The organism is Xanthomonas hortorum, from assembly GCF_011305375.1.
GTDB lineage: Bacteria > Pseudomonadota > Gammaproteobacteria > Xanthomonadales > Xanthomonadaceae > Xanthomonas > Xanthomonas hortorum_E.
Genome location: NZ_VCME01000017.1, coordinates 57,672 through 114,229, shown reverse-complemented (window position 1 = coordinate 114,229; position 56,558 = coordinate 57,672). Strand labels below are relative to the sequence as shown.

General features: G+C 65.0%; 40 protein-coding genes and 1 riboswitch (1 of these 41 only partly in view). Of the genes, 19 read left to right on the top strand and 21 right to left on the bottom strand.

Features of this window, described 5'->3' with window-relative positions; translation table 11 throughout:
• Positions 1-590: 590 nt before the first annotated feature.
• Together FFY45_RS15695 and fucP are read right to left on the bottom strand one after the other, a co-directional pair.
• Positions 591-959, bottom strand: a complete 369-nt coding sequence (locus FFY45_RS15695) for an L-fucose mutarotase (protein WP_176341132.1) — start codon at positions 957-959, stop codon at positions 591-593.
• Complete coding sequence (gene fucP, locus FFY45_RS15690; RefSeq protein WP_176341131.1) at positions 956-2,260, bottom strand: L-fucose:H+ symporter permease; 1,305 nt, start codon at positions 2,258-2,260, stop codon at positions 956-958. The genes FFY45_RS15695 and fucP overlap by 4 nt, the downstream gene beginning before the upstream one ends.
• A 180-nt stretch (positions 2,261-2,440) precedes the next feature.
• On the opposite strand from fucP, the gene FFY45_RS15685 reads away from it, so the two are divergent.
• The 4 genes from FFY45_RS15685 to FFY45_RS15670 all read left to right on the top strand — a co-directional run bounded on the left by FFY45_RS15685 (position 2,441) and on the right by FFY45_RS15670 (position 6,889).
• Positions 2,441-3,190 carry an IclR family transcriptional regulator gene (locus FFY45_RS15685; protein ID WP_104552262.1) on the top strand — a complete coding sequence of 250 codons (750 nt, stop codon included), beginning with the start codon at positions 2,441-2,443 and terminating at the stop codon, positions 3,188-3,190.
• 114 nt (positions 3,191-3,304) lie between these two features.
• Positions 3,305-4,420 carry a helix-turn-helix domain-containing protein gene (locus FFY45_RS15680; RefSeq protein WP_176341143.1) on the top strand — a complete coding sequence of 372 codons (1,116 nt, stop codon included), beginning with the start codon at positions 3,305-3,307 and terminating at the stop codon, positions 4,418-4,420.
• Positions 4,421-4,538: 118 nt separating this feature from the next.
• Positions 4,539-6,011, top strand: a complete 1,473-nt coding sequence (locus FFY45_RS15675; protein WP_439333545.1) for a S41 family peptidase — start codon at positions 4,539-4,541, stop codon at positions 6,009-6,011.
• Between the two features lie 115 nt (positions 6,012-6,126).
• A riboswitch (yybP-ykoY riboswitch) is annotated at positions 6,127-6,289 on the top strand.
• A 12-nt stretch (positions 6,290-6,301) separates the two neighbouring features.
• Complete coding sequence (locus FFY45_RS15670) at positions 6,302-6,889, top strand: manganese efflux pump MntP (protein ID WP_176341130.1); 588 nt, start codon at positions 6,302-6,304, stop codon at positions 6,887-6,889.
• A 183-nt stretch (positions 6,890-7,072) separates the two neighbouring features.
• Here FFY45_RS15670 and FFY45_RS15665 read toward each other — a convergent pair whose 3' ends face one another.
• From FFY45_RS15665 to FFY45_RS15655, 3 genes are all read right to left on the bottom strand, one after another.
• Positions 7,073-10,522 carry a hybrid sensor histidine kinase/response regulator gene (locus FFY45_RS15665; protein ID WP_176341129.1) on the bottom strand — a complete coding sequence of 1,150 codons (3,450 nt, stop codon included), beginning with the start codon at positions 10,520-10,522 and terminating at the stop codon, positions 7,073-7,075.
• Positions 10,523-11,084: 562 nt separating this feature from the next.
• Positions 11,085-13,502 (bottom strand): GH36-type glycosyl hydrolase domain-containing protein, encoded by a 2,418-nt coding sequence (locus FFY45_RS15660; protein WP_439333543.1) that lies wholly within the window; start codon positions 13,500-13,502, stop codon positions 11,085-11,087.
• Between the two features lie 2 nt (positions 13,503-13,504).
• Positions 13,505-14,887 (bottom strand): MFS transporter, encoded by a 1,383-nt coding sequence (locus FFY45_RS15655; protein WP_176341141.1) that lies wholly within the window; start codon positions 14,885-14,887, stop codon positions 13,505-13,507.
• Positions 14,888-15,045: 158 nt separating this feature from the next.
• On the opposite strand from FFY45_RS15655, the gene FFY45_RS15650 reads away from it, so the two are divergent.
• Entirely contained in the window at positions 15,046-15,630 is a 585-nt protein-coding gene (locus FFY45_RS15650; protein ID WP_168957534.1) for a gluconokinase, read from the top strand.
• Between the two features lie 533 nt (positions 15,631-16,163).
• Positions 16,164-17,894 carry an outer membrane protein assembly factor BamB family protein gene (locus FFY45_RS15645; RefSeq protein ID WP_176341127.1) on the top strand — a complete coding sequence of 577 codons (1,731 nt, stop codon included), beginning with the start codon at positions 16,164-16,166 and terminating at the stop codon, positions 17,892-17,894.
• A 98-nt stretch (positions 17,895-17,992) separates the two neighbouring features.
• Here the strand turns inward: FFY45_RS15645 and FFY45_RS15640 are convergent, their stop codons facing one another.
• From FFY45_RS15640 to FFY45_RS15620, 5 genes are all read right to left on the bottom strand, one after another.
• On the bottom strand, positions 17,993-18,220 hold the full coding sequence (locus tag FFY45_RS15640) for a hypothetical protein (RefSeq protein WP_006449106.1): 228 nt from the start codon (positions 18,218-18,220) through the stop codon (positions 17,993-17,995).
• A complete protein-coding gene (locus FFY45_RS15635; RefSeq protein ID WP_176341126.1) occupies positions 18,201-18,650 on the bottom strand; it encodes a type II 3-dehydroquinate dehydratase in 450 nt (149 codons plus the stop codon). Before FFY45_RS15635 ends, FFY45_RS15640 begins: the two co-directional genes overlap by 20 nt.
• 10 nt (positions 18,651-18,660) lie before the next feature.
• Positions 18,661-19,089, bottom strand: coding sequence for a hypothetical protein (locus FFY45_RS15630; RefSeq protein WP_176341125.1), 429 nt, complete (start codon positions 19,087-19,089; stop codon positions 18,661-18,663).
• 633 nt (positions 19,090-19,722) lie between these two features.
• Positions 19,723-23,577 (bottom strand): translocation/assembly module TamB domain-containing protein, encoded by a 3,855-nt coding sequence (locus tag FFY45_RS15625; protein WP_176341124.1) that lies wholly within the window; start codon positions 23,575-23,577, stop codon positions 19,723-19,725.
• Positions 23,574-25,355 carry an autotransporter assembly complex protein TamA gene (locus FFY45_RS15620; RefSeq protein WP_176341123.1) on the bottom strand — a complete coding sequence of 594 codons (1,782 nt, stop codon included), beginning with the start codon at positions 25,353-25,355 and terminating at the stop codon, positions 23,574-23,576. Before FFY45_RS15620 ends, FFY45_RS15625 begins: the two co-directional genes overlap by 4 nt.
• A gap of 180 nt (positions 25,356-25,535) precedes the next feature.
• On the opposite strand from FFY45_RS15620, the gene FFY45_RS15615 reads away from it, so the two are divergent.
• A complete protein-coding gene (locus tag FFY45_RS15615) occupies positions 25,536-28,301 on the top strand; it encodes a TonB-dependent receptor domain-containing protein (protein WP_255171996.1) in 2,766 nt (921 codons plus the stop codon).
• A gap of 268 nt (positions 28,302-28,569) precedes the next feature.
• Here FFY45_RS15615 and FFY45_RS15610 read toward each other — a convergent pair whose 3' ends face one another.
• The 3 genes from FFY45_RS15610 to glyQ all read right to left on the bottom strand — a co-directional run bounded on the left by FFY45_RS15610 (position 28,570) and on the right by glyQ (position 33,598).
• The gene (locus FFY45_RS15610; RefSeq protein WP_176341122.1) at positions 28,570-30,159 is read right to left on the bottom strand and encodes a tetratricopeptide repeat-containing sulfotransferase family protein; all 1,590 of its coding nucleotides are present in this window, start codon (positions 30,157-30,159) and stop codon (positions 28,570-28,572) included.
• The gene (glyS, locus tag FFY45_RS15605; RefSeq protein ID WP_176341121.1) at positions 30,159-32,396 is read right to left on the bottom strand and encodes a glycine--tRNA ligase subunit beta; all 2,238 of its coding nucleotides are present in this window, start codon (positions 32,394-32,396) and stop codon (positions 30,159-30,161) included. Before glyS ends, FFY45_RS15610 begins: the two co-directional genes overlap by 1 nt.
• A gap of 293 nt (positions 32,397-32,689) precedes the next feature.
• A complete protein-coding gene (gene glyQ / locus FFY45_RS15600) occupies positions 32,690-33,598 on the bottom strand; it encodes a glycine--tRNA ligase subunit alpha (protein WP_006449095.1) in 909 nt (302 codons plus the stop codon).
• 90 nt (positions 33,599-33,688) lie between these two features.
• Here glyQ and FFY45_RS15595 point away from each other — a divergent pair, with 90 nt between their 5' ends.
• From FFY45_RS15595 to FFY45_RS15585, 3 genes are all read left to right on the top strand, one after another.
• On the top strand, positions 33,689-35,503 hold the full coding sequence (locus tag FFY45_RS15595; RefSeq protein ID WP_176341120.1) for a GspE/PulE family protein: 1,815 nt from the start codon (positions 33,689-33,691) through the stop codon (positions 35,501-35,503).
• A gap of 587 nt (positions 35,504-36,090) precedes the next feature.
• A complete protein-coding gene (locus FFY45_RS15590) occupies positions 36,091-36,843 on the top strand; it encodes a glutamine amidotransferase (RefSeq protein WP_115039110.1) in 753 nt (250 codons plus the stop codon).
• A 57-nt stretch (positions 36,844-36,900) separates the two neighbouring features.
• Complete coding sequence (locus FFY45_RS15585) at positions 36,901-37,800, top strand: BPSS1780 family membrane protein (RefSeq protein ID WP_115039108.1); 900 nt, start codon at positions 36,901-36,903, stop codon at positions 37,798-37,800.
• 344 nt (positions 37,801-38,144) lie between these two features.
• On the opposite strand, the gene tatC is transcribed toward FFY45_RS15585, so the two are convergent.
• From tatC to FFY45_RS15565, 4 genes are all read right to left on the bottom strand, one after another.
• Complete coding sequence (gene tatC, locus FFY45_RS15580; protein ID WP_006449088.1) at positions 38,145-38,882, bottom strand: twin-arginine translocase subunit TatC; 738 nt, start codon at positions 38,880-38,882, stop codon at positions 38,145-38,147.
• Complete coding sequence (gene tatB / locus FFY45_RS15575; RefSeq protein WP_343204111.1) at positions 38,879-39,589, bottom strand: Sec-independent protein translocase protein TatB; 711 nt, start codon at positions 39,587-39,589, stop codon at positions 38,879-38,881. Before tatB ends, tatC begins: the two co-directional genes overlap by 4 nt.
• Before the next feature lie 15 nt (positions 39,590-39,604).
• Positions 39,605-39,832: a Sec-independent protein translocase subunit TatA gene (gene tatA / locus FFY45_RS15570; protein WP_006449086.1), complete on the bottom strand. Its 228-nt coding sequence runs from the start codon at positions 39,830-39,832 to the stop codon at positions 39,605-39,607.
• A gap of 72 nt (positions 39,833-39,904) precedes the next feature.
• Positions 39,905-40,807, bottom strand: a complete 903-nt coding sequence (locus FFY45_RS15565; RefSeq protein ID WP_176341119.1) for a lipid-binding SYLF domain-containing protein — start codon at positions 40,805-40,807, stop codon at positions 39,905-39,907.
• A gap of 154 nt (positions 40,808-40,961) precedes the next feature.
• Here FFY45_RS15565 and hemH point away from each other — a divergent pair, with 154 nt between their 5' ends.
• Both hemH and FFY45_RS15555 read left to right on the top strand, forming a co-directional pair.
• Positions 40,962-41,927, top strand: a complete 966-nt coding sequence (gene hemH / locus FFY45_RS15560; RefSeq protein WP_176341118.1) for a ferrochelatase — start codon at positions 40,962-40,964, stop codon at positions 41,925-41,927.
• A 2-nt stretch (positions 41,928-41,929) separates the two neighbouring features.
• Complete coding sequence (locus FFY45_RS15555) at positions 41,930-42,793, top strand: alpha/beta fold hydrolase (protein ID WP_176341139.1); 864 nt, start codon at positions 41,930-41,932, stop codon at positions 42,791-42,793.
• 94 nt (positions 42,794-42,887) lie between these two features.
• Here the strand turns inward: FFY45_RS15555 and FFY45_RS15550 are convergent, their stop codons facing one another.
• The 3 genes from FFY45_RS15550 to ttcA form a co-directional block, all read right to left on the bottom strand.
• Complete coding sequence (locus FFY45_RS15550) at positions 42,888-43,673, bottom strand: YgjP family zinc-dependent metalloprotease (protein WP_176341117.1); 786 nt, start codon at positions 43,671-43,673, stop codon at positions 42,888-42,890.
• Positions 43,674-44,343: 670 nt separating this feature from the next.
• Positions 44,344-45,249 (bottom strand): recombination-associated protein RdgC, encoded by a 906-nt coding sequence (locus FFY45_RS15545; protein WP_006451137.1) that lies wholly within the window; start codon positions 45,247-45,249, stop codon positions 44,344-44,346.
• Positions 45,250-45,312: 63 nt separating this feature from the next.
• Complete coding sequence (gene ttcA, locus FFY45_RS15540) at positions 45,313-46,227, bottom strand: tRNA 2-thiocytidine(32) synthetase TtcA (protein WP_176341116.1); 915 nt, start codon at positions 46,225-46,227, stop codon at positions 45,313-45,315.
• 327 nt (positions 46,228-46,554) lie between these two features.
• Here ttcA and xylA point away from each other — a divergent pair, with 327 nt between their 5' ends.
• Complete coding sequence (xylA, locus tag FFY45_RS15535; RefSeq protein ID WP_176341115.1) at positions 46,555-47,892, top strand: xylose isomerase; 1,338 nt, start codon at positions 46,555-46,557, stop codon at positions 47,890-47,892.
• Positions 47,893-47,961: 69 nt separating this feature from the next.
• Here xylA and FFY45_RS15530 read toward each other — a convergent pair whose 3' ends face one another.
• A complete protein-coding gene (locus tag FFY45_RS15530; RefSeq protein ID WP_343204110.1) occupies positions 47,962-48,978 on the bottom strand; it encodes a LacI family DNA-binding transcriptional regulator in 1,017 nt (338 codons plus the stop codon).
• On the opposite strand from FFY45_RS15530, the gene FFY45_RS22360 reads away from it, so the two are divergent.
• The 6 genes from FFY45_RS22360 to FFY45_RS15505 form a co-directional block, all read left to right on the top strand.
• On the top strand, positions 48,929-49,090 hold the full coding sequence (locus tag FFY45_RS22360; RefSeq protein WP_023905715.1) for a hypothetical protein: 162 nt from the start codon (positions 48,929-48,931) through the stop codon (positions 49,088-49,090). The two genes, FFY45_RS15530 and FFY45_RS22360, sit on opposite strands and share 50 nt — an antisense overlap.
• 175 nt (positions 49,091-49,265) lie before the next feature.
• A complete protein-coding gene (locus FFY45_RS15525) occupies positions 49,266-51,407 on the top strand; it encodes an alpha-glucuronidase family glycosyl hydrolase (RefSeq protein WP_439333544.1) in 2,142 nt (713 codons plus the stop codon).
• Positions 51,404-53,368: a sialate O-acetylesterase gene (locus FFY45_RS15520; protein ID WP_176341112.1), complete on the top strand. Its 1,965-nt coding sequence runs from the start codon at positions 51,404-51,406 to the stop codon at positions 53,366-53,368. The genes FFY45_RS15525 and FFY45_RS15520 overlap by 4 nt, the downstream gene beginning before the upstream one ends.
• Before the next feature lie 11 nt (positions 53,369-53,379).
• Positions 53,380-54,639 (top strand): D-mannonate dehydratase ManD, encoded by a 1,260-nt coding sequence (gene manD, locus FFY45_RS15515; protein ID WP_176341111.1) that lies wholly within the window; start codon positions 53,380-53,382, stop codon positions 54,637-54,639.
• Positions 54,639-56,333, top strand: coding sequence for a glycoside hydrolase family 43 protein (locus tag FFY45_RS15510; protein ID WP_176341110.1), 1,695 nt, complete (start codon positions 54,639-54,641; stop codon positions 56,331-56,333). Before manD ends, FFY45_RS15510 begins: the two co-directional genes overlap by 1 nt.
• Positions 56,334-56,335: 2 nt before the next feature.
• On the top strand, positions 56,336-56,558 hold the beginning of the coding sequence (locus tag FFY45_RS15505; RefSeq protein ID WP_255171995.1) for a glycoside hydrolase family 3 protein. 2,465 nt of this gene lie beyond the right edge of the window; 223 of the gene's 2,688 nt are visible here — the first part of the coding sequence; it begins with the start codon at positions 56,336-56,338; its stop codon lies off the right edge, out of view.

Below are 56,558 nucleotides of genomic sequence, written 5' to 3'. Positions count from 1 at the left end.
GTGGGCGGGCAAGGACCGGTGGAGAGGGTCGGTGCGCATGGCTTTCAATAAAACAGCCAGCAACTGTCTGGTGCGGTGTCCTCACCGCTTGCGGGACCGTGTGGCGGCATGGATGCCGCCACCGAGCCCCCATGGACGGGTTTACGGCGTGTCCCGCAAGCGGTGAGGGCACCGCGCCCTCGACCACTCAGCCTTTGACCTGGGCTTCTGACGGCATCTATCAAAAGACGGCCGATAAAATCACTGCACTCACCGCCAGCCGAGCGCTCGCCAGGTTTTGTTAGCCGCTCTTAGTTGGAGCGTTTGCGATGCACGTGCGTAGCACCTGCCAGCCGCGCGGCACCAGCGTCAATGCATCACGCAGCGCAACTGTGCGGACCACGCATGCGCAAAAGCAGTGGCGGGGCATTCTTCGTTGCTGCCTGCTGTCACGCTTTCGCTGCGTAGCAGGCACAACGCACGATGCGCCTGCAAGAAAACACCCTGTTTCGATGCGCCGCACCAGCACAGCAGCGGCAGCGGCAAAGAGACGCAAGACCAACGCCCTACTGCGGAGTCAACACATCCGCAGAAACAGACTGGGCGAAACCCTAACCCCGCCCCACACCAACCGCCTCACTCAACGCAAAAATCCGCCCGGCTTCGCGCCACTTCTCCCCCGGCGCACTGCCAGGCAACGGCTTTTGAAACCGCCACATCAGCTCTTCCCAGGCCTGAATCCGCGGATCAGCCGCATCCCGCGCCGCCTTGGCCGCCGGATCGTAATCGTCGCCAACTTCCATCAACATCACCAAGCGATCGCCGCTGCGAAAGATCTGCAGCTCCAGAATCCCCGCCTGGCGCAACGACGCCACCACTTCCGGCCACACCTGCGTCGGTTGATGCCAGCGCTCGTACTCGGCGATCAGTTGCGGGTCGTCGTGCAGATCCAGCACGTAGCACAGACGCCGCGTGCTCATGCGCCCGCTCCTGCAATCGCCGGCGCAGCGCGACGCGCGCGCAATGCGAACAACAGGATCACCGCAAAGCAGCCGCCCGGCACCACCATCGCCCAATGGATACCGGCCATGTCAGACACCGCGCCCATCACCGCAGTGAGCAGCGCGCCGCCGATGATCGACATCACCAACAGCGACGAACCCAGCTTGCGCGCGTCGTCGTGCATGCCATCCAGGCCCAGCGCAAAGATGGTCGGGAACATCACCGACATGAACACGCTCGCGGCGACCAATGCGTACAGGCCGGTCCAACCGGGCAGCGCAATCGCCACCGCACACAAGACCAGATTGATCGTGGCAAAACTGGCCAGCAACTTCGCCGGCGCCAGATAGCGCAACAGCGCGGTGCCGATGAAGCGGCCAGCCATGAACAGCACCAGCGAGATGGTCAGATACGTGGCGGCGGTTTTTTCCGGCGTGCCCGGCACACCGTCCTGCAGATAGCGGATCAGATAACTCCAGATGCCAACCTGCGCGCCCACGTAGAAGAACTGCGCCACCACCGAAAACACGAATAGCCGGTTACGCAACAACTCGCCAAAGCGCGCGCGTTTGGGGGCAGCTTCGCCCACGCCCGCATCGCCGGTGGGAAAGCGCACCAGCGCGATCAGGATCGCCCATAGCACCACCACCACGCCGATCACCAGATACGGCGTCTGCACTGCAGACGATTCGGTGGCGAAGAACGCCGCGCGCGCGGCTGGCGTCATCGCCGCCAGCTCGGCCGGGGTGTGCTCCACGCCAGAGAAGATGAAGTGCTGGCCCACCAGCACGCCGGTGATCGAGCCCAATGGATTGAACGCCTGGGCAAGATTCAGCCGCCGCGCCGCGCCCTCTGCCGGGCCGAGCACGGTCACCAGCGGGTTGGCGGTGGTTTCCAGAAACGCCAGGCCGCTGGCGATCACGAACAAGGCCAGCAGGAACAGCCAGTAGGTATGCACCTGCGCAGCCGGATAGAACAGGAACGCGCCGCACGCATACAGCAGCAGGCCCAGCACCACCGCCGCCTTGTAGCTGTAGCGGCGCATGAACATCGCCGCCGGCATGGCGAACACGAAGTAGCCCAAGTAGAACGCGCTCTGGACCAGGCCTGCCTGCAGGTCGGACAGCTCGAAGGCCTTCTTGAACTGCTTGATCAGGATGTCGTTGAGGTTGTTGGCCATGCCCCACAAAAAGAACAGGCTGACGATCAACAACAGGGGAACCATGGCGGTACGCGCCAGGTTGCCGCGCGGTGACGCGGCAATGTCACTGTGATGCATGCGACCGATCCCCTCCCAAGGCTGTGGCGCTTGCGTTGCTGTGCGGCGAGCGTACTGCGCACGCCAGCGCCATGCAAATATAAAATCTTTGTTTATATTTGCACGCACGCGCCATACCTCACCGCTGCCCGCGATGCCTGTACCCTGGCGCGCCGCAGCCTTGCCTGGAGCCGCAAACGGATGAGCACCGAACCCGCCAAGTACCGCGCGCCCGCCCTGGACAAGGGGCTGGACATCCTCGAGTTGCTCGCCCGCCAGGCGCAGCCGATGAGCATGGGCGCGATCTCGCAGGGCATCGGCCGCTCGCGCGGGGAGATCTTCCGCATGCTGCAGGTGCTGGAGGAGCGCGGCTATCTCACCCGCGACGGCGAAGGCGACTATGTGCTGACCAACCGGCTGTTCATGCTCGGCATGCAGCAGCCGCAGGTGCAGAGCATCAGCGAAGCGGCGTTGCCGGTGATGCGCCGGCTGGCCGATGCGATCTATCAGCCCTGCCACCTGGTGGCGCCGTCCGGCGACCAGATCGTGGTGATCGCGCAGATGGACGTGCCCAGCGATCTGGGCCTGGTGGTACGCCCGGGCCATCGCCGCCCGCTGACGCATTCCAGTTCCGGGCTGGTGCTGTACGCCTTCCAGCAGCCGGAGGTGCAGGCACGCTGGCTCGACATGCTCGATGCCAGCGAGGTGCCATTCGAACGCGCGCAGTTCCTGGCTGCCGCCGCGCAGGCACGCGCCGATGGCTACGCCATGCAACCCAGCGAAGCGGTGGTAGGCGTGGTCGATCTGACCGCACCGATCCTGCAACGCGGCAGCGCCACCTACACGCTCACGGTGCCCTTCATCGAACGGCGCCCTGAGCTGGTTGGCCCGCAAGCGGCATTGCAGGCCTTGTGTGCGGCCACCGCCGAGATTTCCAGCGGGCTGCACTAACCGCGCAGAAGCGGAGCGCCGCGCGTAACGCGCCTGCGCCCGAGCCGCCGCCGATCGCCCCTATACTCGGCGCGATCGACCAAGCGGGATCGCATGTCCAGCATCAAGTTCGGGATGTGGAGCACCATCCTGCTGCTCGGCAGCGCGCATGGCGTGCTTGGCGCTAGCCTGTTGCTGCTGGCCCCGGTCAATCGCATCGCCAACCGCTGCCTGGCCGCACTGCTGCTGGTGGTGGTCGCCCTGATCACGCCCTATACGCTCGGCTATGCCGGCGCCTACGATGCCTACCCGGGCCTGACCTACGCACCGTTGTTCTGGGAGCTGGCGATCGGGCCGCTGCTGTGGCTCTACGTCCGCCAACTGGCGCGTCAGCACCTGCCGCCTCGTTGGGCGCTGCATCTGCTGCCGGCGCTGCTGCAAGGCGGTTACTACACGTGGCTGTTCACCTGGCCGCTGCAACGCAAATGGGCCTGGAACGCTGCCGTCCACGTGCCCTGGATCGCGCCGCTGCAGGACACGCTGGTGCTGACCTCGCTGACGTTCTATCTGCTGCTGGCCTGGCGCGAATACCTGGCCTATCAACGCTGGCTGGAACATCACAGCGGCGCGCGCGAGGAACTGCGGCTGCCGTGGCTGCGCGGCTTTCTGCTGGCCGCCGCATCGCTGGTGCTGTTGCGGCTGGGCTTCACCGCCAGCGACCGGCTGTGGCATCGGCTGTCTTACGTCGATGAGTTTCCGCGCTATCTGGCGACCGCCGCGCTGATCTATTACCTAGGTCTGGAAGGCTGGCGCCACGCCAGGGTCGACTATCCGCCGCGCGATGCGGTGCTGCCACACGATGCGCCAGCAGACCGAGCAGGCGAACCAGCGCCCGCTCCCGTCCAGGACAAGGACTGGCACGCGCTGGGGCAACAGGTCGCAGCACAGGTCGCCGCGCATGGCTGGTGGCGCGAGCCGGACCTCAGCCTGCCCGAGCTGGCGCGGCGCATGGGCACCAACAGCAATTATCTGTCGCGCGCGCTCAACGAGGGGCTGGGGCAGACCTTCAGCACGTTCCTCAATCGGCTGCGCATCGCCGAAGCGCAGCGCCTGCTGGGCGGCGATCAGGACATCCTGGACATCGCACTGGCGGTCGGCTTCGGCTCCAAGGCCAGCTTCAACCGCGTGTTTCGCGCCTGTGCCGGCTGCACACCCAGCGACTACCGGCGCACGCAACGTCGCATCGCTTGAAAATCGCTCAGCGATTGCGTGTTTGAGTCGTCTGCCGAGGCACCCCTGAGCATGCTGGCGGCTTCTCACACAAGGAGTCGCCATGTCACCGCGCCTGCGCCATCTCGCTGCGTTGCTGATGCTGCTGTCGATCTGGCTGCCATGCGCCGGCGGGACTGCAACGCCGCCATCAACGCTGCGCAGCGACAGCCCGCTCGCAGGCCCGGCGCTGCTCGCCGATATCGATGTATTGCAAAGCGCCTATGTGGCGCTGCATCCGGGTCTGTACCGCTACTCCACCGAACAGGAAATCACGCAGCGCTTCGATGCCTTGCGTGCCGAACTCGAAAACGGCGCAACGCTCGCGCAGACCTACCTGGCCATTTCTCGCCTGACCGCCAGCGTGCGCTGCGGCCATAGCTTTCCCAATTTCCTCAATCAACCCGAACCGGTCCGGCACGCCTTGTTCGACAACGACAGGCAGTTGCCCTTCCACTTCCGCTGGCTGCAGGGCCGGATGGTCATCAGTCGCAACGGCTCCGATCAGCCCACACTGGTACCCGGCACGGAAGTGCTGGCGATCGATGGCATTGCCTCGGCGCAGATCCTGGCCGCGCTGATGAACGTGGCGCGCGCTGACGGCAGCAACGACGGCAAGCGTATCGCGCAGATGGAAGTGCAAGGATTCGCACGCATCGAAGCCTTCGACGTCTACCTGCCGCTGCTGTTTCCGCAACTGTCGGCCAACCCGTTGCTGCGCGTGCGCGGGCCAGGAGCGGCGAAGGAACGCGAAGTGCGCGTCCACGGCCTCAGTGCGGCGCAACGCCGCGCGATGATCCCCACGCGCAGCGACGACAGTGCAGCGCCGCCATGGCGTCTGGACCTGGCAACACCCGGCGTGGCGGTGCTGCAGATGCCGACCTGGGCGGTGTACGACAGTGAGTGGGACTGGCAGACATTTCTGGCGCGCAGCTTCGCCACATTGGCCGACCGCAAGATTCCAGCGTTGGTGATCGATCTGCGCGGCAACGAGGGCGGGCTGGATGTGGGCAGCGCCTTGCTTGGGTATCTGCCCGCACGTGAGAGAGCGGCGCCGCAGATACGCACGCTGGTGCGCTACCGGCGCTTGCCCGACGCGCTGGCGGCGTACGTCACCACCTGGGACGCGTCCTTTCGCGACTGGGGCACGCGTGCGGTTGCCTACGACGCGCGGTTTTACACGCTCAACCCTGCATCCGATGCAGATGCGCAAGCCCGCACGACACCGCATGCGCCGCCCTTCGACGGCAAGGTGTTTGTGCTGATCGGCCCGGAAAACAGCTCGGCCACCTTCGCGTTCGCGCAGCGGGTGCAGCGCAGCGGGTTGGCCACCCTGGTCGGCCAGCCCACCGGCGGAAATCTGCGCGGCACCAATGGCAGCGCGTTCTTTTTCCTGCACTTGCCCAACTCGCAAATCGAAGTGGACCTACCGCTGGTCGGACAGTTTCCAACCAGCGCACAACCCGATAGCGGCGTGTTGCCCGACGTGCCGGTAACCATCACCGCGGAAGATCTGCAACACGGCAGGGATGTCGAAATGGACGCCGTCAACACCTTGCTGCGCACGCCTTAAGCGCAGCCGCAGGTACACCGCAGCGCTCTCGCATAGCCACGGCTATAAAGATCAGACCGACCTGCGCGTGCAGTGCAGGCGCACCGAACGCGGCCATGCGTTGGTACACTGCGCGCCCCTTGGGGAGTAGCCTGCTTCTGCATCGTCGGAAGCGCCTGCATCAACATACTCGGCCCTCGCGCCGTGGTGCAGGCAACCAATTTCGGTTTGGCGAGACCAGCGGCATGCGTGCACAACAACGGTTGGCGCGGGCGCATGTCGTTGCGATCGTGCCCAACCCGAGAATGTCGATGTCCCCTTTTTCCATTGTGTTGATCGGTTTCGCAATGTCGACCGATGCGTTTGCCGCAGCGATCGGCAAGGGCGCAGCGATGCGCAAGCCGCAGTGGCGCGATGCGCTACGCGCCGGGTTGATCTTCGGTTGCATCGAGGCGATCACCCCGGTGATCGGTTGGCTGCTGGGGCGCGCCGCGTCCAGCTATGTGTCCGCCTATGATCACTGGATCGCCTTTGTACTGCTCGGCGCATTGGGCACGCACATGATCGTGGCCGGGCTGCGCCAGGAACCGGACGATGATGTGGACGAGGCGTCTTCCGATACGCCGAAACGGCATGGGTTGCTGGCCTTGGCCACCACCGGTTTTGCCACCAGCATCGATGCGATGGCGGTTGGCGTAAGCCTGGCGTTTCTCGACGTGCATATCGGCGTGGTGGCGGTGGTGGTCGGGCTGTGCACCTTCAGCATGGTCACCGCAGGCGTCATGCTGGGCCGCGTGCTCGGCAACCTGATCGGCAAACGCGCCGAGATTCTCGGTGGTTTGATTCTGGTGATCGTCGGCAGCGTGATCCTGTACGAACACCTGAGCGGCGCGGCATAGCGCACGCCTGTTCCCGGTAGGAGCGCACCGGGGCGCGACGAGGCGTTATCGGTAATGCCTCTCGCGCCCGGGTGCGCTCCTACGATGCATGGCATTGCGCTCCGCGCGCGATAGGCATCATGGGACTTTTACTCGATGCCGCGTGCAGTCCTGCATGTCGCGGTGATGGCAGAGATGCACCCCTCAGCGCTTTTTCGCATCGTGATGCGCGCTCAAGAACGCACGCAACGAGGCCGGCTTCACCGGCTTGGTCAGCAAACGATAGCCACGCGCACGCGCGAGTTGCTTGAGTTCGTCGCGGCCATCGGCAGTGAGCAGTGCGCCGGCGATCGGCGCGGTTGCGGCGGCCTGCACCGCGTCCAGCGTGTCCAGGCCATCGAGCCGGTCGTGCAGGTGGTAATCCACCAGCATCAGGTCCGGTTGTTCGCGCGCGCGCTCCAGCGCCTGGTCCACGGTGCTGGCGGTGATCACTTCCACCTGCCAGCGGCCGAGCAGTGCGCACATGCCGTCGAGAATTTCGCGGTCGTTGTCCACGCACAGCACGCGCAGGCCCGCCAGCGAATCGCCGCTAGGCAACGGCCGCACCGCAATCACCGGCACCACGGGCGGCAGCGGCACCGCGGCCACGCGCGGCAACAGAATCGAAAACATGCTGCCGCGGCCGACCTGGCTGCGCGCACTCAGATCGTGATCGAGCAAACGCGAGATGCGTTGGCAGATCGACAGACCCAAGCCCAAGCCCTGCTCGCCCCAGTCGAACGGCTGCTGATAGCGGCGGAACTCTTCGAAGATCTGCCGCATATGGTGTTCGGGAATGCCGGGACCGGTATCCCACACCTGCAGTTCCACCTGCTCGCCGCGCCCGCGCATGCCCAGCACGATGCGGCCCTGGCGTGTGTAACGCAGCGCATTGGCGAGAAAGTTCTGCATCACCCGGCGCAGCAGGCGGCGGTCGCTGCGTACCCACAATGCGCGGCTATGCACCTGCAACTGCAGGCCGCGGCTGGAGGCCACCGGTGCGTACTGCGCGGCCAGCTCGTGCATCAGCGCACTGGCATCGAAGTCCTCGACCGTGGGCCGCAGACCGCCGGCATCCAGCCGCGAGACGTCGAGCAGGCCATCGAGCAGTTCCTCGGCCGCACGCAGCGAGGCATCCACACGCTCGGCCAGATGGCGTTGTTCTTCGTTGTTCTGATGGCTCTCGCGCAAGGCCGAGGCGAACAGGCGCGCGGCATTGAGCGGCTGCAACACGTCGTGGCTGATCGCGGCCAGAAAGCGCGTCTTGGATTGCTGCGCCAGCTCGGCCTCGCGCGAACGGTCGGCCACGCGTTGTTCCAGGTTTTCGTTGGCGTCCAGCAGCGCGCGCTCGGCGCGTTTGTAGTCGGTGATGTCGTTGTAGCTGGTGACATAGCCGCCACCCGGCAGCGCCTGGCCGCGCATTTCGATCACCTTGCCATCGCTGCGGGTACGCTCGAACACATGCGGCGAACCAGCGCGCATGTGCCGGATACGGCGATCGATCTGGTCTTCGGTATCGCCCTCGCCCAACTCACCGCGCTCGGCGTTGTAGCGGATCAGATCGGCCACCGGGCGGCCGACGTACAGCATGCCGTCCGGGTAACCGAACAGCTGCTGGTAGCGGCGATTCCACGCGGTCAGACGCATTTCGGGGTCGACCACGCTGACCGCCGCGCTGATGTTTTCCAGCGTGGTGGAGAGGATTTCGCGATTGAAACGCAGCTCCTGGCCGGCTTCGTCCAGCACCGCCACCACTTCGCCCAGCTCCATGCCCGAGCCGCGCAACAGGCTGGTCAGCACCAGGCGCGCGGAGGCGGCGCCGATCGAGGCGGCGAGCAGGCGTTCGGTGAATTGCACCCAGGCGCGATCGGCCACCACGGTGGGTTGCAGCTCGCGTTCCAGCAGCACCGCCTGGTCGACGAAGGCGCGGTGCGCATGCCGCTCGCCCACCACACGCTCGGCCAGCGCCTGCAGATCGGCCACGCGCACATGGCCGGGCCAATCGCCGGCCACCGCCGGACGCTGCGCATACGGGTCCAGAAACGGCGCCGCGCGCAAGCGTTCGTCCACACCCGGACGCCAGCGCGCCGACACCAGCATCATCGCGCCGACGTTGATCAGCAGCGACCAGAACGTGCCGTGCGCCAGCGGGTCCCAGCCACGCATGCCGAACAGTTGCTGCGGCTGCAGCCAGGCGATGCCGAACGGGCCGTCCACCAGCCACTCCGGCTGCAACCAGCCCGCACGCGTGGCGGCCGGCAGCAGCAGCGTGTAGATCCAGGTCGCAAAGCCCAGCACCATGCCGGTCTCCACGCCCTTGCGGCTGGCGCCGCGCCAATACAGCCCGCCGATTACGCCCGGCGCGAACTGCGCCACCGCCGCGAAGGCCATCAGGCCGTACGCCGCCAAGGTGGTGTCGTTGGCCACGCTGCGGTGATAGCCATAGGCAACCAGCGCCAACAGCAGGATGGCGACGCGACGGATCCACAGCACCCGCGAGGCCACTGCCGCGCGCGCATCGGCGCTGCCACGGCGGCGCAGCAGCACCGGCATCACCAGGTCGTTGCTGACCATGGTGGCCAACGCGATACTGGCCACGATCACCATGCCGGTGGCCGCCGAAAACCCGCCCACATAGGCAACCAACGCCAGCACGGTATTGCCCTGGCTCAACGGCAGCGCCAACACCATCGCATCGTCGGCCACCGCGCTGCCCTTGCCGAACAAGGCCACGCCGGCCGAGGCGATCGGCACAACCATCGCCGAGATGATCACCAGATAGGCGCCGAACAACCAGCGCGCGCGGCGGATGTCGCCCACATCGCTGCATTCCACCACCGCCACATGAAACTGGCGCGGCAGGCAGATCACCGCCAGAAAGCTGAGCAGCGTCTGCGAAATGAACCCCACCGACGGCGTGTGTTCGAACAAGGTACGCGCCGACTCGGCGATGGGCACCTGGTGGTCGCTCAGCCACACCCAGGCGAACAACCCCACCGCGACGATGGCGATCAACTTGATCACCGACTCCAGCGCGATCGCCAGCATCATGCCGCGATGGTGCTCGGTGGCATCGACCTGGCGGGTGCCGAACAAGGTCGCAAACAGCGCCATCAACAGCGCCACATACAAGGCCGGGTCGGCGAAGATGCCGCGCCCGGCGCTGCTATGCCCGGTCAGCACTTCCAGGCTCATCGCCACCGCTTTGTACTGCAGCGCCAGATACGGAACGATGCCGACCAGCGCGATCACTGCCACCAACGCGGCCAGCCGCCGCGAGCGGCCGTAGCGCGAGGAAATGAAATCGGCGATGGAGACGGTATTTTCGGCGCGGGCGATCAGCGCCAGCCGCTCGATGATGCGCCAGCCGAAAAGCAACAGCAGCAGCGGGCCCAGGTAGATCGGCAGATAGCCGATGCCGTTGCGCACCGCCGAACCCACCGCACCGTAGAAGGTCCACGACGAGCAGTAGACCGCCAGCGCCAGGCTGTAGACCGCGGGGCGTAGCCACGGCCGCTCCGGATACAGCGGACGGCGGTCGCCCCACCACGCCACGCCAAACAGCAGCGCGGCGTAGCCGACGGAGACCAGCAGCAGGATCCAGCTCGAGACCAATGGGTGTCCTAGGCGGTGCGGTGCGAGCCTGGGAGTTTACGCAGTGGGGATTGGGGATTGGGGGTTTCGCTGCAGGGCGGCTGATCTGCGGCTTGGCTGCAGGGCCCTTGCCCGCCTACCGTCGCGGGACACGCCGCAAGTACGTCCATGTAGGCTCTTACGCGGCATCCATGCCGCGTAAGGTCCCGCGACAGTAGGCGGGCAAGGACCAGTCGGGATGGTCGGTGTGCGTGGCTGCAAGCCATGCATGAGGTGCTTTTAGTTGGCTAGCTATCGTGTCGTTCTACAACCCCCACCTGCAAGCCCAAGCAACTTGCGAGACGCTCAGCTTTTTACCCGGCGACCGACCAACATTCTGGTGCGGTGTCCTTACCGATTGCGGGACCGTGTGGCGGCATGGATGCCGCCACCGAGCCTACATGGACGTACTTGCGGCGTGTCCGCGGACGGTGAGGGCACCGCGCCCTCGACCACCCAGGCGTTTGACTGCATCCAACATGATGCGGCTAATAAAACCACTACGCCCCCCAAACTGGCGCTAGCTGCGGTTTGTTGACCGCTCCTAGCCAGGCAGGCGCACCTGCACCTGATACGTACGCCCGGCGACGATGCCGTGCACGCGCTGATCCGGGCAGGGGGCGCCATCTACCGCCACTTCTACCTGCGTGCGCCCGGGCTCACGCGTCAGCGCCACCTCGAACTGCGCGCCACGGAACTGGCGCGTCACCTGGGCGTGCGGCCAGTGCGAGGGCAGCTGCGGGCGGATCGCCAGTGCGTCGCCCTCGCCGACCAGGCCGAACAAACCTTCCAGCACGCAGCGATACACCCAGGCCACCGTGCCGGTATTGAACAACTGGCTCGAACGCCCGGCTGTACGCGGGTACTGGTGCCAGGCACCGCGATAGTAGTTGGGCAGCGACACCGGCAAGTGACCGCGCTGCAGCGCGTCCTCGCGTGTAGGACCGGGCAACATCGCGCGCAGAATCTCCCAGGCGCGATCGGCCTCGCCTATCTGGTAAAGGCTGTAGAGATAGAACGCCACTGCGTGGTTGTAGACCGCGCCGTTTTCCGCGGCTCCCGGCCACTTCTGCGTCAACCGGCCTACGTCATCGCGCATCTGCGTATAGGCAGGCGCCAGCATCATCGGCCCGTATGGCGTGTGCAGTTGTTCGCGCACCGCGTCCAACAACGCCTCGCGCTGCGCCGTATCGGCAGTGCCGGCCAGCAGCGCAAAGCTTTGCGGATTGAGATAGATGCGCCCCTCCACATCCTCGGCGATACCGAAGCGCACACCATCGTCGGTGATGCCGCGTGCGTACCAGTTGCCGTCCCATAATTCGCGATTGGCATCGGCGTTGACCGCCTGCACTGCCTGCGAAAATGTCTCCGCCTGCGCAGTGCGCCCCTGCGCGGCGCAGATGCCCGACCACAACCGCAACGCATACGCGGTGGCTACCGTGAGCCAGCCGGACACACCCTTGCCGCGCCAGCCGACCATGTTCATCGGGTCGCACCAATCGCCTTGCGCGATGAAACTCAAACCCCGCCCATCGCGGGCATCCAGCAACCACTGCATCGCCGCATCCAGGCGCTCGGCCACGCTGAGCGCGTGTCCGTCGTGCGTGCGCACCACTTCATCGAGCACGCTGGCATCGCCGGTTTCGGCCAGATACGCGCTCAGGAAAATCGGCAACCACACGCAGTGATCGGTATGCGGCACCTGGTTGATGTATTTCAGCTCGGCACCCTCCACCAGCAGAATGCCGTCCGGCATCGCCCCGCTGGGTTCCTGCTGCGAGAGCGCGTGCAACAACGCAGCACGCGCGGTGGCCGGCTGCAGATACGCCATACCCATGTGGTCCTGCAGATAGTTGCGCGTCTGCGGATCGGTGGTCAGGCGATTGACGTCGCCGTGGTAGAACACCTGCCGCGGCAGCCAGTGATTGACCAGGTTGTCCAGCGCCGGATCGGGCGTGGCGATCTGCACGCAGCCCTGCCCGCCTTGCAGATACTGCGCGTACTCGCGCGCGGCTGCAGCGAAGCCTGCCTCGGACAGATAACGCGCACGCAGCGTGGCGATTTCCGCATCGTCCTTGGCCGGGCCGAACGCGAAGCGATACACGCTTGCCGCATCGGCTTCCAGCGTGAGGCGATATTGCAACGCGGCTGCCGGGTTCTCGTAGTGCGCGTCGCTGTTGCCCAGCTGCTCGGCCTGGATTGCCGAGGGCGCATGCAGACCGCCTTCGCCTTCGAACGCCATCTGCTGCGCGTCCCATGCCACCGGGGGCTGCTCGTGCAGCAGGAAGGTGCAGTCCTTGAAATCGCGTTGGCGAAAGTAATCATCCACCTTCTGATACGGCGCCACGCTGCGGCAGACGATGCCGCCCAGTGCCGGCTCATAAGCGCCGCTCTGATGCATCCACGACATGTAACCGATGGGGAAATACGGATACAGGCTTAGCCTGCGCGTGCGCCCGGACAGGTTGTGCACGCGGCATTCCCACAACTCCACCGCATCGTCGGTGGGCAACGCCACGCACAGCTCTACCACGATGCCATCGTGGCGCACGCGCCAACGCACATCGTGCTTGCCGGCAGAAAACTCGAACTGCTCCGGCGATGCGCGCACCGGTTCGTGCGGCACCGAATACAGCGCGCCGGTCTCTTCGTCCTTGAGGTAGAAGAAGCGCCCGGGGTGATGCGCGTAGTACGGTTGCTCGGGCATCATGAAATTGCGCGCTTCCAGCAGCGGCGCATGCGCATATTTGGCCGGCTCCGGTTGCATGAACTGCCCGGTGGCGTAACCACGGCAGGTCAGCTGCAACATCATGCGGCGGTTCCACAAAAATCCACCCGCGTTCGGCATCGCGGTGGGGCTGTAGAGCGCATAACGCGCGCCGTCGGCGCTGGGCGCCATCAACGTGCAAATATCTTCGGCGTTGGAGGTTGTTTCGGAATCGGCCATGGACGTTGCAGACACGGTCAGCGATGCTCCTGTTCGTCGCGCTTGCGCGCGGCCAGTTCGTGCTGGATGCGACTCAACAAGCCATCATCGAGCGGATAAAAACGCATGGTCCAGGCCGCCAGCAACGCGACCGCGCCCGGGATCACCGTCAGTAGCAGCACGATGCCGGTCAAGGAGCCGGCAGACTGCGCGCTGTTGGCCACATAGCCCATGCCGGCCAGCACCCAGGCGATGCCGGCCGAGGCCAGTGCACCGCCCAGCTTTTGCGAAAACGTGGCTGCCGCGAATGTCATCGCGGTCGCACGGCGGCCGGTGCGCCACTCGGTGTAGTCGGCGGTGTCGGCATACATCGAAAATGCCAGCGGCGATTTGGGTCCCAGCGCCAGACCGATCAACATGTTCAGCGCAAAGATCGCCCACACCGCATCGGCGGGAATGAAAAACATCAGGCAACTCAACACGCCAACGGCCGCCATCAGCGTGGTCATCAGCCGGCGTTTGTCCCAGTGCCGGGTCAGCAACGGGGTGATGCCCGCGCCCACCGCCAACGCCACCGAATACCCGCCCAGAAACAGCCCGGTCAACTCCGGCCGCTGCACGTAGTACTTGAGGTAATACACGCCGGCACCACCACGCATGACAATCGTGATCATGATGATCAGCGACAGCACGAACAGCACGCACCACGGCTTGTTCTGCAGCAAATCTGCGATGTCCTGGCGCACCGGCGTGCGTTGTTGCGGCGGCGGTTGCACGCGCTCGCGCGTGGTCAAGGCCACGGTGACGAACAGTGCGACGGCCACTGCGCCGTACAGCATCATCGTGCGTTGCCATCCCAGCGCATCGTTGCCGGCACCGAACCAGGCCACCAGATCCAGCGTGCAGTAATTGACCAAGGTGGTGCCGGCGAACGCGGCGATGAAGCGCAGGCTGATCAAACTGGTGCGTTGGCTGCTGTCGGCGGTAATCACGCCCGACAATGCCGAGTACGGAATGCTCACCACCGTATAGGCCAGCATCATCACCAGAAAGCTGATCGTGGCCCACCACATGCGGCCGTTCTGATCCAGCGCAGGCGTGGTGTAGGCGAGCACGCCGGTCACCGCCATCGGCACTGCGCCCCACAACAGATACGGGCGGAATTTGCCCCAGCGGCTGCGCGTGCGGTCGGCCAATGCGCCCATCGCCGGATCGGCGATCGCATCGGCAATCTTGGTCAGCAAGATCATGGTGCCCACTGCCGCCGCCGGCAGATGCATGGTGTCTGTATAGAAAATCAGCAAGAACGCGGAGATGTTGGCCCAGTACAGATTCAGGCCCAGATCGCCGCCGCCGTAGCCCAGTTTTTCGCGCCAGCGCAGGCGCGCCGATGCAGGAGACGTTGCAGGTGATGACGTCATCGGCTGGCCTTGGAGTGCGTTGAACCCGGCCGAGCGCGCCGTTACGCTGGGCGGCCCGCTCACCTGGCGAGGAGCGCCGACGCTACACCACGCATCGGCTGCCGCCAACGTGAAATCCGGCAACATGCCGAATCGATCCGGAGATATAACCTGACGTGATGGACACCGCCGCAACCCACACACCCGCGTCCGCTTCGCCCCTGGCCATCGTCGTCATGGGTGTTTCGGGCAGCGGCAAGACCACCATTGCCCAGGCCCTGGCAGCGCACTATGGCTACCGTTTTCTGGATGCCGACGACTATCACAGCGTGGCCGCACGCGCGCAGATGGCCACCGGCCAACCGCTCACCGATGCGATGCGTTTGCCGTGGGTAGAGTTGCTGTCGGCCACCTTGCGCGACTGTGTGCATGCCGGCGAATCGGTGGTGTTGGCGTTCTCGGGTTTGCGCGGTACCCACCGCCAATTGCTGCGCCGCAGCGGCGTGCCGATGCGCTTTGTGTTCCTGCATGCGGCCCCGCACGTCATCGCTGCGCGCCTGAGCGCACGCGCCGGCCACTTCATGCCGCCCAGTCTGCTGGAGAGTCAATTGCAGACCTTGGAATTGCCACTGGACGAAGCCGACGTGGTGTCGGTGGATGTGGACGCAACGGTACCGGAGGTAGTACAGGATGCGATCGCGCAGCTGGCGCTGATCGCTCCCGCGGCAGTGCACACAGCGGCACACTCACCTCAAAGTGCGTGACGCGCTAGGTAACGCAGCCGCGCCCGCCTATTCCCTTCTCCCACCGGGAGAAGGTGCCCCGAAGGGGCGGATGAGGGTACGAGCGAAGCCTCGCACTCCAAACTCCTGTGTGCCTTCGCCACCGTACCCTCACCCCAACCCCCGCTCCGCGCCCGGCCCGCGTTTGCGACGCGGGCGCTCCAAGGCACGCGCGCCAGTGGCGCCCAAACCGTGCCTTCTCGCCCCTCACAAGGTGGCGCAAAATTTCCTGGTTACTTTTTGCAGACCGCTGTTCTGTATGGAAATACCAATCGCCTCGACGAATCATTTTCCCTATCGCAGCACGCGCAAATAGTGATGAACCATCACCATTTGTGCGAATACCGAACACGGTGAACGCAATTTTTTCGAGCTGGTGACACCAGATGCAAACAGACCCGACCGTTGCGTGAATGCGGCGGCGCGCCTGTGTTGCACGGTCACCACAATCGGCCATCTTCAGTCGGCAGATCCGGGGGGATCCAGCGCTTCCTTCCATCAATGGACATGCCGTGATGACCAACTCTATTCGCCGCTTGCGATTTCGCAGTTTGACGCTCGTTCCCTGCCTGCTTGCCAGCGCAGTGGCTTTCGCCCAGTCCAGCCCAGCAACCGCACAACAGTCGGTGTCGTCCCTGGATGCCCAGGCGTTCGCGCGCTCCGGCCAGGTCTGGCGCAGCTTCGGCAACGACCTTCCGTTCGCAAGCCCCAGCAGCTGGCCCAGCGCTGGTGGCGGCTACTTCAACTCGCGCTTCGCACCGGGCGAGTGGAAGATCAATCGCACCACCGCCAAGACACTCAAGCCCGCATGGACCTTGACCACCACAGGCGACATCTCGGCCACGCCGAGCGTGGAAGGTGGAACGCTCTACGTCCCCGACTGGGGCGGCACGCTGTATAGCGTCGACACCCAGACCGGCAAGCCGAACTGGCAGGCCAAGCTGTCCGACTACACCGGCAATGCCAACTCTGTGACGCGTAATACGCCAGCCATCAGCGCCAAGAGCATCATCGTCGGCGACCAGGCTGCCGGCACCGTGCTGGCGATCGACAAGAAGACCGGCAAGCTGTTGTGGTCGAGCACCGTCGAAGCCAACCCGCAGGCGCGCATCACCTCCTCGCCGGTCATCTACGGCAACCGCATTTACGTGCCCGTGTCCTCCGGCGACTGGGGCAATCTCGACGCGACCCACACCTTCAGCTTCCGCGGCAGCGTGGTGGCTCTCGATCTGAACACCGGCAAGAAGCTGTGGCAGTTCTACAACGTCCCCGATGGCTACACCGGCGCATCGGTGTGGGGCCAGGTGGCGATCGATCCGATCAGCCGCCGCCTGTATTTCGGCACCGGCAATAACTACAACATTCCCGCCAGCGTGGGTAATTGCGTGTCCAACGCGCGCTCCTACCGCGGCAGCGAACTCACCGTGCAGGACGAGCTCGATTGCATGGCGCCGGACAACTACGTCGACTCGGTGATCTCGCTAAACCTGGACACCGGCAAGCTGGTCTGGGCCAATCGCGCGCAGGGCTACGACGCATGGAATCTGTCCTGCATCGTCGCGCCCACCAATGGCCTGTGCCCGAACACCCAGGCAACCAACCTCACCGGTCCCGATTACGACTTCGGCGGTGCCGGCGTGCAGCTATTCACCGTGTGGCGCGACGGTAAGCCGCAGCAGTTGATCGGCGCCGGGCAGAAGAGCGGCATCTACTGGGCCTTCGACGCCAAGACCGGGGCCAAGGTGTGGTCGACCCAGGTCGGCCCGGGCGGCACCACCGGCGGCGTCGAATGGGGCACCGCGTTCGACCCGTACAAGTCGCAGGTCTATGTGGCCATCAACAACAGCTCCAATGCCAGCTACACGCTGGGGCCGGCCAATACCGAACGTCACAATGGCGGTTCGTGGGCGGCACTGGATGCAGCGACCGGCAAGATCAAGTGGCAGGTCAAGGTGCCCGGCATCAACCGCGTGAACCCGACCGTGCCGGCCGGCGGCCAGGGCTCGCTGACCGTCTCGCCGAACCTGCTCTATGCCGGTTCGATGGCCGGCAACATGGTCGCACTCGACACCGACACCGGCGCCACGCTGTGGAACTACGACGCTGCCGGCTCGGTGATCAGCTCGCCCGCGATTGCGAACGGCGCGCTTTACTGGGGCGCCGGCTACGGCCGCTTCAACTTTGGCACTGCTGCAACCAGCAACCAGCTGATCAAGTTCGTGCCGGACAGCAGCGCGGCCAAGTAAGCGTCAACACACGTGAATTGCGTTGAATGACGGCTAGTCACGGCAGAACAACGGCGCCACCTTCGGGTGGCGTCGTTGTGTGTGGCGGGAACACGCCGCTACAGCCGCGTGACCTGGCATAAGCGGATCTGTCCCGCTTCCAGCCCGTGCGCCTCCGCCGCGCGACGACGCAACGCACACACCAATCCGGCGGCATCCAGCACGCCATCGGCAGGCACCTCCACGCTGTGGGCCAGTTGCCCCCACAGCACCGGCCGACCGTCGCAATAGCCTTCGTAGTCGGCGAAGTAATGCAGCTGGCGCAGCTCAGGTACCGACGTGGACATCGCCCCGGATCTCCGTGCAGCCCAGATGTTCCAACGCGATCTCCAGCCCGAGCAGATAGCTCTGCGCACAGTAGCCGCGCACCGTCGCAATGCGTTGCCCGAAACCCTCCGGCAGGCATCGCTCCGGCCGGTCTACGCTATCGTCATGGGCCTCCACGAACGGATACGGCAACGCGCTGAGCACGCGATGCAAGCGCACGCTGTCCACGCAACTGCCCGGATCGATCAACGCGATTTCCATCCGCGCCTGACCGGCCACACGCAATGCATCCAGCAACTCCTGCTCGGACCCGCAAGCACGCAGCGCCACCGTCTTGCCCGCATCCCCTGCGCACGCCACCAATTGCCGGATCACGGCACGCGGCAACGGCTGCGGACCACGCACCAGCGGCATCGCTGCTTCCGGCCCACGCACGATCATGATCGACATGTCGGTGTCCTCAGGCAGCAGCGCGCAACGGCGCGCGCAAGGTCGGCAAGCAACGCGCGGCAATCCCCAGCGACATCGCATACGCACGCGGCGCATCGCGCGGCGTGATCACCACCGCCAACGGTGCGTGCTGCGGATGCAGCCACGGCTCCAGTTCTTGGTCGGCATCGGTATGAAGCTCGATATACGGCGTAGGCAATGCATCCACGGCAACACGCAAGGCCCTCGCACAACTGCGCTCAGACAACGGCAGATCGCCCGAATCCAGCAACACCAGCTCCACCTCGGCATCGCCACCAGCCGCATGCAACCCAGCGATCAAACTATCTACATCAACACATGCCAGCGTACGCAGCGCACGGCCAGCACACTCGGGCAGCTGCAGCGGCGCCAATTGCGCCGGATCGGCCTGCGGACCACGCAAAATCAGGATACACATCGTGTTCGACTCAACGCACCACAGTGCGGGAGTGCCAAGGTAGATCTGCGTGGCGTAAAAAGACTATGCGCGCACCACTTGGCGGGCATAAAAAGTACGTAACGGCTTGCGCTCACCAGTCGAAACCGCACGACATGCAAGTGATGATGATGCTCAACGCACCTGGGGCTGAAAAGCGTTTACCCCCTGGGAACCTGGTCCCGCAGGGCGTGCAATTACCGCCTACGCATTTTCGAGTAATCGATTGCCAGCGCTACCATTAGCAACAATTCCGAGAAGAAAAACAGCTTCACTGTTTTGGCCAATGCCAAATCGACTCCAGACCACTGGAGTATCAGAAAGAACACGGAAAACAAGATGATGTAACCGACCTGATAAACGACAACTGTCCGAAGCCATCTTCTTCTCGCAGCCCTCATGCTGTGCTCGCCTGAATTACCTGGAAATCATTGTGTAACACCACTTACGGGTCAATCGTAAATCAGTCCGCCTGGAGTCATTTCTCACCACCACTCGGAAGCTACATGCCGACGCAACCGATATAACCTTCTATCCACGCAACAAAGATCTGCAAGCTACCAGCGGCAGACTTCGCAGATAGACCAGCAGTTTCCGCCAGCGAACTGTTGCCCCCTACTTCTCCCGCCGCCAGTTCACCGAGCCCTTGGTCTCCACTGTGCTCGATTCGGCTTCCACATCGAAGCCGCGGCTGAGCAGGTACTTCAGCGTCAGCACCGAGCCGCTGCCGACCATCGAGACGCCGTAGCCGACGTAGAGTTTGGGCGAGAGATACTTGCCGAAGCCCACCACCGAGCCGACGGTGCTGGATTCGCTCACCCCCGCTTCGTCCAGGCCGAGCTTGGCGCCGATCTGCGAGGCGATCAGGCTGCTGCCGGCCGAGAGCGCGGCCGAGGCGGCGCTGACCTGCTGGGTTTCGTCGCTGCTGGCGGTGGACAGGCCACGGCCGAGCACCAGGTACGACAGTGCTTCGGATTGCGACATCGCCGGTTCCGACCACACATCGGCACGTGGTGATTCGGCGCGGCCGCTGACGTCGATGCCGGCGGTGACGTCACCGATCTTGCGTTCGGCGCGCAGGCTCACGCGCGGGTCGGAGACGATGTTGTTGTTCCAGGTCAGCTGGCCGCGGCTGATGGTCAGATCCTGGCCATAGGCCTTGTAACGGCCACGTACATCAAGCCCACCGTTGGCGGTCATTTCGCGGCCCGGGCGCGCGCGGATCTGCATCTGCCCGCTCAGCCCACCCTTCAAGCCGAAGCCGCTCATGTTGACCTTGTCGCCGAGCACGATGGCCAGGTCCATATCCAGCGGCGAGGCTGGCGCGGCTTCCGGATCCACCGGGTCCAGCACCACCACGTCTTCGGACACCGAGGTGCCGCGATCCAGGCGTTCCAGGTCGATATCGGCTTCCGGTACGGTGACCTTGCCGCGCAACTGCATGGTGTTGTCGGTGATGCCGAACTGCATGTCCGGGTTGGCGATGATGCGCAACTCGCTGGTGTTGTAGGCCAGCACGTTGTCGCCGCGGATATTCAGCAGCAACGGCGTGGTGGTACCGAACCACGACAACCCGCCGTCGATGTTGAGCGTGCCCTCGCCCGACTTGGCCGATGCGGTGATCTTGGCCGAGCCATCCGGCAGAGCGTCGAAGCGGCCCTTGCCCTCGCTCAGGGTCAAACCCATCGACGGATATTCGGCAGTGAAGTTACTCAAGGTGGCATCGCCGCCCAGCAGCGGTTTGTCGCGGGTGCCGCGCAGGCTCACATGGCCTTCGACCAGACCCTTGGGCTGCACCACATCGGCCACCACCAGCTCCAGCCAGTACAAGCGCGACATATTGAGATACAGCTCGCCGTTGAGCGGCGCATACGCATCCCAACCAGTATTGAACTTGGCGTCGACAAAGCCGGCGCCCTGGAAACCGATACCGAGCTTGGCCTGGATCTGCTGCGGATTGAAATCGGCCTGCATGCTGAATTGGTCATAGCGCAGCAACTCACCGCGATTGGGGTTGCCGGCCACGGCCGCATAACGGGTTTCGCCCAGACGAATACCGCCCTCGGGCGAGGCGATGCGGAACGAGCCTTCCCACGCATTGCCGCGCGGCTTGAAGCTGCCATCGAGCGCGAGTTCGCCGCGCAGATAGATCTGTCGGCCTTGCTGCTTGGGCAACCACGGTTGCACCAGCGACAACGGCAATGCATCGCCGTGCACCACCATGCCTTCGCGCGGCCAGTTGGCACTGGCGCACAGCGCGCCGCCGGTGGCAGCGCCCAGGCAGGTATCGGACAAGGTAAATGCCGCGCCGTCGGTGCTGAACTGCGCCGGCTGCCGCAGCGCCCACGCAGCGCCCTTGGCCGGTGCAATCCGCAAGGTGCCAACCTGGCCCTGCCAACGCTCGCCGTTGCGACGCACATCGCCCTGCAGCGCGACGTTGGCCATGCTATTGGCGATGTCGGCGTCCAGGCGCAAGGCTTCCACCGCGCCACGTGCCTGCACGCGCACACTGTCCAGCACCACGCCGGCTTCGATCGCGGTGCCCTGCAATGCCAGTTGTCCATCGCTGCCGCGCCACGGCAACCGTCCACGCAAACTGATGCTCTGCGCGCTGTAGTCGTTCCAACGCAAGCCATTGCCGACGATGTCGGCAGTGATGTCGGGCGCGTCGCGACGGCCGCTGACCTGCAATTGCCCGCGCACCGTACCAGTGGCGCCGGGCAGCACATCGTCCAGCTGCAGCGGCTGCAGTTGCGCGGCGATGTCGAGCTGGTCGCCGACCTTGCCCTTGGCGTTGATGCGGCTATTGCCCAGCGACAGCTGCAATTCGCCCTCTCCCTGTTCGCCACGCAGGGCGAACTTGCCATTGGCCGACAGCGCGCGTTGACGCAGCTGGCCGGTCAGGGTCGGAATATCCGCAGTGGCTTCGAAGCCCGGCGATACGCCGCCGGCCGGTGCTGGCAACTGGCGACCCTTGGAGGCGACCTTGCCAGAGAGATTGCCGTTCCAACCCGGCGCGAAATAGCCCGGATCGAACTTGGCCAACTGCGCGGTGACATCCCATTGCAGCTCCGGCGTCCAGCCCACTTCGCCGGTGAGATCCAGCGAGCCGCCCGGGGTTTTGGCCTGCACCTGCTTGAGCTGTGCACGTTGATCGTTGCCGCGGCTGTCGAACACCAGCGCGGCCTGTTGCCCGTCGCGTTCCAGCGTGGCGCGGCCGATCGCCGCCCACGCCTTCAAGGTGCCGGCCACACCCAGACGCGCGTCGACCAATTCCACCGGCACAGCGGGCGCCTCGGGGGTGGCCGGGTCCGGCGTCGGGGTAAAGCGCAAACCGCTGGCATTGACCGCGAAACGGAAGCTCGGATTCTGGGTGTCGCGGAAATCCGCAGTACCACGCAACTGCGTACGGCCTTCGAACGTATCGATCACCAGCGGCTCGACCGTGATGACCTGGTCCAGCAGGCTGATATGCGAGGGCTGCAGCGTGGCGCTCAGCTCGCCTTGTTTGACGCTGCCTTGCAGATCGGCGCCGCCGCCCTTGCCGGAGGCTTGCAGGTTCAGCGCGATCGGCGTGGCCGGGGCGGCGTACTGCCCGTTGCTGGCCGGCATCAGCAGGGAGGTATCCAGCGCGTCGGTGAGCGCCTTGAACGTCCAGGTGGGATTGTCGCGCCCGGTAAACACCAGGCTGGCCTGCAGCGGTGCCGGCGCGCGGCCGGCGATGGCCACTTCCATCTTGTCCAGATCGCCGCGAGCGACCAGCCCCAGGCTGGCCGGCGTGCGCCCGCGTGCGGCCGGCAACACGGCGGTGGCGGTGAGGTCGGCGCGGTAATCGTCGTTGGGCACGTAGTCGCCGTGCAGGCGGAAGTCGCCCATGTCGGTATTGACCACCAGATTGCGCGTACGCAACTCGCCGGTCGCTACTTCCAGCCCGCCCTGCACTTTGTGCAGGACGATCATCGGCTGCTGCAGCTGAGTGATGCGCAGGTTGTCCACCGCGATCTTGTCGGCCTGGATCGCCAGCGGTACGTTGATCTGCGGCAACGATTCGGGCCAGCTCGGCAGCGTGAACGGTTCGTCGCTCTTGCCCAGATTCAAGGTGGCATTGCTGACCTGCACCGCATCCAGCTGCAGCTTGCGGCCGAGCAACGGGCGCAGGTCAGGTTCCAGATAAACGCGCTCGGCGGTGAAATGGATGTCCTGATAGCGGAAATCGACATCGCGCAAGGTCAGCGGACCGGCGACCGGGCCTTCGACCTTGCCGTAAGTAAACGTGGCACCGACCGGCAAGCGCGCCACCACTTGCGCCAGCAGCACATCGCGCCCGGCCACGGTCTGCAGCAACCAGTACACCGCGATCAGGGCCAGCAGCACCAATCCCAGCACGGTCAAGCCCGAGCCCACCCAGAACCGGCGGCGGCGATAGAAACGCGCGCGGCGCGGTGCGGGGGTCGGCGTAGGCGTGCTCACAGGTTGGCCCCGATATCGATATAGAGCTGAAACTGCGAGTCGGGGTCGTTCAGGCCATGCGCGATGTCCACGCGCACCGGTCCCACTGGCGAGCGCCAACGCAGACCGAAGCCGATACCGGTATGCCAGTCGGGCGTGTCGTCGAAGGCGCTGCCGCTATCGACAAACACCGCGCCGCCCCATGGGCCGCCCTTGAGGTAATGCTCGTACTCGGCGCTGGCGGTGACCACGTTCTTGGCACCGAGTGCGAATTCGTCCGGCCTGGGCGTGCGTGGGCCGACTTCGCGGAACGCATAACCGCGGATGCTGTTGGCGCCACCGGCAAAGAAGCGCAGGCTCGGCGGCATCGCCACCAGATCGCTGGTCCAGGTGGTGCCGCCTTCGCCGCGCAGGATCACCCGGCCGTTGTCGCCGGCACCCAGAAACCAGCGCAACTGGCCGTAGACCTGACCGAAGTTGGTGTCCGAGCCGGCGCCTTCGGCACCGCCGCGGATGAACGCCTGCCCGGACACGCCACTGCGCGGAAACAGGCGGTCGTCGACGTTGACGTAGTTCACCTGCAACTGCGGATAGACCAGCGTGGAAGTCTCGTACACCGCACCTTCGAAATCGTCGCCACTGCTGAAACGCCAGCGCTCGCGCAAGGCGTTGATCGAGGCGATCGCGCTCCAGCGCTCGTTGATCTGGCCGCTGCGGCTGCCGGTGAGTTTGACGTTGCGCAGGTCGATGTAGTCGGTCTGTTCGTCGTATAGCCGCGCCGAGGCGGTGTACCAGCCATCCAGCCAACGGAACGCCGGCACACGGTAACTGGTGGTCAGGCTCTTGCGGTTCTGCGCGTAATCCAGCTGCGTGTCCATCTTGTGGCCGCGCGAATTCACGTAGCGCCGCTCCACGCCGCCACGCACACCGGCGCCGCTCTCGCTGCCGTAGCTCAAGCCGGAGGTGTAGACGGTGCGCTTGGCGCGAGTGAGCTTGACCTCCACCGGCACGCGGCCCTGGTCGTCGGCGTCTTCGGGCTTGGGCTGGATGTCGATGGTGCTGAAGTAATCGAGTTTGGTCAGCGACTCACGCAGGCGATCCAGCTTGCCTTCGTGGTAGTAGCTGCCTTCGTCCCAGTACACCAACGGGTCGAACAGGCCTTCGCGGAAGTAGTCGTAATCGAAGTGCACCTTGCCCATGTCGTAGCGGCGGCCGCTGTCCCAGTTCAAATCGATATCGGCGGCATGCTCGGCACGGGTGACGGCAACGCGGCGTTGAGTGAAGTCGGCATCGAAATAGCCACGCTCGGCCAGACGACGGGTGATGCGCACCTTGCTGGCTTCGTACTGCGGGTGGCTGAAGACCTGGCCTTCGTGCGGCTCGAACTGCTTGAGGTCCTGGCCCAGGTAGCGGTCCTGCTCGGCCCAGCCAGTGATGGAGATATGCGACTGCCGCACCCGCACCGGCTCGCCACGCTCTACCGTGATCACCACCGTGACCTTGTCGCCTTCGCGCGGTGCAGCCAGTTCGATGGTCGGCGAGTAATAGCCGAAAGGCTCCAACGCCTCACGCGTCTGCCGCTCGGCCTGCGCCAGCAAATACTCGATGCGCGACTCGCCCTGCTCCTTGCCGACAGCCTCATAAAGAGACAGGGAGACTTCGATGTTCTCGATCATCTCGGCGTCGTCGTCGCCGTCCAAGCCTTTGATTTCGATCTTGTCGATGGTTCCGCGGGCAGCCGCTTGCAGCGGAACGAGCAGAGTGCACACCAGGGAGAGAGCAAACACGACTTTAAGCATCGGCAAAGGATACCCAGCCTGGGCGTGAAGGGACAAAAAATCTAAGCAATCTCGACTATACGGACGCGCATGCGCTGGTTAGAGTCGGGGTGTTGTTAACGTTTCGTTGACAGCATGCCAAGCGGCCCTCCCCCGGATTGCCGCGCGCCCTGTTCCACACCTTTGGAGAGAGAGGTTTTCATGAAGCGTCATCTATTGGTCAATGCCGTCTGCGCCGCCCTTGCATTCCCGTCGCTTGCCCTGCCGTCGCTTGCGATCGCACAGAACAAGGACGAAGTGACCGAATTGAACAAGGTCACCGTGACAGGCTCGTTGATTCCGCGGTCGCAGGTCGAAACGGCCAGCCCGGTGTTCTCCATCACCGCCCAGGACATCCAACGCCGCGGCTTCAAGGATGTTTACGACGTGCTGCGCTCGCAGCCGATGGCCACCGGCTCGGTGCAGGACGGCCAGTTCAGTGGCGGCTTCACTGCCGGCGCCAAATCGCTGAGCCTGCTCGGGCTGGACCCCGGCTTCACCCTGGTGCTGATCGACGGCCGGCCGATGGCCGACTACCCGCTGCTCTACAACGGCCAGAGCAACTTCGTCGATTTGGCCAGCGTGCCGGTGGGCATGGTCGAACGCATCGACGTGGCGCCCGGCAACCAGTCCTCGATCTACGGCTCCAGCGCCATTGCCGGTGTGGTCAATATCATCCTGAAGAAGCACGTCGACGGCGTGCAGATGAATTACCGCATGGGCACCTACGACGGTGGTGGCGGCAACAACCAGCGCTTCCAGCTCACCGGCGGCAGCACCCTCGGCAAGGCCGATATCGTCTGGGGCCTGCAGCTCAACAATCAGGACCCGATCTACGGCTACCAGCGGCGCGATTTCGATTCCACCTCCGACAATCCGGACCCGACCCTGCGCTATGGCTCGCGCATCGCACTGCACAACACGCCAACCACTTACATTGACCCGGGTGCCGCAAACTGCGATGCACTGGGCCCGCTGTTCAACGGCTCGGTGCAATACGACAACCGCGCCAATCGCGGCAACTTCTGCAGCAGCCGCACCGAGCCCGGTTACGCCAGCATCCTCAACAAGGAACGCAGCGCCAGCGGCTATGCCAACCTGACCTACGCCTTCAACGACAACACCCAAGGCTACGCAACGCTGCTGCTCAATCGCACCAAGGTGGAGGTCAACGGCGGCTCGCGCTTCTGGCAGACCTCGTCCGACACCGGTGGCTTGTTCTACAACCAGGACAGCCAGCAGCTGGAAGGCTACCAGCGCATCTTCGCGCCCGAAGAAGCCGGTAGCCCGACCTTCAACAACGACCGCCAGACCGCCGATTCCTACAACATCGCCGCTGGCATCAAGGGCGGGCTGGGCGCCAGCAACTGGACCTACGATGCGTACTATGCGCGCGCCGAGTACCGCATCGACAGCCGCCAGCAATGGCCGTTGGCCGATCGCATCGAAGACTTCTTCCGCGAACAGTTCCTGGGCGCGCCACAGGGCGACTTCTCCGGCTACCCGATCTATTCGCCCAACGATGCCAACTTCTATCGCGCGTTGACGCCGGCGCAGTACCGCAGCTTCAACGACGAGATCCGCACCAAGTCCAGGACCTGGAACCAGAACGTCAACCTGCAACTCACCAACACCGAGTTGTTCAGTCTGCCGGCCGGCGCCGTGGGTGTGGCCGGCGTGCTGCAGGCCGGCAACCAATACTGGGAAAACCCGACCGATCAACGCGTCATCGCTGGCGATTTCTATCAGCTGACCGGCACTCAGGGCCGCGGCAAGCGCGAGAATTGGGCGGCGGCGTTCGAAACGCGCGTGCCGATCCTGAGCACGCTCACCGCCAACCTGTCTGGCCGCTTCGACGACTACAAGAATCAGGGCGGTGGTAGCGATTCCAAGTTCACCTACAAGGCCGCGCTGGAATTCCGCCCTACCGATTCGCTGTTGTTCCGCGGCAACTACGCCACCGCGTTCAAGGCACCGGACATGGCGTTCACCTTTGCCGGCGACAGCGGCTTCTTCCAGGGTGTCAACGACTACTACCGCTGCGCGCTCGAAGAACCCGGCGTGCCGATCGCCGACTGCACTTACGCCGGCACCAGCATCCAGGGGCGCCGTGCCGGCAATCCCGAGCTGCAGTCGATCACCGCCAAGTCCTTCGGCTATGGCGTGGTGTGGTCGCCCAGCGCGCGCTTCAGCGTCAATGCCGACTACTACAACATCAAGATCGACCAGAAAGTCAGCGACCTGAGCACCGACAATCTGTTGCAGACCGAATCGGCCTGCCGCCTGGGAAGCCTGGATATCGGCTCGCCAACCTGCGTGGATGCGTTGTCACGCATTGATCGCACCGCAGCCGATGCCCCGGTTCCGAACCGCTTGAGCAACATCCGCATCAACCCGGTCAATATCTCCAACGAGGAAATCTCCGGCGTGCTCAGCAAGGCGACGTACAACCTGGCCACCGAATCCTGGGGCCTGTTTGTCTTCGACGCGCAGTACAACTTGACGCTCAAGCACGAAAGCCAGCAGTTCCCGCAAGATCCGGTGCGCGACCTGCTCAGCGAGCCGTTCTTCTCGTCCGAGTTCCGCAGCATCGTCAATGCCTCGGTGACGTGGCAGAAAGATGCATGGACCACCACGTTGTTCGGTCAACGCAATGGCCGCACGCCCAACTTCGTCGCGCAACAAAGCACCGATGGTTATGCGGTGGAAGGCGCACGCAAGGTCGGCGCGTGGACCACGCTCAATGCAACGCTGGATTACGCGGTCAACGACGACATCTCGCTGACGGCGACAGTCAACAACCTGGCCGACACCCGGCCGCCGCGCGACCGTACCTACACCAGCTACCCGTACTACAACATCTTCAACTACACCGGTTACGGCCGTTCCTACATGTTGGAATTGAACTGGCGCTTCGGCGCGCACTGAGTCACTGCGTTGCAGTCGGCCAGCGGCAGCCACAACGGCTGCCGCTGGCGTTTTTGGCCCGGGCACGTTTGGGGCAGGCACGTTCGGGGCAAGCAACACGCATCAGTCAGTTGTCCATCTGCTACCAAGGCAAAGCGTCCAAGGCGTCGCACGCGTCGTCGCAGCCCGATTGCCTGCTGCACACCTGGGCAGAGTGCGTCGGACGTGCAAACAGATTGAAGGCACGCGCAGGTCTTCAGGCGTGGCGCCTCAGATCTGTCCGGCCCCGCTAACGCAAGCCCACGTCGATCAGGCCTGCCTGCAACAGCGTCTGCCGCAGCGGCTCCAGCTGTGTGGCATAGCGCCGCCATTCCTCCACGTTGCGCCCGTGCACACCCTCGCGCACCTGCACGCTGCTGAGCGTTGCCGACGCGGCCGCATTGCGGGTGATATCAATCTGCCCAGGCTCGATCTCCAACCCAAAGCGCAGCATCAACTGCTCCAGCACCGTAGACGGATCACGCACCATCTGCGCGTAGTCCACATCGATCACCCGGCCCGGCAACGCCGCGCGCCATTGCGCCATCAACCCGTGATACGCCTGATAGTGACGCGCCAGCGTGTGCAGGTCGTAGCTGTAGGCATAGGAATCACCGAACAGCGCGCGGTAATTGGAGAAACACACCGCCATCGGCTCGCGCACCAGATGCACGATCAACGCACCTGGCAAGGCACGCGCGATCGCGCCGATCGCCACCGCATTGGTTGGCAACTTATCGATGTACCAGCGCGCCGATCCGGCACGCCACTGCGTCTGTTCCAGATAGCGCGCGCCGATCTGCGCATAATCCAGCGTGGGAAGCGCCTGCAGCAGGCGCGCATCCAGCAGGCTGCGGCCGGCCTGGTCGGCGCCCCAGCGCAACTGATGGCCGAAGTCGTTCAATTCGCCGGCCGACACGATCTGCGAATGATTGCCCAGCATCCGCTCCAGCACCGTGGTGCCCGAGCGCGGCAAACCGAGCACGAAGATCGGTTGCGGGCCTTGTGCATTGGTAGATTCCTGCGCGGCGAACACGCCTTGTTCGGCCAATGCGCCCAACTGCGTGTACAACGCTGCTTCTGCGTCGGCATCGTGACGCAAGCGCGCATGCATCACCGCATTGCCATGCTGCAGGGCCTCCCAGGCGGCATCTGTCTGGCCGAGATCTTCCAGCTCCTTGTACAGCGCGAACGCCAGCCCGGCGCGATCTTCGCTGTCGGGCTTGGCGAGCTGCAGCTGCTGACGTAACTGATCGAGATGATTGCTGCTTGCAGTCTGACGGCGTAGCCGCGCACGCGTCAGCGCGGCGCGGCCATAGCCCGGCGACAGCGCCAATGCGCGATCCAACGCCTGCGCTGCATCGTCTAGGCGATTATTGAATTGCAGTTGCACCGCAAGAAAGAAGCGGAAGTCAGCACCATCGAAACCACAGGCCTGCGCGCGCTGCATCATCGCCAGTGCTTCGACATGTTCGCCGAGCGATTGATGCACATGCGCGAGCAGCGCCAGCGTGGCGCCGTCCTGGCACTGCATCACCGACGGATGCCGCAGCAACGCATGCAGTTCGCGATGCTCGCCGACGCGCAACAAGGCTTGCGCCACGCGGCAACGCATTGCCACGTCGTCGCCGAGGTATCTGGCGGCAGGCCGTAACTGCGCAACCGCCTCGCGCATCCTGCCGTTGGCCAGCACGGTGCCGGCCAGCAGCACGCGTGCGGACACGTGTGTGGGTTCCACTTCCAGCAGCGCCTGCAATGCAGACGCCGCCACACCCAGGTCGCGACGTGCCAACGCGGCCTGGGCGGTCTGCCAGTGCACCGCGCCGGCGGACGCTGCCATCAGTTGGACAGATGCTCGATGGCGGCGACGCTGCCGAGGCGGTCGCCGAGCTTCTTCAGCAACGCGAGCCGATTGGCGCGCAGCTGCGCGTCTTCGGCATTGACCATTACTCCATCGAAGAACGCATCGACCTGCGGGCGCAGGCGCGCCAGACGCGCGAGCACCGCAACATAGTCGTGGCGGTGCAGCGCATCGCCGGTGTCGCCGATGGCCGCTTCCACTGCTTCGGCCAGCGCTTCTTCGGCCGGTTCGCGCAGCAGGCTGGTGTCGATATCGCCGGGAATCTCGCCCTCGACCTTGCGCAGAATATTGCGGATGCGCTTGTTGGCTGCGGCCAGGGCCTCGGCTTCGGGCAGTGTGGCGAAAATGCCGATCGCATCGATGCGGCGGTCGAAGTCGTAGAGGGAGCCGTGGGTCGCGCCCAGGTGCGCTCCTACGCCAAGCGCTGTAGGAGCGCCCTCGGGCGCGACCGAGAACAAGGCAGCGACTGCATTGAAGTGGGTGGCTGGTACGCCTTTGTCTGCGTAGTAGCCGCGTAGGCGGTCGAGGATGAAGTCAAAGATTTCGTCCGCGAGTTCGTGGTCATTCGCCATGTGCCCTCCCCCGACTTGCACCTCGGCGACTTTGACGCCTTTGCCTTCGGCAGTGATAGCGTCAGCTTGTTGCTTGGCTGCCTTGGTAAACAAGATCGCAGTGCTGGAAGAACGGACAGCGGCAACCAATGCGCCGCGCAAATCGAGATCAAATCCGCTCTCAATGATTGTCCGCGCCAACCCCAACGCATTACGCCGCAGCGCAAACGGATCTTTGTTGCCGGTCGGCTTCAAGCCGGCCGCAAAGCCACCGGCCAACGTATCCAACCGCTCGGCAATCGCCAACACCTTGCCCAACGGCGACAACGCAATATCGTCGCCGGCAAAACGGGGTTGGTACGCTTCATCAATCGCCAGCGAAATCTCGCCAGGCTCGCCAGCCGCCTTGGCGTAATGCCGGCCGGCAATGCCCTGCAATTCCGGGAATTCGTTGACCATGCGCGACTGCAGATCGTTCTTGGCCAATTCCGCGGCGCGACGCGCCTGCACCGGATCGGCACCAACCTGCGGAGCAATTACTTCGGCCAGCGCAGCCACACGCGCCACCTTGTCGGCCACCGTGCCCAGCTTGGCCTGATACGTGACGCTGGCCAGGCCCGTCCCCATCGCCTCCAGCCCCTGCTTGAGGTCTTCGTCGAAGAAGAACTTGGCATCGGCAAAACGCGGACGGATCACCCGCTCGTAGCCCTTGGCGACTTCGGCCACATCCTTGGAGACGATATTGGCGATGCCGATGAACTGCTCGGTCAACTTGCCGCCGGCATCCAGCACCGGGAAGAACTTCTGGTTGATTTCCATGGTTTCGATCAACGCTTCCTGCGGCACCGCCAGAAAATCGCGCTCGAAGCTGCACAGCACCGCCGACGGCCACTCGACCAGGTTGACCACCTGCTGCAGATTGTCCTCGCTGATGCGCGCGCTACCACCGGCCTGCTTGGCGGCCGCTTCGACTTCTTCCACGATGCGCGCACGGCGTGCGTCCGCATCCACCAGCACGTGCGCGGCGCGCAGCGCCTCGACGTAATCGCCCGGTGCGGCAAGCGAGACTTCGCCCTGATGCATGAAGCGGTGCCCGCGGGTGAGGCGATCGCCACGCACGCCCAGCAACTCGGCCGGAATCACCGCATCGCCGAACAGCAACACCAGCCACTGCACCGGCCGCGCGAAGGCGTATTCGTGCGCGCCCCAGCGCATCGGTTTCGGGATCGGCATGGCGTCGATGGCTTCGCGCAGGATCTCCGGCAACAAATCGGCGGTGCGCGCGCCCGGCGTCACCGCGCGATGCACGAAGCGCTCGCCCTTGGCATCGCTGGTGCGCTCCAGCGCGGTCCAGTCGATCCCGGCCTTGGCTGCGAAACCACTCAGCGCCTTGGTCGGCTTGCCTTCGGCATCCAGTGCGATGTTGAGATACGGGCCCAGCACTTCGGAACGCTGCTCGGGCTGCTCGGTGGCCACGCCCGGCAGCAGCACCGCCAGACGGCGCGGTGTGGACAGCGGCTTGGCGTCGCCACGGGTGACCGCGACGCCGCGCTTTTCCAGACCGTGCAGCACGCCATCGAAGAAAGCCTGCGCCAGACCCGGCAGCGCCTTGACCGGCAGCTCTTCGGTGCCCAGTTCGATCAGCAGGGGAAGTTGTTCGCTCATAAGACGTGGACCTTTACGTGTTCCCTTCTCCCGTCGGGAGAAGGTGCCTCGAAGAGGCGGATGAGGGTACGGGCGAAGCCTATGGAGTTTGAGTGCACGAGGGCTTCGCCTCCGTACCCTCACCCCAACCCCTCTCCCGGTGGGAGAGGGGCTTGCTGGTCCTTCTCCCGTCGGGAGAAGGTGCCCCGAAGGGGCGGATGAGGGTACGGGCGAAGCTCTGTGGAGTTTGGGTGCATGAGGGCTACGCCCCGTACCCTCACCCCAACCCCTCTCCCGGCGGGAGAGGGGCTCGGTTACTTCTTTACCCCGGGGAACCCCAGCTTCTCCCGTTGCGCGTAATACGCCTGCGCCACGCCTTGCGACAACGTGCGCACGCGCAGGATGTAGCGCTGGCGTTCGGTCACGCTGATCGCGCGGCGCGCGTCCAGCAGATTGAACGCGTGGCTGGCCTTGGTCACCTGCTCATACGCCGGCAGCGGCAAGCCGACCTCGATCAACTGCTTGGCCTCGGCTTCGCAGGCATCGAAGCGGTGGAACAGCTCGGCCACATTGGCATGCTCGAAGTTGTAGGCGCTCTGCTCCACTTCGTTCTGGTGGTACACATCGCCGTAGCTCACAGGGGTGCCGTCCGGGCCGTAGGTCCACACCAGGTCGTAGACGTTGTCGCAGCTCTGCAGATACATGCACAGCCGTTCCAGCCCATAGGTGATCTCGCCCAGCACCGGTTTGCACTCCAGCCCGCCAGCCTGCTGGAAGTAGGTGAACTGCGTGACCTCCATACCGTTGAGCCAGACTTCCCAGCCCAGGCCCCAGGCGCCGAGGGTCGGCGATTCCCAGTTGTCTTCGACAAAGCGCAGATCGTGCACCAGCGGGTCGATGCCCAGCGCCTGCAACGAGCCCAGATACAGGTCCTGGATGTTGTCCGGGTTGGGCTTCATCGCCACCTGGTACTGGTAATAGCGCTGCAGGCGATTGGGGTTTTCGCCGTAGCGGCCGTCGGTGGGGCGGCGCGAGGGCTGCACGTAGGCCGCATTCCACGGCTCCGGTCCCAGCGCGCGCAGGAAGGTGGCCGGATGGAACGTGCCCGCGCCCACTTCCAGGTCCAGCGGCTGGATCAGCACGCAGCCTTGTTCGGCCCAGTACTGGTTGAGGGTCTGGATCAGGCCCTGAAAAGTGATTGGAACGCGCCGGGAATCGGACATGCAGCAAGGGCCGTGCGGAAGGGGTGCGCTAGTATACCGGCCGACCCGCAGCGCTTTGCCGCGGAGCACCGCGGCAGGGGAACATCGAGCATGGAACAGCGGCGTACGGCCGATCCGGACAATGCAGTGGCACTGCTGCCACGCGGCCGGCTGATGTTCGACCCGGTCGCTGCCGCGTTGCTTGCCGATGGCATGGTGGTGCCGCACGAACACGAGCGCGTGCAGTTCTCTGCCGCCGGCGTACGCAACGCCAGCGAAGTGCATCCGCTGGTGCTGCTGGCCAACCTCAAGCTGCATGCCGCGCAACCGCCGGCCGGCGAACTCGGCCTGGAACGGCTGACCGAATGGATGGCCACCCGCACTGGTTTGCGTTATCTGCGCATCGATCCCACCCGCATCGATGTGGCCGCCGTCACCGGCGTGGTGTCGCATGCCTACGCACGCCGCCACCGCATCCTACCGCTGGCACTGGATGCCGAACGCGTGCTGATCGCCACCAGCGAACCGCTGGCGCTGGAATGGCTGGCAGATGTGCAGCATCTGAGCCGGCGTCGGATCGAGCTGGCGCTGATCAACCCGCTGGACCTGCATCGCTACACGATGGAGTTCTTCGGCGTGACCCAATCGGTGCGCGGCGCGCGCGGCGATGTCCGTAGCGCCGAACCGGGCGCGGGCCTGCCCAGTTTCGAGCAACTGGTGGAACTGGGCCGCGCTGGCGACGTCAATGCCGACGACCACCACATCGTGCATATCGTCGACTGGCTGCTGCAATACGCCTACGAGCAGCGCGCGAGCGACATTCATCTGGAGCCGCGCCGCGAAGCCGGGCGCATGCGCTTCCGCATCGATGGCGTGCTGCACAAGGTGCTGGAAGTGCCGCCGTCGGTGATGACCGCGGTGGTCAGCCGCATCAAGGTGCTGGGCCGCATGGACCTGGCCGAACGCCGCCGCCCGCAGGACGGCCGCATCAAGACCCGCTCGCCGGGCGGGCGCGAGGTGGAAATGCGCCTGTCCACGATGCCTACCGCATTCGGCGAGAAGTGCGTGATGCGCATCTTCGACCCGGATTCGGCGTTCAAGAGCATCGAGCAACTCGGCTTCAGCCCCGAAGAAGCGGCCGGCTGGAGCGCACTAGTCGAGCGCCCGCACGGCATCGTGCTGGTCACCGGCCCGACCGGCTCGGGCAAGACCACCACGCTGTATTCCACGCTCAAGCGCCTGGCCACGCCGGATGTGAACGTGTGCAGCGTGGAAGACCCGATCGAAATGATCGCGCCGGAATTCAACCAGATGCAGGTCCAGCAGAACATCGATCTGGATTTCGCCAGCGGCGTGCGCACGCTGCTGCGGCAGGACCCGGACATCATCATGATCGGCGAAATCCGCGACCTGGAAACCGCGCAGATGGCGGTGCAGGCCTCGCTCACCGGGCATCTGGTGCTGTCGACGCTGCACACCAACGACGCCGCCTCGGCGATCACCCGTTTGCTGGATCTGGGCGTGCCGCATTACCTAGTGGCGTCCACGCTCAACGGCGTGCTGGCGCAACGCCTGGTGCGCACCTTGTGCGTGCACTGCAAGCGCCCGCACACGCTCAGCGACGACGACTGGGCGGCGATCCGTGAGCCGGGCGAAGCGCTGCCGGAGGTGCTCAACGTGCACGCCCCGGTCGGCTGCCTGGAATGCCGCCGCACCGGCTATCTGGGGCGTGTGGGTTTGTACGAATTGCTGCCGGTAACCCCGCGCCTGCGCAGCCTGATCCGCGCCGACACCGACCTGGCCAGCTTTAGCCACGCCGCTCGCGGCGAGGGCTTGCGCACGTTGCGGCGGACGGGCCTGGAGAAGGTCGCCGCCGGGCAGACCACGGTGGAAGAAGTGTTGTCGGTGTTGCCGCCTCGCGAGTAGCGGATTGCGGGGGTTTGCACCGTTATCGGCGCAGGCAACCCTCACCCCAACCCCTCTCCCGCAGGGAGAGGGGCTCACTCCGCGCGCCGGCCCGCGCTTGCGACGCGGGCGCTCCAAGGCACGCGCGCCAGCGGCGCGCAAGCGGTGCCCTCTCTCCCGGCAGAGAGAGGGGCCTGCTCCCTTCTCCCAACGTTGCTCCCTTCTCCCTGCGAACGTTGTTCCCTTCTCCCTGCGGGAGAAGGTGCCCGAAGGGCGGATGAGGGGACGTCAGCACGCACATGCCGCAATCGGCAGAGAATTCGGCCTCACCATTGATCAGCTACACGGCACGGCCGAGGACGGCCGGATCAGTGGCGCAGCGATCGCTGCGGCAACCAAGTCGGGGACCAACGTGACCCAAACCATCTCCGCCATCACTGCGCTTACCCACACAGTGCGCGTGGCCAGCTCCCCGCCCAGCCAGCAAATCATCAACACATAGCCATCCGGCATAACCTTAGCTGGATGCGTTGGCTCGCCAGTTGAAAAAAACCGGCTGGAGCTGCATACAATCGGGCACATCAGTCGCCGCTGGATTTTTCGACCGCATGTCCGCCTTGCCGTTCCTGATCATCGAAACCGGGCACCCCGTGCCGGAGATGAAGCGATACGGCCGTTTTCCGCACTGGATCCGCGTGGCAGCCGGGCTGGCCGAGCGTGAGACCGTGGTCATCGATGTCGCCAACGGCGATCGCCTGCCGGATCGCGACGGCTTTGCCGGCACCATCGTCAGCGGCTCGGCCGCCTATGTCACCGACCGCGCCGAGTGGAGCGAACGCAGCGCCGACTGGCTGCGCGAGGCTGCCCACCAGGGCATGCCGCTGCTGGGCATCTGCTACGGGCATCAGCTGCTGGCGCATGCGCTGGGCGGCGAGGTCGATTACAACCCGGCCGGGCGCGAGTCCGGCACCATCGCGCTGGAACTGCACCCGCCGGCCGAGCAGGACCCCTTGTTTGCCGGCCTGCCGGCGCATTTCCCCGCACACGCCACGCATATGCAAACCGTGGTGCGCGCACCCGATGGCGCCATCGTGCTGGCGCATTCGCGCCAGGACCGCTGCCATGCGTTCCGCTGGGGCCAGGCCACCTGGGGCGTGCAGTTCCATCCGGAGTTCGCCACCCACCACATGCGCGGCTATGTGCAGGCGCGCGCCGAGTGCATCGCCCGCCACGGCCACTGCGCGCGTACGGTCGCCCGCGAGGTCACCGCCGCGCCGATCGCCCGCAAGCTGCTGCGCCGCTTCGTGCATCACGCACGCGGCCTGCAAACAGTGATCGCTCATCCCGCCGCGCACACGTAAAAGCAGCGATAATCGCCACACGCCGGATGGTCCGGTGCGTGTCGATCCGGAATGGGAATGAGCGAAATCCGCAAGGTGCCGGCGTCTGCCGGCGCAGAATGGCTGTTGACCGGTTTCTCGCTGCTGAAGCGGGCGCCGCTGGCGCTTGGCTCACTGGGGGTGATCTGGAGCGTGACCGCCACCCTGGTGGTGTCGCTTTCGGTGCTGGTGCCGCTGCTCGGCCCGGCGTTGCAGTTCCTGCTGGTGCTGGCCGGCCCGTTGTTCATGGGCGGCATGCTGTGGGCGATCCGCGAGGTGGACGAAGGCCGCATCGCCAAACCGTCGCATCTGCTGCACGGCCTGCAGGACGGCCGCGCGCCGCATCTGCTGGTGTCGCTGCTGCCGCAGCTGATCGCCGGCCTGCTGCTGGGCGTGCTGCTGCTGGTGATGATCGGCGCCAACGGGCTGCAGCAATTGTCCGAGGTGATGGTCAAGATCAACCAGATCAGCCAGTCCGGCGCGCAGCCGGACCCGGTGCAGATCGAGCAGCTCGCCGCCAGCCTGCCGGCCGGCCGCATCCTGCTATGGCTGCTGCTGACCATTGCCACCTTTGCGGCAATGACGCTGGCGCTATTCGTGATGCCGCCGCAGGTGATGTTCGACCGCAGCACCGGCGGCCACGCGCTGCGCGAGAGCCTGCGCGCCAGCCTGCACAACCTGCCGGCGATGCTGGTGTTTTTCGTGCTGGCCTTCATCGCCATCTTCGCGATCTATTTCGCAGTGATGATCGTGGCGCTGATCGTCGGCCTGGTCGCCGGCCAGACCGTGGCGATGTGGCTGGCCCAGCTATTGCTGATGGCCGTGCTGATGCCGGTGTTTGCAGGCTCGGTCTACGCCGCCTGGAAGCAGATGTTCACGCACGAAGGCGCCGTTGCACAGCCGGCCCCTCCGTCGCGCCCGGACGTGTTTGCCGCCTGAAGTGTAGGAGCGCACTCGTGCGCGAAGAAGCTTTCCCGGGAAAGCCTCTATCGCGCCCGGGTGCGCTCCTACGATGAGCGGCACGTTCAGTGCCCGCTCGCACATGCGTTGGCGTGACGCCTTGTGCAAGAAGGCGTCCATTTCGCACACACAGCCCTCAGTTCTGACACGTCAAACACTGTGCTTTGGCTATCAAACGCGTGTGTGCGTGCTTGCGACCGGATCACTCGGGATCGTAGGAGCGCGCTTGCGCGCGATGGAGCTTTCCCGGGAAAGCTTCATCGCGCACAAGTGCGCTCCTACAAGGGGAGGCCCGGCACTGTCGGTGCCTGACGCGGGGCGCGCTAGGCGGCTTTCGGTCCGACCGCGCGTGAGGCAACGATGCCGAGCTCGTAGAGCAGGCACATCGGGATCGCGAGCATCAGCTGCGAGACCACGTCCGGCGGGGTGAGGACCGCGGCCAGGATGAAGATGCCGACGATGGCGTAGCCACGGCCTTCGCTCAGTTGCTTGGGCGTGACCCAGCCCAGCAGCACCAGGATCACCAGCGCCACCGGCAACTCGAAGCTCGCGCCGAAGGCGAAGAAGATCGCCAGCACGAAATCCAGATAGGAATTGGCGTCCGGCGTGATCGCGATCACGTCCGGCTTGAACGTGGTCAGGAAGTGGAACACCGCCGGCAACACCAGGAAATACGCGAAGGCGCAGCCGATATAGAACAGCGCCACCGCCGAGGCCAGCAGCGGAAACGCCAGCTTCTTCTCGCGCTGATACAGGCCCGGCGCCACGAACGCCCAGGCCTGATACAGCAGCCACGGCACGCTGAAGAACACCGCCACGAAGAAGGTCAGCTTGAGCGGGGCGAAGAACGCGCCGGCCGGATTCATCGCGATCATCGTCTGCCCCAGTGGCAGCTGCGAAATCAGCGGCGCGGCCAGCCAGGAATAGATCGCGCGGGAGAACGGCAGCAGCGCCAACAGCACCACGCCCAGGCCGATCAGGGCGCGTACCAGGCGCGCGCGTAACTCGACCAGATGCTCGATCAGACTGCTTTCGGCCTGTGCGTCGTCGAACAGGCTCACGGCTGCTTCTCCTGGATCTTGGTCGGCTCGGTCAGCTCGGTCAGCTCGGTCAGCTCGGTCGGCCCAGTCGGCTCAGTCGGCTCAGTCGGTGCCTTCAGCGTGCTTGGCTCCATCGGCGTGGTGGTGACCGGCGTCTGAGCCTGCGCGCTGGTGCTGCTGAGATGCGCTGCATGCGGTGCCGGCACCACAGAGTCATGTGGAGCCGGCACCAATGTCTGATGGGGCGCCGGGGCGATTGGCTGTGCCTGCGCAATCACCGGTGCCGCAGCCGCTGGTGCAGCGACGGCGGCCACTGCCGGCGTTCCTGCCGCCGATGTACCTACGACCGACTCGGCATCGGCCCCGGCCGACAGATCCGCATGCGCCAGCTCCAGCGGCGTCGCCACCGGTGTCGCACTGCTGCGGATATCGATATCGCGACCCACCTCGTCATGCAGCGCGCGGGCGCCCTGCTCCAGGTGCTGCTGCTTGTTGCGCAACTGGTCTTCGGCCTCGCGCAGCGAGGTCTGCACGTCCTGCAGGCTGCGCTTGAGCTCTTCGGCTTCCAGCTCACGCTCCAGTTCCTGCTTGACCGAATCCCATTGCATGCGCGCGCGGCGCACCCACAGTCCGGCAAACCGGGCCGCCTTGGGTAAACGCTCGGGACCGAGCACCACCAGGGCGACGATCGCGATCAGCGTCAGTTCGCCAACACCTATGTCAAACACCGACGCCGCTCCGGATCAACGCGCGTCGCGGTCGCGCTCGGCCTGCGCCTCACGCGCCTGCTCGGCCGTGCGTGCGTCGTCGCCGAGCTTTGCGGCCGGCTTGTCGTCGTCGTGCATGCCTTTCTTGAATTCCTTGACCGCGCTGCCGAGATCCTTGGCACCGCTGGTGAGCCGCTTGGTACCGAACACCAGCAACACGATCACCAGCACGATCAGCCAGTGCCAAATGCTGAAACCGCCCATGATCTGCTCGCTTGCTGAAAAGAAGGAAGACGCAGGATACCCCAGCGCACCGCGCAGGGGGATGACAGCGGTTTAGCGGTTGCCGTCCAGCGATTCGGTGCGAATTTCGCCATCGGAGACCGGCTGGAATCCCTGCTGCGGCGGCGGCGTGGTGCTGGGCTGCATCGGCACGGTGCTGGCCTCGTTGGCCGGCGGCGGCGGTGTGCTCGCGGCCTGTGCCGGTGGCGGGGTTTGCGGACGCGGTGCAGGTGCGGTGCCCTCGGCGGCGCCGTCGGTGCCGCGATTGGCGCGCGCGGTGTAAGTGGCCTCTTCCAGGCGATCGCGGAAAGCGATCACGTCAGTGGACGCGCGCTCGTTGGTGCGGCCTTCGAAGATCATGCGCGGGGTGGCGCCGCCACCGTAGGCATTCAGATCGGCGGCATCGTCGATTTGCAGGATCGCGCCATCCAGTGCGACCCCGGCGAACAGGCCGCGCGCGCGCGACCACGACCAGATTTCGGCCTTGAGCTGGCCGTCGGTGGCGGCTGCGGCATTGCGGCCGACCGGGCCGGCGGCCACGCCGGCATCGGCGCCGAGGGTGAATTTGCCGTTGACGATGTTGTCCAGGCTGCGGTCGTTGCGGAACACCAGCACCACGTCGGAGGACTGCACGCCTGCCTGGAAACCGATGCTGCCGCCGGTGAGCTTGACGAATACCGGCTGCGACCAGCTGCCGTCGGCGTTCTTCATCGACATCAGGCCGTGGCCGCGACGGCCGCCGATCACCAGACCGGCCTTGAGCGTGTCGGGGATGACCACGATGGCGCGTGCCTCGTCGAGCAGCTTGTCCGGGATGGCCTGCTCGGGGATCTTCATGATCTCGTTGAGCACGCGAACCGCGTTACGCGCGCGCTGGTCCTCTTCCGGGCCGGCAACGGCATGGCCGGCGGCGAAGGTCAGCGACAACAACAGGGCCAGGCGCGACAAACGGGGCATGACAAGCTCCAAAGGACGATCCGTCAAAGATAGCAATGGCGCGACGTTAGTGGTGGCGCAATGAATCGGTGGTGAGCGCAACCGGGCGATCAAGAGGCCGTCAATCAGGTCGATCGGTGCGCTGTCCTCGGCAGCGCTGCTGCGCTCTGCCAGAATGCCCGGCATGAATACCACCTCCGATACCGCCCTGCTGGTCGTCAATCTCGGCACGCCCGAGTCGCCCACCGCCCCGGCCGTGCGCCGCTACCTGGCCGAGTTCCTCAGCGACCGCCGCGTGGTCGCGATCCCGCCGCTGTTCTGGAAGCCGCTGCTGTACGGGGTGATCCTGCCGATCCGGGGGCCCAAGTCGGCGGAGAAATACGCCAAGGTGTGGTTGCCGGACGGCTCGCCGCTGGCGGTTTACACGCGCCGCCTGGCCGAGGGCCTGAAAGAGGTCATGCCGGATTGGCACGTGGAATGGGCCATGCGTTACGGCCAGCCGGCGCTGCGCAAGACGCTGGACGGCCTGCGTGCGCGCGGCATCAAGCGCATCGTGGTGCTGCCGCTGTATCCGCAGTATTCGACCACCACCACCGCCTCGATCCAGGACGTGATCGATGCCTGGCGCCCGAGCGCGCCGGAGATCGCGGTGGAGGTGATCCAGGACTATTGCGAAGACGCCGGCTGGGTCGCAGCGATCGCCGATTCGATCCGTGCGCACTGGCAGGCGCACGGGCGCAGCGAGAAGCTGATGTTCTCCTTCCACGGGCTGCCGCAGCGCGTGGCCAATGCCGGCGACCCGTACCCGCAGCAATGCGAGCGCAGCGCGCAGGCGATTGTCGCCGCGCTTGGCCTGGGCGCGGACGACTGGGAGATGGGGTACCAGTCGCGCTTCGGCGCGGAGCGCTGGCTGCAGCCCTACGCCGAACCGACGCTGTGGAAACTGGCCGAAGGTGGCGTGCGCAGCTTCGATCTGGTCTGCCCGGGCTTTGCCACCGATTGCCTGGAAACGCTGGAAGAAGTGGCCTTGGGCTTTGCCGAAACGCTGGCCGAGCGTAACGCCACACTGAGTTATATCCCGTGTCTCAACGCCAGCCCGGCACATGCGCAGGCACTGGCCGCGTTGGCACGTCGCGTATGAGGTTGGAGCCGTTTGCGTGCGACCTGGACATTGGCCGGATCACAGGGTTACGCAATCACGCGCGGGGCCCGCGCCGGATGTTGGCACTGCATGGCTGGCTCGACAACGCGGCCAGCTTTCTACCGCTGAGCGCGCACCTGCACGCGCAGGATCTGGATCTGGTGCTGCTCGATCTACCTGGTCATGGCCATAGCGCGTGGTTGCCGACCGGTGCCGAATACACGCTCAGCAGCGCGATCGGGATTCTGCTGCAGGTGGCCGATGCGCTGGGATGGGAGCGCTTCAGCGTGCTCGGCCACTCGCTGGGCGGCGGCGTTGCCAGCCTGCTCGCGGCCGCAGCGCCGGAACGCGTGGAAGCCTTGATCGCGATCGAAGCATTGGGCGCGCTGGCCGAGCCGGTGGAAAGCACCGCCACCCGCCTGCGCGATGCAGTGGCCTCGGCACGCACGCTGGCGCAGCGGCCGCTGCGGGTGTTTCCATCAATGGAGATGCCGGTACGCGCACGCATGATGGCCAACCAGCTCACCGAACCGGCCGCACGCCTGCTGGTGGAGCGCGGCGTGCGCGCGGTGGAAGGCGGCTATAGCTGGTGCAGCGACCCGCGCCTGACCCTGCCGACGGCGATCCGCATGACCGAAGCGCAGATCGACGTGCTGCTGGCCTCCATCGCCTGCCCGACCCAGGCCATCTTCGCCACGCCGGCGCAGGTGTATTTCCCGGATGCGTTACGCGACCACCGTGTAGCGCTGATGCGCGATGCGCGCCTGCATCTTCTGCCGGGCACGCACCACGTGCATATGGAAACGCCTGAGGCGGTGGCGGCCGTGATCAATGGGTTTTTGGCTGAGTTGTCGCCGCGCGAGTGATAGTGGGTGCGGGTTGTGCCTGCAAGCAAACACGCATTGCCATCGCAGCATGGGTGTCATCAGGTTTGTGACGGGCGGTGCGACACACCGCCCATCACTCGGCCTGCAACAACCGCCGCAACTGCGCCTTGAGCTGGCGGCCGTGTTCGTGGAAATAGCTGCGTTCGTCGCGCCAGGCAGGAAAGCGCTGCTCCACTTCGGCCCAGAACGCGGGCGAGTGATTGGCCTGTACCAGATGGCAGAGCTCGTGCACCAGCACGTATTCGAACGCGGACGGGCGGCCGAGCACCAGCGCCAGATCCAACGCCATCGAGCCATCGGGTGCGAGCGAGCCCCACTGCGAGGACATCACCTTCAGCCGCACCCGTGCCGGTGCGCGCGGCAAACCTGGCAGATAGCTCGGTAGCCAACGGCCGACATCGGCACGTGCCTGTGCTTCGTAAAATTCCTTCAACGTGCGGCGCAGACCTGCATCGCCCAGTCGTGTGGGCACATGGAATTGCGCGCCGTCATCAGTGAGTTCGATGCGTGCGTAGCGCCCGTCGTGCCAGCTCAGCGGCAGCAAGGCGCCGCGTAACGGCAGCAGCCCCGGCACGCCACGCTCCAGCGCGGGGAAGGCATCCACCTGCTGATAGCGCGACAGCTGCGTGCTCAGCCACTCCAGGTGCGCCAGCAAAAACCGTTCGCCGGAAATCAGGCTGGCGCGGATCGGCAGCGTCAGCCGGGCGCCGCGTTCGTCCACGCTGAGCTTGATGCGCCGCGCACGCGGGTCGCGCACGCGCAGCACCTCGATCTGGCGCCCTTCCAGTTCAAGACGCACGCAGTCGCGTTCGACAAGCTGCGGTGTGGGCGCGATGAGGCGGCGGACGGGCTTGAACATGGGCACAGGATAGCGCTGCGATGTGTCAGGTGGTGAGATGGAATGATTGAGACATTCGATGACGGCGCGCGTGATCTTTGGTGCACTTCATCCATCACGCCATACTTGGCGCAATGCGCAAGGCGCAGCTCAACGTGCCCTCAACCGCTCGGCTTGGGAACATCCAAACAAAGCTGGCGCTCAAGCTCTCGGTTGTCTTGAGAGGTGGTTAAACGGTGTGGATGCGTCTGTTGTTGGGCGGCTGATCTGCGGCTTGGCTGCAGGGCCCTTGCCCGCCCACCATCGCGGGACACGCCGCAAGTACTTTTACGCGGCATCCATGCCGCGTAAGGTCCCGCGACGGTGAGCGGGCAAGGACCAGTCGAGAGGGTCGGTGTGCAGAGTGCAAGCAAAGCACGACCTGCGTTGTTTGGATAACGGCGCGTCCGCTCAGCTTCCCAAAACAAGCCGAGCAACGGACAAACTCTTAATAAAACAACCGACTGACTGTCTGGTGCGGTGTCCTCACCGCTTGCGGGACCATGTGGCGGCATGGATGCCGCCACTGAGCCTCCACGGACGGATTTACGGCGTGTCCCGCAAGCGGTGAGGACACCGCGCCCGCGACCACCCAGGCGTTTGACTTAAACCCCGGATTGCGCCTCAACGACGCCACTGTTCGAAGTCTTGATTACTCGGCCTTGCTCAGCTTCAACGCGGTTTCCAGCAACAGGAACAGGCGGCGCACTTCGGCGCTCATCAGCGCGAAGCGCGCATCGAGTTCGGCGCGTGCGCCGTCGTCGTCGCTGTGTTCGAGCTGGTCCAGTGCGCCGTCGAGGAACTTGAGCTTGCGGATCACCAGATCGTCGCCGAGCACGAACGACAGATTGTCGTCCAGCACCAGCGCCAGCTTGGTGACCTGCTTGCCGGATTCCAGGTGCTTGTCGATCTCCTCGCCGCGCAGTTCCTGGTGCTGGCACTTGACCACCGCGCCGCCTTCGATCGGATCCTTCATCTCGCATTCTTCGCCCAGGCTCAGGCCTTCGGGCAAGGGCTCGCCGGCGATCCAGCCGGTGAGGATGGCGCGCGGTGCGACTTCGGCATTCAACGGCAGCGCCGGGAAGCTGCCGAGCGCGCCGCGGATCTCGCTCATCACGTTCTCGCCGCTCTTGCGGCTGGAGCTGTTGACCGCGATGTAGCCGTGCTGCAGATCCAGGATGGCATCGGTGCGCGAGCTCTTGACGAAGGCGCGCGGCAACAGCTCATGGATCAGGTCGTCCTTCAGGCGCTTGCGGGCCTTGCCGCCGGGGCGACGGCCTTCCTTCTCTTCGATCTCGGCGACCTTGCGCTCGAGCAGATCGTTGACTACCGCGCCGGGCAGGATCTTGTCCTCGCCACCGACGGTGAGCCAGAGGAAATCTTCCAGACGATGCGAGAGCACTTCCTGCTCATCGCGGCCGAACGGGGAGATGAAACCACGCGAGCTCATTTCCAGTGGGCCGACCGGCTTGAGCTGCACTTGCGGCAGCAGCGTGTCGATTTCGGAAAAATCCAGCGTGGTCGGAAAGCGAAACAAGGTGAGATTGCGAAAGAACATGCGTAAGACCGAAGAGGAGGAAACGTGGAGGGTGGAAGACGGACGGCGGCCGGACGGGCCGCGTCAGTCGCTATCGTGTGTGATATCGCTTGCGGCGAGCCAGGCGTTGGAGTCGGGATCGGGCGGTGCTGCCTCATTGCGGCGGCCCAGCGACAGGAAATCGAACAGCGTGCGGTCGGCCAGTTGCTCGGGCCGCACATCGCCCAGCGCGCGGGCGATCTGTTCGACCCGCCCGGGCTGCTCGCGATCCCACTGCTGCAACATGCGGCCGACCTGCTGGCGCTGCAAATTTTCCTGGCTGCCGCACAGGTTGCACGGAATGATGGGGAACTGGCGCGCCTGCGCGTAGGCGGCGATGTCGGCTTCACGCACATAGGCCAGCGGGCGGATCACCACATGCTGGCCATCGTCGCTGCGCAGCTTGGGCGCCATTGCCGCGAGCCGGGCGTGGTGAAACAGGTTCATGAAGAACGTGGCCACGATGTCGTCGCGATGATGGCCGAGCGCGATCTTGGTCACGCCATGCGCCTGCGCATAGGCATACAGCGCGCCGCGTCGCAGCCGCGAGCACAACGAACACATGGTCTTGCCGGCCGGAATCACCCGGCTGACCACCGAATAGGTGTCCTGCTCGACGATGTCGAACGGCACGTCCAGACCGCGCAGATAGCTCGGCAACACGTAGGCAGGGAAGTCCGGCTGCTTCTGGTCCAGATTCACCGCCACCAGGGTGAACGGCACCGGCGCCTTGCGCTGCAGGTGCAGCAGCATGTCCAGCAAGGTGTAGCTGTCCTTGCCGCCGGACAGGCACACCATGATCTTGTCGCCGGCGGTGATCATGCCGAAATCGGCAATCGCCTGCCCCACCTGGCGCTGCAGGCGTTTACCCAGGCGCAGCTGCTCACGCTGCAACCGCTGGCGCGGGTCGCGCGGCGCAGGGTCGGCCAGGGGTTGCGGCAGCGGCAGGACAGCGGTCATAAGCCGGCCATTGTAGCTGCCCCGCGCGCGGCGGGCCGGAGCACGGCGCGTGCGGCTGAATGAGCGGTCAGTTGCTTGTAGGTGGGGCGTGCTGCGGTCGTTCGCCGTGCCGCATGGCTAGCGAGCCCATCACGGCTGCGCGGTGCGCCGCGAGGCCGGTTGCACGGCGGACATCTCGCAGCGCAGCAAGCCTTTCTGCGCCGGGCTGGGTAAAGTCCGGCAGACCGCTTCACTCGGGATCGGCATGGCATCTTCGGCTTCGCTGCATGGCGCGGCTTTTTTCAGTCGCGATTTTGGTAGCGCTAACATTTGCAGGAGTTCGACCGCATGAGCAACACCGTCTACATCGGCGCGAAAGAATATTTCCCCGGCATCGGCAAGATCGGCTTCGAAGGCCGCGACTCTGACAACCCGCTGGCCTTCAAGGTTTACGACGCCAACAAGCAGATCGGCGACAAGACCATGGCCGAGCATCTGCGCTTTGCGGTGGCCTACTGGCACAGCTTCTGCGGCAACGGCGCCGATCCGTTCGGCCCGGGCACGCGTGCGTATCCGTGGGATGTGGGCGCTACCGCGCTCAATCGTGCCGAAGCCAAGGCCGATGCCGCGTTCGAATTCTTCACCAAGCTCGGCGTGCCGTACTACTGCTTCCACGACATCGACCTGTCGCCGGATGCCGATGACATCGGTGAGTACGAAAGCAACCTCAAGCACATGGTCGGCATCGCCAAGCAGCGCCAGGCCGACACCGGCGTCAAGCTGTTGTGGGGTACGGCGAATCTGTTCTCGCACCCGCGCTACATGAATGGTGCGTCGACCAATCCGGACTTCAATGTGGTCGCGCGTGCAGCGGTGCAGGTCAAGGCCGCGATCGATGCCACCGTGGAACTGGGCGGCGAAAACTATGTGTTCTGGGGCGGTCGCGAAGGCTATGCCTGCCTGCACAACACGCAGATGAAGCGCGAGCAGGACAACATGGCGCGCTTCCTCACCCTGGCACGCGACTATGGCCGTGCGATCGGGTTCACCGGCAACTTCCTGATCGAGCCCAAGCCGATGGAACCGATGAAGCACCAGTACGACTTCGACAGCGCCACCGTGATCGGCTTCCTGCGCCAGCACGGCCTGGATCAGGATTTCAAGCTCAATATCGAAGCCAACCACGCCACGCTCTCGGGTCACAGCTTCGAGCATGACTTGCAGGTCGCCTCCGATGCCGGCCTGCTCGGCAGCATCGATGCCAACCGCGGCAATCCGCAGAACGGCTGGGACACCGATCAGTTCCCGACCGACCTGTACGACACCGTCGGCGCGATGCTGGTGGTGCTGCGTCAGGGCGGGCTGGCGCCGGGCGGTCTGAATTTCGATGCCAAGGTGCGGCGTGAATCGTCCGATCCGCAGGACCTGTTCCTGGCCCACATCGGCGGCATGGACGCGTTCGCACGCGGCCTGGAAGTGGCCAATGCGTTGCTGACGTCTTCGCCGTTGGAGCAGTGGCGCGCCGAGCGTTACGCCAGCTTCGACAGCGGCGCCGGTGCGGCATTTGCCGATGGCACCAGCACGTTGGTGGACGTGGCCCAACATGCGGCCGGCAATGAGCCAAAGCAACTCAGTGGCCGCCAGGAAGCCTACGAGAACCTGATCAATCAGTATCTGACGCGTTGATGCTGTGCGGATGATCGTCTGCACACGCGGGCGATCATCTACTGCCTGCGCGCATGACCGCGTGCAGCGTTACGGTTGTTCTGCTGCATCCGGCGCTGCCGGTGCGGCTACCGAATCCCGCTTGACCAGCAGGTGCGCGACCACATGATCGACCATCTTCGCCGTACGCTCCTTGGCACGAATCGTCTTCAACAGGATATCCAGTGCGGCGTCGGCCATGGCGGCGATGGGCTGCTGCACGGTGGTGAGTTCGGGCCACACTGCGGTGGCGGCAGAAGTATCGTCGAAACCGACCACCGACAGATCGCGCGGCACATCCAGCCCGCGCCGGTGCGCGACCGAGATGGCAGCGGCGGCCATATCGTCGTTGCTGGCGAAGATCGCGCTGGGGCGGCGTTTGCGCGCCAGCAGTTTTTCCGCAGCGACCAGACCCGACTTGTAGGTGTAGTCGCCCGGCTGCACCAGATGCCGATCCAGCCGCAAGCCGGCATCGGACAGCGCCGCTTGAAAGCCTTCGAAACGGCGTGCGCTGGCGGACAGATTGGGATGCCCGGCGATGTAACCGATACGCGTATGCCCCTGCGCGATCAGATGCTCGGTGATCTCCTTTGCCGCGGCGAATTCGTCGATGCGCACGCAGGCCACATCCGGGCTGAAATGGTTGGAGGCGATCGCCACCACCGGCACCTTGGCGCGTACCAGTTCCAAGACCGCGGCCTTGGATTCGCACAGCGGCGGCGGCAGGATCACCCCGGCCACGCCCTTGGCGAGCTTGCGTGCGGCCTTGCGTTCGGCATCGGCATCCAGGTCGTCCCAGCAATCGATCACCAACTGGATCGAGGTGCGCGAGGCCACCCGCAAAACGCCCAGCAACAACTCGCGCAAGTAAGCACCGCTGGGGTCGCTATAGATCAACGCGATGCGCAGGCTCTGCGCGGCGGCAAGCGCGCTGGCGGCCAGGTTGGGCGTGTAACCGAGCTTGTCCACCGCGCGCAGCACGCGCGCACGGGTGGCATCGCGCACGCTGCCGTTGTTGTTGACCACGCGCGAGACCGTCATCGGCGAGACCTTCGCCAGCGCCGCCACCTCATTGATGGTGATCGCGCGGCTGGTGCGGCGGACCGATTTCCTGACCTTCTCCAAGCGTGGCCTCTTCAAGTGGGTGGCGAATCTACACGATGCACACATGCTGCAGTGAGAACGCAAGCGCCGCATGCATGCGTGACGATGCGAGGCATGGTACCGGGAAGCAGGCACAGCGGCGATACACGGCTGCGTGCGTTCGCGCCGATGGAGCATGCCGCATGAGTAGGCGTTTGACTGGTCGCCGCGTCGCGGATTGCCGCGCGTTCTCATGGCAGTGGTTGCTGGCAATGTTGCTGCTGTGCGGGTTGGCGCTGGCCAGTACCAGTGCGCAAGCCGACGATGGCTATGATTTATGGTTGCGCTACCAACCGCTGGCCAATGCGGCGCAGCTGCGTGATAGCGCGAGCGAATTGATCGTCGCTGGTGACTCGCCGAGCCTGCACGCAGCGCGGGACGAGTTGCAGAGTGGGCTGTCGGGCCTGCTTGGCAGCGCGCCGCGGTCGGCCACTACGATTACCCGCGATGGTGCGATTGTGTTGGGTGCCGCCACGGCGCCGCAGATCGCTGCATTGAAGCTGGAAACCACGCGCCTGGGCCGCGAGGGGTATCTGATTCGCAGCGTCAGCGTGGGCGGGCATCGCATCACCGCCATCGTCGGCGGCAGCGACATCGGCGCGTTGTACGGGACGTTTCACTTCCTGCGCCTGCTGCAGACCGGCCAATCGCTCGCCGCGCTGAATGTGCGTGAGTCGCCGCGGCTGCAGCTGCGCATGCTCAATCATTGGGATAACCTGGATGGCGTGGTCGAGCGTGGCTATGCCGGTGCCTCGTTATGGAACTGGCAGACCCTGCCCGGCTATCTGGACCCGCGCTACACCGATTACGCACGTGCCAATGCATCGCTGGGCATCAATGGCACTGTGCTCAACAACGTCAATGCCAAGGCATGGAGCCTGACACCGCAGTATCTGGACAAGGCAGCAGCACTCGCAAATGTGTTTCGCCCCTACGGCATTCGTGTATTTCTCAGCGCGCGCTTCAGTGCGCCGATCGAAATCGGCGGCCTGAAGACCGCCGACCCGCTGGATCCGCAGGTGCAGCAATGGTGGCGTGACACGGCCGACGCGATCTACGCACGCATTCCGGATTTTGGCGGTTTTCTCGTCAAGGCTAATTCCGAAGGCCAACCCGGCCCGCAGGATTACGGGCGCAGCCATGCAGATGGCGCGAATCTGCTGGCCGATGCGCTGGCGCCGCATGGCGGTGTGGTGATGTGGCGCGCGTTCGTCTATTCGCATGAGCAGCCGGACGATCGCGCCAAGCAGGCGTATAGCGAGTTCGTGCCGCTGGATGGACGATTCCGCGACAACGTGATCGTGCAGGTCAAGAACGGGGCGATCGACTTCCAGCCGCGCGAGCCGTTCCATCCGCTGTTCGGCGCGATGCGCAAGACGCCGTTGATGCCGGAGTTTCAGATCACCAAGGAGTACCTGGGCTTTTCGACGCATCTGGCCTACCTGGGCACGCTGTTTGCCGAAACCCTGCAGGCCGATACCTATGCGCGCGGCAAGGGCTCGACCGTGGCCAGGACCGTGGATGGCTCGCTCTTCAACGACACGCAACGCACGCGGCTGACCGGCATTGCCGGCGTGGCCAACATCGGTGCGGACCGCAACTGGAGCGGCTCGATCTTCGATCAGGCCAACTGGTATGCGTACGGGCGGCTGGCCTGGAACCCGGACCTGTCGCCGCAGACGATCGCGCAGGAATGGGTGCGCATGACGTTTTCCAACGATGCTGCCGTGTTCACGCCCGTGGTCGACATGATGCTGCGCTCGCGCGAAGCGGTGGTGGACTACATGACCCCGCTCGGCCTGCATCATCTGATGGGACGCGGCCATCACTACGGCCCGGCACCGTGGGATGCAGGCAGCGAGCGCCCGGATTGGGACCCGGTGTATTACCACCGCGCCGACCGCAACGGGATCGGCTTCGACCGCAGTGCCAGCGGCAGCAATGCGGTGGCGCAATACGCTAAGCCGGTGGCGCGGGTGTTCGGCGATGTGCAGCGCGTGCCCGAGCGCGATCTGCTGTGGTTCCACCATGTGCCCTGGGACCACCGCATGGCATCGGGGCGGCCGTTGTGGGACGAGCTGGTGTGGCATTACGACCATGGCGTGGACGAGGTGCGTGCCATGCGAACCACCTGGCAGAGCCTTGCGGGCAAGATCGATGCGCCGCGTTACCAGCAGGTGGCGAACTTCCTGGCGATCCAGCAGGACGAAGCGCAGTGGTGGCGCGATGCCAGTATCGCCTACTTCCAGAGCGTGTCCGGTCGGCCGTTGCCTGCCGGCACGGCGCCACCGGCGCATCCGTTGACGTATTACCAGGCATTGAAATTTCCATATGCGCCGGGGAATCCGAAATGAGCCTGCGTACGTTGACGGTTGTCATGGCGGCGCTCTCGGCATCGCTGCTGCCGCGCCTGGCGCAGGCGGCCGATGCGCCGCTGCTGCATGCATTGTTTCAGGAACATGTGGTGCTGCAGCGCGATGCGCCGATCCGCGTATGGGGCGATGCACCACCTGGCGCGCGCATCACAGTGCAACTGGCTGCACAACAGGTGCAGGCACGCGCAGATCGGCAAGGCCATTGGCAAGCGCGCCTGCCTGCGCACGCCGCTGGCGGCCCGTACACCTTGAGCGCACGCACGAATAAGGGCGTGGCACAGCAGGTCAACGACGTGCTGATCGGCGATGTGTGGCTGTGCTCTGGGCAGTCCAATATGGAATTGCAGGTGCATCGCACATTGGATTCGCGCAGCGAGATTGCCGATGCCGATAACCCGCGCATCCGCATGTTCAAGGTGCCGGCGCAGTCCAGCCCGACGCCGCAGCGCAGCTTCGGTAGCGATGCGGCGTGGCAGCTCACCACGCCGGAGACAGTGAAGGAGTTCTCCGCCGCCTGTTACTACTTCGCGCGTGAGTTACAGAAGACCGTCGATGTGCCGATGGGCTTGATCAACGCCTCGTGGGGCGGCTCGCAACTGCAGGCCTGGATCGGCGAGAACGCATTGCGTGCTGCCGGCGACGATGGCCCGGCACTGGATGTGCTGGCCCGTTACGCACGCGACCCGGTGGATGCCGCACCACTTTGGGGCGAGCTGTGGGAGGCGTGGTGGCATGCGCACGGCGAAGGCGAGCCCTGGCAACCGGATGCGCCGGGCACGTGGCAAACAGCACCGGCCGCGCTGGGTGCGTGGGACGACTGGGGCGTGCCGCAGTTGGTCGGTTTTAACGGCATGGTCTGGTATCGCACCAGCATCGAGTTGACCCAGGCGCAGGCCGCGCAAGACGCCACCTTGCTGCTGGGGCCGGTGGACGAGCTGGACCAGACCTGGGTCAACGGGCACGGCGTGGGCAGCAGTTACGGCGCCGATCAGCCGCGTCGCTACAGCTTGCCGCGCGGACACCTGCATGCCGGGCGCAACAGCATCGTACTCAACGTGCTCAACACCTATCGGCGCGGTGGGCTGCTGGGCGATGCGCAATCGCGTGCGCTGCAGTTTGCCGATGGCAGCACACTAGCGCTGGCCGCGCCCTGGCAGTACCGCATCGTGCCGCCGCAACTGGGCTCGCCACCGCGCGCACCGTGGTCGTCGGCGGCCGGGCTGACCACCTTGTACAACGGCATGATCGCCCCGCTCGGCCAGCTCGGCCTGCGTGGCGTGCTGTGGTACCAGGGCGAATCCAATGCTGGCGATGCAGCGCATTACCCGGCCTTGCTCACGGCCTGGCAACGCGATTGGCGGCAACGCTTTGGTGCGCAGTTGCCGCTGCTGATCGTGCAGCTTGCCAACTATGGCGCGCCGCCCACGCAGCCGGTCGAAAGCGGTTGGGCGCAACTGCGCGAAGCACAGCGCCGCTTCGTCGCCAACGATGCGAACGCAGGCCTGGCGGTGGCCATCGATATCGGCGACCGCTACGACATCCATCCGGCCAACAAGCAGGAACTGGGCCGGCGCCTGGCGCGTGCGGCGCGACATGTGGTGTATGGCGAGGCAATTGCACCTTCCGGCCCGGTGCCGCGCAGCGTGCGGCGTGACGGCGACGCACTGCGCATCGACTTCGACGACGTCGACACCGCATTGCTGAGCTACAGCGCCGATGCACCGATCGGCTTCGAAGTGTGTGGTGCTGCACCCGGCAGTTGCCGCTATGCCGCTACCACCTTGCGCGAGCGCGCCATCGGCCTGCGCATCCCTGCCGGCCTGGATGCCACACGCGTGCGCTACTGCTGGGCCGACAGCCCGGTCTGCACGCTTTACGACCGCAGCGGCCTGGCCGCCGGCCCGTTCGAACTCCCCGTCACTGCCGCTTCTTCCCCATGAGCGAGACCCCGATGTCACAGACTCCCGACTCCCCTGCTCCGCTGCAAGGCTCGGCCCGCGATCGCGAGATCGTCGAGGCGCGGGTCATCGTCACCTGCCCCGGGCGCAACTTCGTCACCTTGAAGATCCGCACGCGCTCGGGCATCACCGGCTTGGGCGATGCCACGCTCAATGGCCGCGAACTGGCGGTGGCGGCGTACCTGCAGGAACACCTGGTGCCGAACCTGATCGGCCGCGATGCGGGCCGTATCGAAGACATCTGGCAGTTCTTCTACCGCGGCGCGTACTGGCGCCGCGGCCCGGTGACGATGAGCGCGATCGCCGCGGTGGATGTGGCGCTGTGGGACATCCTGGGCAAGATGGCCGGCATGCCGTTGTATCAGTTGCTCGGCGGGCGCTCGCGCGAGGGCGCTTTGGTCTACGGCCATGCCAACGGCCGCGATATTGCCGAAACCAGCGAGGAAGTCGGTCGCTTTCGCGAGCTCGGCTTCATCGCCATCCGCGCGCAGTGCGGCGTGCCCGGCATCAAGAAGACCTACGGTATTTCCAGCGGCGGCAAACCCTACGAACCGGCCGAAAGCGAGCTGCCGACCGAAACGGTGTGGTCCACGCCACGCTATCTCGGCGTGGTGCCAAAATTGTTTGAGCAACTGCGCAACGATCATGGCGATGAGATTGAGCTGCTGCACGATGCGCACCACCGGCTCACCCCGATCGAAGCCGCCCGCCTGGGCCGAGACCTGGAGCCGTACCGGCTGTTCTGGCTGGAAGACGCCACGCCTGCCGAGAACCAGCGCGCGTTCGAAGTGATTCGCCAGCACACAGTCACACCACTGGCGGTGGGCGAGGTGTTCAATTCGATCTGGGATTGCAAGCATCTGATCGAGCAGCAGTTGATCGACTACATCCGCACTACCATTGTGCATGCCGGTGGCATCACCCATGTGCGCCGGCTGGCCGATTTCGCCGCGCTGCATCAGGTGCGCACCGGCTTCCACGGTGCCACCGATCTGTCGCCGGTGTGCATGGGCGCGGCGTTGCACTTCGACACGTGGGTGCCCAACTTTGGCATCCAGGAGTACATGTTCCATTCCGACGAAGCCAATGCGGTCTTTCCGCACGATTACGTCTTTCGCGATGGCCGCCTGCACTGCGGCGAAACGCCGGGGCATGGCGTGGAGATCGACGAAACCCTAGCGGCGAAGTATCCCTACGTGCCCAAGCAGTTGCCGGTTGCGCGGCTGGAAGACGGCGCGATGTGGGACTGGTGATGCGCCTGCTGCCGGCCCCGCTTGCGACACTGCTGATTGCCGTGGCCGCGCCTGCAAATGTGCAGGCGCAAGTGCAAGCGGACGTCGCCTTCGATTGGTTCGACTATCGTGGCGAGGATGCGGTGTTCGCCACGCCATTGCCGGCCGGCCATTACCGCAACCCGGTGCTGGCCGGGTTCTACCCGGACCCCAGCGTGACGCGCGTGGGCGAGCGCTACTACCTGGTCAACTCCACCTTTGCGTATTTCCCTGCGATCCCGGTGTTCGAGAGCAGCGATCTTGTGCACTGGACGCAGATCGGCAACGTGGTCGAGCGCCGCGAGCAGTTGAATTACGATGGCCTGGGCGTCTCGCGCGGCATGTTCGCCGCCAGCATTCGCCATCACGACGGGCACTTCTATGTGGTGGGTACCTCGGTCGATAGTGGCGGCAACTTCATCGCCAGTGCCAGCAATCCTGCAGGTCCATGGTCGCAATTGACGTGGTTGCCGAGCATCGACGGCATCGACCCGTCGTTGTTCTTCGACACCGATGGCAGTGCATATCTGCTCAACAACGGCCCGCCGGAAGGCACGCCGTTGTACGAAGGCCATCGCGCGATCTGGATGCAGCGCTTCGACCTCGCCAGCAATCAGCCGACCGGCCCGCGCAAGGTACTGCTCAACGGCGGCGTGGATCTGGCCAGCAAGCCGATCTGGATCGAAGGCCCGCACCTGTATCAACGCGACGGCTGGTATTACCTGTCGTGTGCCGAAGGCGGCACCGGGCCGCAGCATTCGCAAGTGGTGCTGCGCAGTCGCAACGTGTGGGGCCCGTATGTCGCCTCACCGCACAATCCGATCCTGACCCAACGCGACCTGCCGGCCGAGCGCGCGCACCCGATCAGCAATGCCGGCCATGTGGATCTGGTGGACACACCGGATGGGCAATGGTGGGCGGTGTTTCTGGCCAGCCGCCCGTATGCGGGCGAGCGCTACAACACCGGGCGCGAAACCTTTTTGCTGCCGGTGCAATGGCAAGATGGCTGGCCGCAGATCCTGCCGGCCGGCGAGCCGATTCCATATAGCGCACAGAGCCCGCGCGCCATGAAAACACCGGCCAATCAAACGCCGTTGTCGGGCAACTTCACGTGGCGCGACGACTTTGCCAGCACCTCGCTACAGCGCGAATGGCTCTATTTGCGTGTGCCCAAACAGGATGTGGCCGACCTGCGCGCACGCATCGGTTGGTTGACACTGCATGCCAGTGCACACGGCCTGGACAGCACCGCCACACCGGCCTTCCTGGCACGTCGCCAGCAACACACGCGCTTTACTGCGAGTACCGCGTTGGCGGTGCCTAGGCAGGCCGGTGTCAGTGCCGGGCTCGCCGCCTTTCAAAATTCCAACGCGTGGTATGCACTCGGCGTACGACGCAACGGAGATGTGCTGGAAGTATTTGTGGACAAGCGCGATGGCGTACAAACCACAACGCTCGCACGCATCCGCATACCGGCAACCACACAGTTGCGCCTGCAGATCAGCGGCGACGGCGGCGCCTACAGCTTCGCCTTCGATGCCGATGGTCGCGGCTGGCAATCGCTGCGCCGCAACGATGATGCGGGCATGCTCAGCACCGCACAGGCCGGCGGCTTCGTCGGCAGCATGATCGGGCCTTTTGCCCAGCTGGAACCGGACCGCACCAAGGAGGACTGACCATGCATTCGCACTTCGCACCATCCGTTGCTCGCACACCCCGTGCACGCGCACGCAGCGTGCTGCTGGCGATTGCACTTGTCGCAACCACTGGGCAGGCCGCAACGCCACCGCCGTATCTGGACACGCAACGCCCCTTCGACGCGCGCGCTGCCGATCTGGTGTCGCGCATGACGCTGGAAGAAAAGGCCGCGCAGATGCAGAACGCCGCCCCGGCGATCCCGC

Coding starts and splice junctions, on each gene's coding strand:
- FFY45_RS15695 (WP_176341132.1), bottom strand. CDS start 959: ATGAGCACGCGGCGTCTGTGCTACGTGCTGGATCTGCACGACGACCCG.
- fucP (WP_176341131.1), bottom strand. CDS start 2,260: ATGCATCACAGTGACATTGCCGCGTCACCGCGCGGCAACCTGGCGCGT.
- FFY45_RS15685 (WP_104552262.1), top strand. CDS start 2,441: ATGAGCACCGAACCCGCCAAGTACCGCGCGCCCGCCCTGGACAAGGGG.
- FFY45_RS15680 (WP_176341143.1), top strand. CDS start 3,305: ATGTGGAGCACCATCCTGCTGCTCGGCAGCGCGCATGGCGTGCTTGGC.
- FFY45_RS15675 (WP_439333545.1), top strand. CDS start 4,539: ATGCTGCTGTCGATCTGGCTGCCATGCGCCGGCGGGACTGCAACGCCG.
- FFY45_RS15670 (WP_176341130.1), top strand. CDS start 6,302: ATGTCCCCTTTTTCCATTGTGTTGATCGGTTTCGCAATGTCGACCGAT.
- FFY45_RS15655 (WP_176341141.1), bottom strand. CDS start 14,887: ATGACGTCATCACCTGCAACGTCTCCTGCATCGGCGCGCCTGCGCTGG.
- FFY45_RS15650 (WP_168957534.1), top strand. CDS start 15,046: ATGGACACCGCCGCAACCCACACACCCGCGTCCGCTTCGCCCCTGGCC.
- FFY45_RS15645 (WP_176341127.1), top strand. CDS start 16,164: ATGACCAACTCTATTCGCCGCTTGCGATTTCGCAGTTTGACGCTCGTT.
- FFY45_RS15640 (WP_006449106.1), bottom strand. CDS start 18,220: ATGTCCACGTCGGTACCTGAGCTGCGCCAGCTGCATTACTTCGCCGAC.
- FFY45_RS15635 (WP_176341126.1), bottom strand. CDS start 18,650: ATGTCGATCATGATCGTGCGTGGGCCGGAAGCAGCGATGCCGCTGGTG.
- FFY45_RS15630 (WP_176341125.1), bottom strand. CDS start 19,089: ATGTGTATCCTGATTTTGCGTGGTCCGCAGGCCGATCCGGCGCAATTG.
- FFY45_RS15620 (WP_176341123.1), bottom strand. CDS start 25,355: ATGCTTAAAGTCGTGTTTGCTCTCTCCCTGGTGTGCACTCTGCTCGTT.
- FFY45_RS15615 (WP_255171996.1), top strand. CDS start 25,536: ATGAAGCGTCATCTATTGGTCAATGCCGTCTGCGCCGCCCTTGCATTC.
- FFY45_RS15610 (WP_176341122.1), bottom strand. CDS start 30,159: ATGGCAGCGTCCGCCGGCGCGGTGCACTGGCAGACCGCCCAGGCCGCG.
- glyS (WP_176341121.1), bottom strand. CDS start 32,396: ATGAGCGAACAACTTCCCCTGCTGATCGAACTGGGCACCGAAGAGCTG.
- glyQ (WP_006449095.1), bottom strand. CDS start 33,598: ATGTCCGATTCCCGGCGCGTTCCAATCACTTTTCAGGGCCTGATCCAG.
- FFY45_RS15595 (WP_176341120.1), top strand. CDS start 33,689: ATGGAACAGCGGCGTACGGCCGATCCGGACAATGCAGTGGCACTGCTG.
- FFY45_RS15590 (WP_115039110.1), top strand. CDS start 36,091: ATGTCCGCCTTGCCGTTCCTGATCATCGAAACCGGGCACCCCGTGCCG.
- FFY45_RS15585 (WP_115039108.1), top strand. CDS start 36,901: ATGAGCGAAATCCGCAAGGTGCCGGCGTCTGCCGGCGCAGAATGGCTG.
- tatA (WP_006449086.1), bottom strand. CDS start 39,832: ATGGGCGGTTTCAGCATTTGGCACTGGCTGATCGTGCTGGTGATCGTG.
- FFY45_RS15565 (WP_176341119.1), bottom strand. CDS start 40,807: ATGCCCCGTTTGTCGCGCCTGGCCCTGTTGTTGTCGCTGACCTTCGCC.
- hemH (WP_176341118.1), top strand. CDS start 40,962: ATGCCCGGCATGAATACCACCTCCGATACCGCCCTGCTGGTCGTCAAT.
- FFY45_RS15550 (WP_176341117.1), bottom strand. CDS start 43,673: ATGTTCAAGCCCGTCCGCCGCCTCATCGCGCCCACACCGCAGCTTGTC.
- FFY45_RS15545 (WP_006451137.1), bottom strand. CDS start 45,249: ATGTTCTTTCGCAATCTCACCTTGTTTCGCTTTCCGACCACGCTGGAT.
- ttcA (WP_176341116.1), bottom strand. CDS start 46,227: ATGACCGCTGTCCTGCCGCTGCCGCAACCCCTGGCCGACCCTGCGCCG.
- xylA (WP_176341115.1), top strand. CDS start 46,555: ATGAGCAACACCGTCTACATCGGCGCGAAAGAATATTTCCCCGGCATC.
- FFY45_RS15525 (WP_439333544.1), top strand. CDS start 49,266: ATGTTGCTGCTGTGCGGGTTGGCGCTGGCCAGTACCAGTGCGCAAGCC.
- FFY45_RS15520 (WP_176341112.1), top strand. CDS start 51,404: ATGAGCCTGCGTACGTTGACGGTTGTCATGGCGGCGCTCTCGGCATCG.
- manD (WP_176341111.1), top strand. CDS start 53,380: ATGTCACAGACTCCCGACTCCCCTGCTCCGCTGCAAGGCTCGGCCCGC.
- FFY45_RS15510 (WP_176341110.1), top strand. CDS start 54,639: ATGCGCCTGCTGCCGGCCCCGCTTGCGACACTGCTGATTGCCGTGGCC.